The sequence below is a fragment of the Kaistella jeonii genome (assembly GCF_000812865.1).
Classification (GTDB): domain Bacteria; phylum Bacteroidota; class Bacteroidia; order Flavobacteriales; family Weeksellaceae; genus Kaistella; species Kaistella jeonii.
The window spans coordinates 57,672-115,342 of the sequence record NZ_JSYL01000002.1 but is presented as its reverse complement, the minus strand read 5'-3'; the positions used below and the strand labels follow the sequence as shown (position 1 = coordinate 115,342).

The window sequence follows — 57,671 nt, the reverse complement described above, 5'->3', positions numbered from 1 at the left end:
GTTTCCCTATCGTAACTTATTTGGAGAAACTCGACAAGGAAACCATGATCAGAATTATGAAAGAACCAAAGAATTCGATAATTAATCAATTTGTTGAGTTATTTAAAATGGATGGAGTTACGTTGAAATTTAGTGATGAATCCATTGATAAGATTGTTGATGAAACAATGGATAAAGGATTGGGAGCGAGAGGTTTAAGAGGAACAACCGAAAAAGTTTTAGAAGACTTTATGTTTGATATTACTACTCAAAAGAAAATTACATTAACCAATGATAATGTACATTTCTAGTATTTTTTTAGGATTTTCATTGAAATACTAAAAATTATGAATACATTTGTAACTGTATTATTTTTCAGCTAAAAACACAAAACACACAATAATGAAAAAAAATCTATTAACTGTGGCGCTTATGGCGCTAAGTTTATCCGTTGGTGCCCAAGTCATCTGCAGTGTAAATAAGGATGCGGTTTTTTATGTAGGAGAAAACGCACTGGTTTATAATGGTGGTGGCGTTCAAACTCAAGAAAACGCAATTTACGATGTACGAGGCAATGTTATGATTGTAGGATCAGGTTCTGATCTTTTCAAAACTTTAGCCTTAGGTGGAGGTAATAAATTAGATGGAGGAAATTTTATCCTTAGACTAAATACCCCAGCAAGTTCAGCAACTTCTACTTATGGTCAGCTTTACATAAATGGTTTGGCTCAAGGTAATATGACTGCGATTGTCGATAAAGAATATCGTACTCCTAAACATGGAACGTACCAGCAAATTGCATTACCATTCAACAATAAAACACTTTCCAGCCTTTCAGGAACACCTTCTGCGATAGGAACTTTAGGGAAAGTTTTTTCTAACGCAAGATATTCAAAAAATGAAATTTTAACGTGGAATAATTCTACTGCTGTTTCAGACAATTTGAATGTATCTGCTACAACTCCTAACAACACAACTTATTATATGTTGGGTTCGAATGGTTTAGATTCTGGAAATCCACCTATGACAATGCCTTCCAATATTGATCCAGCAGACCCTGCTTATATTGGTGGAACTAACCTGCAACGATTTGGTACAGTTTATACCTTAAGAGGACAAGCTTTTGCAAATGGAGTAACTGAAACTTTGGCTGACGCAGCAAAAAATGTAATTTTTGGAGCAGGAGGGAATAATAATAATTCCTACAATGAAAGATACAACACTTATCTTCAAGATGATTGGGATGCAGCTACTGCTTGGAGTGGTAACTTTGGTAAAAACATTTACCAATTCGGAAACCCTTATTTGACAAATTTAGATTTAGGCTTCATTAATAAAACCGAGACTGGTACTACTACGGATAATAATCTTATTACAACAGTACAGGGTATTCGTTACGATCCAGGAGTTGTTACTACTGATAGCGGAGGAACTTATTCTGTAGCAGCGAAATTTATAAATTTTACTGATTCCGGAGGTACCCCGAATGCAAGTTTTCCAGTAGGAGATGTTGGTTTGATTATAAAGCCGATGCAGACATTTGTTGTAAAACTTAGAAATAATTTAACTGCACAAACTTTAAATTTTGATAATTTGAGAAGATTTAAAAATTCTCGACGATTGGAGGGTACTAATTATGACGTAAACGCTTTAAGATCTGGTGGTACAAACAGTAGTACCATGAAACAATTAGGAATAATTGGACTAGACGAAAATGGACAAGAAATCGCTCGCACTTATTATGCAGTATATCCCACCGCAACTACAGGTCACACTGCTCAACCAACTGTACAGTCAACGTTGACAAGTACAAATATCCTGGGAACTTATGAGGAAGATGTTAATGGTGGTTATGATATGAACTACATAGATTCTTATTGGTTATATATCAACGAGGCCAATGAAACAGACTTCTTTGGAAAAGCAATTCCTTTAGCGCTATATGGTACTAGTATTAAATCTTTAAAATTTGAAGTTAGAGAAAATGCAGAATTAATACCAGACATGGAACATAATTTATCAACTGGAATTGGATTTTATTATAAATCAACGGATGGAGCAATTTCTGAGGTTGCACAGAACCAGGTAATCCCAGTAGTGGGAGATAAATATAATCTATATTATGGAAAATCAACGCTAATACTAGGAACTGATGGAACGGCAAAACCTTCAAGAACAAAGGTTATTTACAACGGTGCCATCAATAAGTTTGTAGTACGTTTTGATCCTCAATGGAAAAAATCAGATATTAATGTTTATGATATGAGTGGAAAATTGGTTATTTCTCAAAAAGGTGTTGTAGCCGATAAGGATTTTGAGATAAATCTTGCGAAAGCTAATGCAGCTTATATCGTAACAGCTGTTTCCGAAAAAGGAGAAAAAGTTAGTTCCAAAATTATCAGATAACATTTAAAACACAAATTATGAAAATTTTTAATAAAACTTTATTTTTTTTATTCCTGATTATAGGAACATTATATAAAGCGGGAGGAATTCCTGGTGATGTCCCAGCTCCGCCTCCTGGTGGCGGTGGTGGCGGTGGAGGTACAGGTCCAGGTACAATGTCTTCACCAATTGATATGTATGTTTATATTCTAGCATTGGTCGGTTTTCTTTTGATTATTTACTTCGCGAGAAAACAACATAAAAGTATAGCTTAAATATTTGCTAAAATTATATGAAACCCATCGAAAATTCGGTGGGTTTTTTTATATTTACACCATGAAGAAAATTTTAGCAGTACTTAGTTTAGTCCTCTTGAACTCATTATCAGCTCAATTTAAAATTGAGATAGAAGCACCGCCAACTTTCACTCCCAAAGAGGTTTATCTTTATACCTTAAGTGGATCAAAAGACCTCTTGGAAACTAAGGAGGTTAGAAAAGGAAATACGTGGCAAATCAATGTCACTAAACCTTATTCCGGAATGATGAAGCTGTACTTTCCAGAACAAAATGTATCGATTAATTTTATTTCTGAAAATAAAAATGTAAAATTAAAATTTGATGTTGAAAAATCCAAGGTTACTAATATTCAATATCTAGATGATAGTAATTTCGTGATGAATAATTTACAGGACGTGCAACAAAAAAAAGAATTTATTCTGCCTGCATTATTTCAAATGAAAGAATATTACAAAGACAATACAGATTTCGGGAAATCAATTGAAACCGAAATTGGTCGTTTGTCAAATAATTCTGATATAAGTGTTAAATATCCGTTTGTCAATTTCTACAAAACGAATTATGCCAGATTCTTAGAAAAAAGTGCTGCGAAAAAACCCTTAACACATGAAGAAATTATTGATTTTCTTACAAAATCAAATTACCTGTTAGAAACCTCATCGCTTATGAGACCAATTCTAGTTGCTTATCTAAACATTGGTCCTAGTGCGAACGTTTCCTCAGATATTGACAAGTTATTGACCGCCGTGAATATAGAAACACCTCGTGGTCAGACGGTACTGTCAGAATTTATTGAAATTTTTGACCTTTATGAAATGAAGGATTTGAAAGATAAATATCTTACAGAGGCCAGCAATTTGAAATGTACAATTAATGAAAGGCTTTCCTCTACGATCGCAACTAACAAGAATACAGAGATTGGCGCGCAGTTCCCGGACCAAATATTTACCCAGCCAATCAATACAAAGGCAAAATCACTTTCTGAAGTGAAAGCTGCTAAGAAAATTATTATTTTTTGGGCCTCTACTTGTTCACATTGTGAAGCTGAACTCCCTAAATTTCTGGAGAAATACAACGCCTTACAAGCCCAAAATATACAAATAATTGGTCTTTCTCTGGATAGTGAAAAAGCTTCGTACGAAAATAAGGTGAAGAGTTTACCTTGGATTAATGATTCTGAACTCAAAGGTTGGTACAGCTCTTATGTTGACAAGTATAATGTTCATGCTACTCCGTCGTACTTTATACTCGACTCGAATAACAAGATTATTGCCAAGCCCGATCATGCAGCAGATGTATTTTCTTATTTAAAATTAAATTAAATTAAAATTTTTGCTACCTCACAAAATATTTTTATATTTGCACCACCGAAAAAAAGGCGAGGTAGCTCAGTCGGTTAGAGCGCAGGATTCATAACCCTGAGGTCACGGGTTCAATTCCCGTCCTCGCTACTAAAAAACCCAAACAATTGTTTGGGTTTTTTTATTTTAAAATTAAACAATGGTTCAGACCTAAATTGTCATTTTGATATTTCAACAAATAATCGTTAATTTTTTACTATAATTTTGTTGAATTATTAATAGATATAATTATTCGTTAGTAAAATTATAATATTTACAGTCTATAAGTATTAAACAGATATTAATAATGAAAATTATTTATTTTTTTCTATAAAAAATTTTGGCAAATTAAAAAATAGTATTACCTTTACAACGCTTTAGTGATTACGCAAGTTATCATATAAGCAAATTTTTTTTCATCATTTGTGTTTTTAGAATCGCATTTCATTATGCGGTTCTTTTTTTTTATTTTTTTGAGACAGATCTTTCGAAGCGAATCAGTAGATCAACGAAATAGGAATATGTTACACTACCTTCCTGTTGGTTGCTTTTTAAGAATAAATCATTAGTATAACCAAACATCACATCAAGAAACCCTTCATGTCTTTTTACAAAATCTTTTTCAGCCATGCGATCTCGCTTCATTTCTGAGGAATAATTTTGGATAACTTGCTTTACAAATTCAGGTTTTTTCTCTACCAGTGAATTAAGAAGCGATTTCAGAACAAAATATTCGGTACTGTATTTTAAATCTAAATTCGTAGCGTTTCTACCAATAAGATATCCTGTGAAATTTGCCTCCTGCTCGCGCGCAAAACCTAACTGATGCATACTTTCGTGCGCTAGTGTAAACGGAAGGAAAGTAGAGGGTAATTCGGCGTTATACTGCGCTTCTGCAGTAAACGGATTGTAATATCCCAGAATTCCGGAATAACTCATCACTCCTTCGTATAAACTTGGTTTAAAAGCATTAATATTTACAGCTTTTTTATGACCTAAGAAGTTGGGAAGGTTGCCTTGATTGTGTAGAATTTCAGTTTTAATCTTGTTTAAATCCGTGACGATGAAAACTCCATTTTTATCTTCATTTACCAATTTGCGGGTTTGTTTGCAAAGAGTAAGATATTTCAAAGTTAAATCCTGAGTTTCTTTTAGCGTAATATTTCCTCTCGGAAGATTTTGAATAATAGGTTTCTGAAAATAAAGCATGCCCCAAAATAGCTGATAACTGAAATAGAGAATATTTGCAAGGATTAAGAATCTCAAAAGAAAAATGTTTCTGCTTTTCTTCTTTATAATTTTAAGAATAAAGTAGAGGAGGCCAATTCCAAGTATGATATACAAGATATCGCCCACTGAAAAAGAAAGCAGTGAAAATATTTTTTGGTGAACACTTTTCTGAAATTCAAAAAATTTCACAAAAAGATTTACGATAAATTCAACTTTTGAGAAGAGGAAGAACAAAAGAAATTGGGCAAGTAAAATACCCGCCCAAAATCTTTTTGTTTTATATGTAGGTTTTTGTTTAATGTCCACCTTCACTTTCAATTTGATCAATATTAATATTTTGCTTCTTTAAAAATCCTTTTACTAAAAAAGCAAAAAGTGCTAAATATGCAAAACAAAAAACAGGAATTATATAAGAATTATGAATTCCAATGATATCCGATAACTTACCTTGTATTGGTGGGATTATACCACCACCCAAAATCATCATAACTAAAAATGCAGAACCTTGGGCGGTATATTTTCCAAGACCAACTATTGATAAACTAAAAATTGCAGGCCACATAATACTACAAGCTAATCCTGCTGCTAAAAATGAGTAAATTGCAATATTTCCAGTTGAAAGTAAACCAATAATCATTGCTATAACCCCTAATATTCCGAAAACCATTAATGTTTGAGCGGGTTTTTCTTTACAAAGTAAAAAAGCAGCAATTTGAATTAATACGCAGATAATGAATAGGTATAAACTATTCATATCGTATCCTGCCAAAGTATTTACACCAATAATTATTAAAAATGCAACTATTGGTACAGCTACGGTAAGAATTTTTTTTGTTGAACCACTCAAATTAAAAGCACTTATAGCTCCTGCCCATCTACCAATCATTAAACCTCCCCAATACATTGAAATATATGGTGCAATTTCAGATGATTGCAATCCTCCAAAATCCTTTAGTTTTAATAATTCGCCTAAATTACTTCCTACGGCAACTTCTACACCGACATATAGAAAGATTGCTAACATACCCAAAACTAATTGCGGATATTGCATAGCTCCCCATCCATCTGAATTTTTTTGAGCTTTATTATAGGAGAATAAAAGGGTGAAAACTACTATTGCCAATGCTCCAAAAAGCCAATACATTCTGTATTTTTCCAAAGGCATTTTAAGTTCTTTAATTTGTGAATTTTCAGTAGAAATGCTGCGTTCTTTTTCGTTTATTTTTCGTTCAAGCTCTGTTATTTTGTCCTGTTTTGAAGAGATTTCTATTTTCTTATTATGTTTTATTGAGACTATTTCGTCCACATAATTATTAATTTGAGTAGTTATGGGTTTTATAGAATTTTCAATATTTACTATTGCCTGGGCTTCCTTCGAATTATAACTCATAAAGACTGGAGTGAAAGCGATAATCAATAAAACTGACATTATAATTAATGTTTTCATTGCCTTACTGGCTTTTTCCATTGGTTCATTATTAATACTTGAGGGTACTTTTTTCGAAAAATGGAAAAGCGTTGCGGCCAATATAAAAAGTAAACCAACAGCTGAATATAATATTATTACTTTATCTAATGGTAATTTTTCAATAGCAGTGTCAGAGATAGCGGCAGTGGTGCCAAAAAGAGCTAATCCTACTACTAATGGGCCAATGGTTGTACCGAAAGAATTAATCCCACCTCCCAAGTTAATTCGTGATGTCCCAGTTTTTGGATCTCCAAGTAAGACGGCAAAAGGATTTGCTGCCGTTTGTTGTAATGAAAATCCTAAAGCAACAATAAACAATCCTATTAACATCCCGTAGTAAAAATTCATTTTTACTGCAACTATCATTACGCCAGCTCCCAATGCGGAAAATAATAGCCCATAAACAATAGATTTTTTGTAACCCCATTTTCCTACAATATCAAAGCCTTTGAGTGTGCTTAAAATAAATAATAGTAATGCACCTAAAAAGTACGCAGTATAAAAAGCAAAATCTATTAGTTGAGATTGAAATTGATCAAGTTTAAAATAATGTTTACAAAAAGGTATGAAAACACTATTTCCTGCAGCAATGAAGCCCCAAAAGAAAAACACAATTATTAATGTGTATAAAGCAGGATAGTTTGTTTTTTGTTGAGTTTGAGACATAGTTTAATATAGTTTCTTAAAAACAAATATAACTAATTTAAATTCTCAAAGGGATTTTTCCAAAACTTTTTTTATTGCAGCATGAGAAGTCAATTTGAGTTCTTTTGCAGTTTCATCAGATCCCAAAATATCATTGAAATAAACCTGTACTTTTCCGGGAAAACCTTTCGAGTAATTAAAAGGAAACATTTCCTTTAAACCTACAAATGTAAAAACAACAATTGGGACCCGATATTTTGAGGCTAAAATGAAAGCACCGTCTTTAAAATCATCTAACATGATCGACTCATCATCGGGAACACCACCTTCCGGGAAAATAACGATACTTTGCCCTTCTTCCATTCTTTCGGCACATCTTCGGTAAACATCTGCGCGGCTTTTCGCAGAACTTCTATCAACCATTACACAAATTCTTTTATAGATAGTTCCAAAAATAGGAATTTTCACCAGTTCTTTTTTTCCAACATAGCAAAGCGGATGATCTGGCATCAAAATACAGGGCAACATGATATCCATGATGGAGGTATGGTTTGCAATAAAGACATATTGCGTGTTTTTATCGATTTTTTTATCGGTCAATTTTTTTAGATCATAGCGAAATCCCATTCCATAAAACATTCCTATAGACCAAAAGCGAATGAATTTATAGGAGTATTTATAATGATTTTTTCTGATTGAAAAAAGCAAAACAGGAATTCCCATGACGATGGTGAGAACTGTACCTAAAATCAGCATCCAGCCACGCCAAATATAATTGAGAATTTTTTTCATTTAATTTTTTAAAAAGTAAAGCTAGTCTTTAAGAGATTAACCATTAAAAATAATTTTCTTTTTTACAGTGTAATTGAGTACAGACACCAGTATAATTGCGGCGATCTTACTCAGCATTTCCTGGCTGAATACAAAGAAGCCCAAATCAATATGATCTAAGAATACAAAACGGAAGAAGATCTGGAAAAAACTTAAACTTACTATTGTTGATAAAAAAGAGATTCCCATAAAATAAGCAAATTCCTTATTTTTCGAATGTTTGCCACGTTCAAAGACAAACCAAATACTTAAAAAATAATTCGTGATAATTCCGCAACTTGTCGAGAATATATTGCTCAGAGGAAAGTGGATCCCATGAAAATTAGTTTCATGAGAAAATACTTGTGGTAAATGAACGCTGAATATTTTAAAAGTTCCAATCTCCACGATTGCACTTAGCGCTCCCGCAAAAGCGAAAAGCAAGATCTGTCTTTGTTTTAGTAAAAGTTCTTTCATCTTTAATAAATGCAAATTTAAAATTATATGTTAAACAATCAGAAAATCTTGTTAAAGTTTTTTTTTGTCTCATTTTATTGTTTACTTTTATTTTCTCTTAAAGCAGAAGGTTATTATAATATTTTCATTTTTAGGTAGTTACAGAAGTGATTTTATTTTTAAATACCGATAAGTAGATTTAAATTTTACAAAGAAAGAAGTAATATCAAAAAAAAATCATGACAATACAGAAACCTTTCAGAAAATTCATTCCTCAACAGAAAAAAATTGAAGAATTAGAGAAAAACAGTCCCAGGTTCAAAAGAATTTATGAGGAATACGAATTGATGTCGGATGAGTTATATAATATGGAGAATAGCGATACCTCAAATATTCCTGACGATTTTATGGACGCTGTAAAAATTCAAACCGAATATCTGGAAGATGAAATCGGTGATTGGCTTTTGGAGAAAAGCAATAAAGAAAGCTAAAGATTTTAAAGTAGATATTGTTTTATCAATTTATACTTTTGAATATTTATTTTCTAAAAACGCTCGGATTTGTATAAAACCAGGCGTTTTATTTTGACCCTTAATCAAATTTTACTTTACAAGTTCTTATTTAGATTGGATTTTCAGTTTTAATCACGCTTCTCTTTTCCTTATCTTTGCAAAAATTAAAACTTCAATCATTCGATTGTGGTAATTCAGCTTATGAATATCAATCTCACGCAAAATAAAAATTTCAAAACCTTTAAGATTTTTTCCGAAGTTGCGGCTAAAAATAATCAAACTCTTTTTATTGTCGGGGGTTACGTTCGTGATTTGTTGATGAAGCGTCAAAGTCCGACCGATATTGATTTTGTTACGGAAGGAAATGGTATAGAACTCGCAAAGGCCATCGCAAAAGAACTCAATCCAAAGCTTAAAGTTTCTGTTTTCAAAAATTATGGGACGGCAATGTTCAAGCATCAAGGTCTTGATTTAGAATTCGTAGGCGCTCGAAAAGAAAGCTACGCCGAAGATTCCAGAAAACCTTCTGTAGAAATCGGGACTTTGGAAGACGATCAAAAACGCCGAGATTTTACCATTAATGCTTTGGCAATTTCTTTAAATAAAGAAAACTTTGGCGATTTAATCGATCCTTTTGAGGGAATTCTTGATATTAAAAATAGAATTCTTCGCACGCCTTTAGAACCCAGTCAAACTTATTCCGATGATCCTTTGAGAATGATGCGTGCAATTCGGTTTGCTTCTACCTTAAATTTTAAGATTGAAGAAAACTCCTTGAATGCGATCAAAAATGAATCTGAAAGAATAAGAATTGTTTCTCTCGAACGGATCATGGTTGAATTTAATAAGATCATGCTTTCTGCAAAACCATCTGCTGGTTTAAAATTAATGGAAGAAACCGGTTTAATGCAATTGATCATTCCAGAATTAACTGCATTAAAAGGAATCGAAGAAGTTGAAGGACAAACGCACAAAGATAATTTCTGGCACACCCTTGAAGTCGTAGATAATATTTCTACAAATACTGATAATCTTTGGCTTCGATGGGCAGCTTTATTGCACGATATCGGAAAAGCACCGACGAAAAAATTTGTAGACGGAATTGGCTGGACTTTCCACGGACATGAATTTTTGGGATCAAAAATGGTAAAGAATCTTTTCTACCGTTTAAAATTACCGCTTGGAACGGATATGAAATATGTTCAGAAACTCGTCAAACTTTCCTCAAGACCAATCGCTTTGGTTGATGACGGAACTTCAGATTCTGCGCTGCGACGACTATTATTTGATGCTGGTGAAGATCTGGAGGATTTGTTTATTTTGAATAAAGCAGATATTACTACAAAAAATTCGTCGAAACAGGCAAAGTTCAAACGAAATTTTGAAGAAGTTGCCATTAAAATTAAAGAAGTAGAAGAGAAAGATCAGGTCCGAAATTTTCAACCACCAATTTCAGGAGAAGAAATTATGGAGCTGTTTAATATAAAACCCAGTCGGGAAATCGGGATTTTAAAAGAAAAAGTAAAAGAAGCTATTTTGGAAGGTGAAATTGCAAACGATAAAGATGAAGCGAGAAATTTCGTCATTAAAGAAGGTGAACTTCTTGGATTAAAGATTGGAATATAAACGTAATAAACTTTCTATATAAAACAAAAAAGAACGCATTTCTAAGTGCGTTCTTTTTTTATAATGAGAATATTTTTTTGAAATACTTACAGTTCGAATTTTAGTTTTTATAAAAACCATTGGTCCCGATTCCTGTGTTCAAAGTTTTTACTATGGTTCCTGTAGAATTATAGATTCTCACGGTGCTGTCTCCGGTAAATGAACCATCAGAAACATAAACATTTCCATCAATTACATTAAATCCGTAAGCATAACTTGCCGTTGCAGTAAACATAGAGTTTGCCGTAGTTGCAGTTAAATTATAAATCTTGTTCCCGGAAGTCATGAAATATAATTTGCTGTTATCCAAAGCTAGTTTTTGCGCTCCTGTAATACCTGGCAATTCGATTTTCTGTACATTTCCGGTCGCAGAAGTAATTTTGTAAATGTTAGAATTCGTATAATCTGACGTTACTACATAAACAAAATTGTCATCGGCAATCATATCGCGAATTACCAAATCATCAGATAAAGTAATCGTTTTATCAACCGCATTGGTCGCAGGATTAATTCTGGAGATCGTATGTCCGGTCGCCAATTCGTTGTAAGATGAATCGTAAGTTAAACCATCCGTTTGTACATAAACATAACCGTTTGAAGCTGATATTTTCTCAGCATAACGATCAAAATCAATACTTTTTACAAAATTATTCGCGTTGTCATAAATATTTACTTTTTTCACGGTAGAAAAATCGTGATTGGTGATATAAGTATTGTTTGGAGTAAACGCAATGTATCTTGGTGTGCTCAAATTAGAAGTGATTGTCGCGGTTTTTTTGAAAGTATAACGGTTTACGATTTCCACTTTATTAGGAACGTTCAAAACGAGATATGCTAAATCACCTTTGAATCCGATCGTCTGGAAAACATTTCCCAAAATCGCATTATCGTTATTTTTTGCGAAAATATTGTCTTCCTGCTTTGATAAATCGGTTGGAATAAAAGAAACCGTAGAAGTTGGCGTAGAATATCCACCTTCATTAGTGATGATGATTCCGTTTTCGTACGCGCCTTTTGGTAATTCTTCTTTAATCGGATCGTCATTCGTTCGACAAGAAATGTTGAACAGTAAAGTCAGCGCAAAAGCTGAAGCAAGAATTTTAGAAAATTTCATATTTTTATTTTTAAAAGTTAATTAAAAGGTTGGCGCTGTAATTCCTTTTTGGTAAAGGATAATAAGCTGTAGTTTCGTAGATTTCATCGAGAATATTATTCACTTTAAAACCGATTTGATAATGTTTTAAAACAGTGATGTTGATTCCTGAATTCATCACGAAATAGGATTTAATTGCGTCCTTCAGTTTTTCGTCATCTGAAGTATAAGTCAATCCATTAAACATTCCCTGAACAAAAAGTTCTAAGAAATCATAGCGATAATTCGCGTTTCCGTAAATTTTATGTTGTGGAACGTACGCTAAAAACCGGTCTGTTTTCACATTTTTTGAATGGGTGAAAATGTAGCCAAGCGAAAATTTAGTTTTGTTTTTTCCGAATTCTTTTTCAAAATCAAACTTTGATTCTACTCCATAAGATTCCACTTTATTCGTATTCATCGGCGACCAGATTCCTTTCGAATTGGGTAACCAACGGATCATATCTTTAATGCTGATATAATAAGGAGTAACATTTAATTTGAAATCGCCGTATTTAAAATTATTTCCTAATTCTCCCTGATAAGAAATCTCTGAACGTAAATTTAAATTTCCGCCAGGTTGCCAATATAAATCATTGAAAGACGGATATCTGAAGTTTTTAGAAGCGTTCAAAGCAACTTGATACCAATCGCTTACTTTCATTTTTCCGGAAAAAGAGAAAAGAACTGGAGTTTCAATTTTTTCTACAAAATCTTTTTTAATTCCGGCTTCAAAATAAAATTTTTGTGAAGGATTCCATCTTAGTAAACCTGCTGCTGAACCAGCGTTTCTTTCCACTGAAGTGATCCCAGATTTGTAACCTTTGGCTTTATTAAGTTGATATTCTCCAATAATATTTAAGGCGATCTTATCAGTAAAAATATAATTGAGATCATTTTTTGCCAAATAAATATCCGCCGTTCCGCCACTGCTTTTTGGTTTTTCAATATGATCGAAATATTGAAATTCATCTTGCAAATAAGCCAGTTTGAAGCTATTTTGAAGTTTTTTATTCTTAAAATCCCAAGCGACCAAACTTCGGAAAGTATCAGAAAAATATTTTGTTTTTGTAAAATCTTCTGAAGAAACAGGGTAGTGCTGAACGCCGTCGTAAATTTGAGTTTGCCAGGAAACCGTGTTTCTGTGATCGATTTTGTAAGCAGTTCCTAAATTAAAAGTGCGGTTGTCATATTCGCCGTTTAAGTTGACGTATTTTTTTTCCGGAACTTCGTAATAATTATCACTTTTAACAAAATTCCCCGATACTTTTACCGATACTTTTTCGTCGCTGTAAGATGTTTTTAGAAAAGAATTAAAGGTATCAAAAGAACCTCCTTCTAAAAATAAGCTCGTCTTAAAACCTTTATTAAAGGATAATTCATTATTTAAATGGATCGTTCCGCCTATTGCACCACTTCCGTAAATAACACTTCCACCGCCAGATTTTATTTCTAATTGATCGTAACCAAGAAGATTTAGATTATTGACATCACCTTGTCCTAAAAAGGTTGAATTGATATTAATTCCGTTCCAGATAAAAGCGGTTTGTTGTGCGGAAGTTCCTCGAAAAGACGGTGAGGAAACCATTCCACGACCGTTTTCTTTGATGTAAACCGGTGATTGAAACCGCAGCACTTCCGAAAGATTCGTTGTGTTTTTTAGCAGATCTGATTCATCTAAGGTTTCAATTTTGTGGAATTTCTTAGAATTCTGCAACTGATTGTCGAAGATATAAACCGTGTCGATCACTTTCTCCTGAGAAAAACCCAAGAAAAAACAAAATAGTAAAACAGCCGAAAATTGGTATTTTTTAGTCATTAATGAAGCCTTTCCTCCGAAAGCATTTTATAAGTTAATACTTTCAGTAAGGTCTCCTGACTTTCACAAAACTGCACCTTCCCGATTGCTCAGTGGTTGTATTGCAGTTTCACTAGTGGTGATTTACAGTTGCGGGGACAGTTTGTGATTTGCACACAATTCCCTTTTCTAAAAGCACTGCAAAGGTATGCAATAAATGTGAATTGGTGGATGGTGAATTTTATGAATTTTATTTTACTAATGATGATCGAAAATTAAAACTTTCGATAAAAGGAATTTATCCATAAGTTTTTAACCTGGATCTTTTTACTTCTAACTTGGCTCTTTAAACCTTTTCCTTGGCTCTTAAATACCGATAAGTTTCGATCTGTGAACGAATTTTTATTTTATCACCTTCCACATATTGGTTGCTCAATTTCTTATCCAGAATTCTTGCTTTTACATTATCGCTCAATTGAATGTCGAGCAAGTCTTTAATTTCTTTTTTGATGTTTTTCTGGGTGATTTTTGCAGCTGCTTCAATTCGGTAATCCAGGTTTCGCGTCATCCAGTCGGCGGAAGAAATGTAGATATCTTCGCTTCCTTTGCTATAAAAATACATGACTCTCGCGTGTTCCAAATATTCATCAACAATACTGATAGCGGTAATCTTTTGCTTAAAATCTTTCTGATTAACGGCGCAGTAAATTCCTCTGACAATTAATTTTACAACGACACCGGCTTTTGCGGCATCATAAATTTTCTCAATTAAAGCGCGGTCACTCAATGAATTAGTTTTAATGATCATCAAAGCTTTTCGTCCGGCTTTGGCTTCTTCAATTTCTTTGTCGATATGATGAATGATTTTTTCGCGCATGAATTCCGGACAAACCAATAATTTTTTACACCCTTTTAAAGCCTGCATGATATTATCTTTTGGTTTTCTCAAAACATTGAAAATCTTATTAATGTCTGCCATGATAATTCGGTCAGAAGTCATTAAGAGATGATCGCCATAAATTTTCGCTGTTTTTTCATTGAAATTTCCGGTGCTTACAAAACCATACTGCACCGTTTTATTATGCACTCTTTTTTTGATGACACAGAGTTTTGCGTGAACTTTTTTGTTTGGAATTCCGACTAAAACTTTCACACCTTCCTGTTCCAGGATTTCTTTCCAGCCTAGATTGCTTTCTTCATCAAATCTTGCGCGAAGTTCGAGCATTACGGTAACCTCTTTTCCGTTTCGAGCCGCATTGATCAGAGCATTAATTATTTTTGAATTACTCGCCAAACGATAAGCGGTAATTTGAATCGATTTTACATCCGGATCCATTGCTGATTCCCGCAGCAGATCGATAACCTGCGTATAATTATGATAGGGAAAAGTAAGCAGAATATCGGTTTTTTGAATCACATCGGTGACTCTTCTTCCGACCAGGTCAGGATGATCAAAAGACGTTCTCTCTACGGGTTTTTTATAGGCTTTAAAAACGTCGGGAAACTCCATAAAATGACGAAAATTATGAATTTTTCCACCTGGAATAATGCTGTCTTTTTTTGTTAAATGTAATTTTCTGATGAGAAACTCCAGTAAGGCTTTATCCATTGCTTTGTCAAAAACAAAACGTGTTGGTTTTCCTTTCCGACGGGATTTAATTCCTTTCTCAATTTTTTGTGCAAGCGTTGTTTTAATGTCATTATCTAAATCGAATTCGGCGTCTTTAGTAACTTTAAAACAATGCGCTTCAAACTCATCATATCCGAAATAGGAAAAAATATGGGGTAAATTATAGGTGATCACATCTTCCAGAAGCATTACGTTTTTGATGTCGTCGTCGGACGGTAATAGTACAAAACGACCCAAAATTCGTGAAGGAATTTCGATGATGGCAAATTTGCTTTCGTATTGAAATTGCTTTGTACGCATCGCGACTCCCAAATAAAGAGATTTGTCTCTCAAATAAGGCATCGGCGAATTTTCATTCAACAAAATCGGAATGACATTGCTTTCTACCATTTCATCAAAATAGTGAACAACAAATCTTTTCTGCTCAGCGTTCAGGGTTTTAGAATTCTTGATGAATACATTTTCATCTGCCATTTCTACCTGAATTTTTTTCCAGGTTTTATCGAAATTTTGCTGCTGCTTAATGACCACTTCGGTGATATTCTGTAAAATTTTTGTAGGTGGTTGGTAAAAAGATTCGGTGATGTATTTTTCTTTAAAATCCATCGCCCGTTTTAGTCCGGCAACACGAACGCGAAAAAATTCATCTAAATTATTTGAAAAAATTCCGAGAAACCGAATACGCAGATGAAGAGGAACCTCAACATCCATCGCTTCCTGCAAAACTCTTTCGTTAAAAGCGAGCCACGTAATATCTCTTGGGTTAAATTGATTCGACATTTTAATTGAATTAGATTTCCCCAAAAATAAGGAATTTTGCGCATTAGTTTGTGATCGCAATCATAGGTGGAACAATAATTTAGTGTTAAATTTGAATCAAACTAAAATTATGTTCTCAAAAGAAATTTTGTTGAAAAATAAAATTCCGGTTCTTCATTTTAAGAAAAAAGACACTCTTTTTCGGGAAGATCAGAAAGCTGTTAATCTTTATTATCTGCTGGAAGGTGAGATCAAAATTTACAATACCGACTCTGAAGGTAAAGAGTTTTTGATCAGTACCGTGGTGAATCACATGTTTTTGGGTGAACCTCCTTTTTTGTTGGGTGAAAGATATCCTGCAAATGCAATTATTGCTAGCGAAACGGCGAAAGTTTTCTGTTTTAATGAGGAGCAATTTCAAAAATTCATGATCGATAATCCGCCATTGCTATTTAGATTTACAAAAGAAATTGCCCGGAAAGCTTATGAAAAAACCATGAAGCTGAAATCTATCGTTCACTTGAGTCCGCATGAAAGAATTCTACAATTTCTAAAAATTCACAAGAGAACTTTAGGATTAGAACCTGAGCAAAAAACAATCATTGATGTCACACGAAAAGAAATGGCAAATTCAACTGGATTGGCTGTAGAAACTGTAATTCGAGCAGTGAAAAAGATGGAGAGAGAAGAAAAGTTACAATTAATCAATCATAAAATTTATTACTAATGCAAAGAAGTTTCTGGCTGAAATTTTCAATTTTCAATTTTTTGATCGTCGCACTTTTGGGCGTTACGATGCGCTACAAAATTTTATATTCAATGCCTTTTTTAGATCAGAAGCATTTACAGGAAGCTCATTCGCATTTTGCTTTTTATGCCTGGATCACCAATGTGATCTATGTGCTGATCCTAAATTATTTGAGTAAAATCAATTCGGCAATTAATCTGAAAAAGTATGAGAAACTCATCATTATCAATTTGATCGCTTCCTTTTCTATGCTCGGAACATTTATTTATGGTGGCTATTTCTGGGCGTCGATCGCGGGTTCTACAACAGCTTTGCTCTGTAGCTTTGCCTTTTTCTTTTTCTTCATTAGAGATTCCAATAAAATTCAGGATACTTCGAAAATTTGGTTTTTAGCAGGTCTGTTTTTCGCGGTTATTTCCTCTGTCGGAGTATTTAATTTGGGATTTATGATGATGTCTAAAACGGCGACACAGGATCTTTATCTAGCCTCAGAATATTATTATCTGCATTTTCAATATAATGGTTTCTTTATTTTTTCCTGTATTGGTTTTCTTTTATTCTCTATGAAACAAGTGGGTTCTGCGATTTCTGAGAAGCAAAATAAATTAATATTCTGGCTTCTGTTTTTCGGTTGCATCATTGGTTACGGATTATCGGTTTTATGGATGAAAATGCCGGTTTATGTTTTTGCAGTTATTGTTGTTGCGACCATCGGACAAACGATCGGTGCAGTAATGCTTTATCTTTTCGTGAAAAAGAACTGGACCAATTTAGTTTTGAAATGGTCACCAATGCATCGGTTTGTTTTGATGTATGCAGGATTTGCTTTCGCGGTGAAGATCGCACTTCAGTTAGGTTCTAATATTCCGGCGCTCAATCAGTTCGCATTTGGCTTTAGAAACGTTGTGATCGCTTATCTACATTTGATTTTATTGATGTGTATCGCCACATTTTTAGTCAATCAGATTTTAGCGACCAATTATTTTACGATAACAAAAAAGCTTCTTCTGGGAGTGAAGCTTCTTTTATTAGGAATTTTCCTGAATGAGTTTATCCTTGGTTTGATGGGCGTTTTCTCTATCAAATATATTTCTATTCCCTTTGCAAATGAAATGCTTCTGCTTGTTTCGGTATTAATGTTTGCTTCGATATTCTGGATTTTCATTAATTTAAAATCGTTTAAGAAGACTTAATTTTAATGAATTACAGATTATAATTTCGATTTAACCCATAAAAAAAACGGCTTTCAAAATTATTTTGAAAGCCGTTCCAACATTAAATTCAATAAACTCAGATCTTTATTTTGCCGGAAGCAGCACTTCATCAATTACATACACGATTCCGTTTGAAGCCGGTACTGTTGCAACAATTTTTGCTTTTCCGTTGATGACAGGTTTTCCGTCAACTATAGTAATTTTTATGTTTTTTCCGTTCACCATTCCGAGAGTTTGTCCATCTGACATCTGGTCTTCTTTGATTACTCCAACGTAAGTGTGATATCCTAAAATATCTGATAAATCATCTACTTTATCTGGTTTTAGTAAACCTTCAACTGTTCCTGCAGGAAGTTTATCAAACGCAGAATTTAGAGGTGCAAAGACGGTAAAAGGTCCGGCGTTACTTAGTGATGTTGCTAAACCCGCAGCTTTTACAGCCGTTACCAATGTAGATAAATCTGGGGTTTTAGCAGCCAACTGAACCACATTAGGTTTAGAATCTTCATCTTGCACTCCTTCCTGTCCGTGACCCACTGCTTCCGTGGCATTAGTAGTATCAGCAGCAGTTACTGTTTCACTTTTTTTGCAGGAAACCAGGGCAAATCCTATCATGCCCAAAATTAGAATTGACTTTTTCATTATGCTTTAATTTTATATAAATTTACGGCAGAATGAAGAAAAAACGTATGACCACAGTCATATCATTAAAAAGAAGTTTATTGACTTTTATCACCTTAAAGCTCAGTGAGTTAAAGATTAGGTCAATCTAGATAGAATCTTTGTGAAGTAGTGAAGTTTTCAGAAATAGAAGATCAGTCTAGTTACAGATCTTTTTTATTAAATTTAATTAAGGAGAGTATGAAAGGAACGGTTGCCCAGAGTAGGAGAATCAACATGGAAATTCCCATACCACCTCCGGAACCGAAAACTTTTTGGAAAACGGCACCAGAATATCCCAACATCGCAGAAATATTCAACTGAAGTAAGACGAAAATTCTAGATAAACCAACAGGATTTAATCCTGCTAAAGTCGCCATAATTCCTTCAATTGGATAATCGGAAAATTGGAACATTAAAATTAAAAGAATTCCATCATAGATGATACTAAAGAAAAGCCAGATAAAAATTGAAATACCTATTCCTTTTGCACGATCACGAGTCAAAATCGCAGAAAGCATTGCAAATGAGGTGAAAATTACAGACAACAGAACTCCGATTATTATTAATGAGAATCCGGTTTCTATAGAAGAGTAGAGTAGAATAGGAATTCCACAACCAATTAGAAAAGCGAAAATCAATGCCGTGGAGAGTCCCAAAAAGATATTAAACCAAACTTTTACCCGTGGAACCGGTTGACTGAGAAGCAATTCTATAAACTGACTGCTATTGTAAACATAAATTGTTGAAAATATGATGCTTACCAATGGAACTACGAGTAGAACAACATTTAGCAAACTCAAAGTAGCCTTTGTGTAATTTCCTTCTAAACCGAGAACGGACCACGAAATAATGAAGAGCAAAATGGTATAGAAAATTACGATTTTGTTTTTTAAAATATCAAAAAGAATAAAGCGTGCTATTTTGTTCATTGATCTAAATTTTTGACTAACATCCTAACTTTTAAGTTAAAGATAAGAGTGAAAGTCTGTTCAAAATTTGTATTTACTTGGAGTTATTTTTCATCTCCTTTAAAATACTTACAATTGATTCGGAAATTTTTTCTGAATTTCTTTCGGTCATTAAGTCAGTGACAGATTGCTGTACGATGATTCTACCTTCGTTGATGAAAACAATTTCACTCACAATATCATCAAGCTCACTCAAAAGGTGAGAGGTGATAATGATAAGTTTGCCTTTGTTCTTTTCCTGGATAATTTTATTTTTCAGAATTTCGGAAGCCAAAGGATCAAGTCCCGCAGTTGGTTCATCTAGAATTATAACTTTTGGATCAAACATAAAAGCGAGAACTGCACTTACTTTCTGCGTAGTTCCGCCGGAAAGATTACCCATTTTCTTATCGTATATTTTTTCGAGTTCGAAAGCTTCGAGTAGTTCGGTATCTAAATGAGTTTCCGACATTTTTCGAGTGTCTTTGATCATTTTGATGGTCTGTCCGATGGTCATATTTTCTGGGTAACGCCCGATTTGAGGCATATAACCGATTTCTCTGCGGTAGAGATAATCGTCTTTTACACTTTTGCCATCGACTAAAATATCACCAGTTTCGATGACATTTAAACCCAATATACATTTAATCAACGTGGTTTTTCCGCAACCGTTTGGACCGATCAATGCGATTGATTTACCGTCGGTAAAGGACAAACTCAAATCATCTAATGCTGTAAAGCTATCGAATTTTTTCGTTAAATTTTTTACTTCTATCATATCAGTAAGAGATATAAAAGGCAATGAAGAACGTTTTGGCGACTTCATTTTCTTCATCCTCAGAATTTTTAAATATTTATTTTCTTCATTAAAGGTTCCCGATCTACAAAGTTTTCGGGTGTCAAACTTGGAATTATTTTTTCTGTTTTATCGAGCAGATCTACAAAAAATGTACGGTATAAAAGCATTACTGCCGGATTACTTTCTACCAAAACCGCGTATAAACTTAAAGGATGAAAGGGAACGTCGCCAATTTTGTCTTTGTCGAGGTCGTAACCTTCATATTTATCCCAAAAATTTCTTTTGAAATCGTTCATAGCCATCGATCCACTTGTTCCGACATCGAAAACGTTGTTGACAAAATTATTATTAATGATTTTGTTTTCCATACAGTTGGAGTTAATTTTCATGCCCCATCCATTATTTTCGAAATCATTTCTTAAAAGATCAATTTTTGTGGCACCATCTAGATAAATGGCAGTCGTATTGTTATGAAAGCGATTGTCTATTATTTTGCTGAAACTAATGTCTTTTAAAAGTAAGCCATAATTCGCATCGCCCCAATTATTAATAAAATTATTGCCGACCATTCCAACATTATTGCTGTACATCACAGCAACTCCGGCGTTGTTGTTATCAAAAGTATTATTTACGTAAACGTTGTCATCGGCAAACATAAAATGTAAACCGTACCTTAGATTTTTCTTTGAATAGTTGTGGTAAATATAAGATTTGATCACTTTTTCAAGATAGATTCCATCTTTCTGACCTTCAATGTAATTATTTTTAATCCAGAGTTCTTCGCTTACCCAAGCATGAATTCCGTCGCCGCTTCGTTCCTGGGAAGTAGCTCTTTTGGAAGTGATTCTGTTATTTTGAATTAAACATCGGAAACCACGCTGAATATAAATTCCGAAATAATTATTCTCGAAAATATTATTTTCAATGGTTGAATATTGACTGTCGTAAAGGCGAATTGCACCGATATTTATAATTTCATCTTCTCCTGAATTAATAATTTTGAATCCTTTCATCAAAATATGATTGGCTCGGAAAGAGACGATTTCATATTTCATCTCCCCATCTAAAACCGGTAATCCGATACCGATTAATGATAATGGTTTCGTAATGTTGATATTACCTTCTTTGTAAATTCCACTTTGTACCAAAATACTATCGCCACTTTTCGAGGCGGCGATAGCTTGTTTGATAGTGGTGAATTGTTCATTTTTTCCAACTTTTAAAACATTCGAAAAGATAAAAACTGGAAAAAGTAAGAGCAATAATTTGAACATGAATTGATTAATTAATTATACTTGCGCCTAAAGTTGCTGCTGCTTTCTGAGCCGCTTCTTTATTTTCAAAAGCCTGGGTATTTCCGCCCATGGGTGATTTTATACTTCCACCTGTGATGAGTGTTGCTTTTGGTAATTCTAAAAATTTTCCGGTCGGCGCATTAATGACATATTTTTTTGAATTTTTCACTTTATCAGCTTCAGAATTTTCATACATCGTCATGCAACTGATGTCATCAAACTTATAAACTCTACCTTTTTCTGTAATTAATTCTGTGGCATAAGTTAAATCCGTGATCGTCATTTTACAGTTATCACACTGATCTTTTTCAAGAAGGAAATCTTTGGGTCCACTTTCCTGACAAGACATTATGGCTAAAAAAGGAAGTGCAAGTAAGATGATTTTTGGAAATTTCATAATATTTAAATTGATGATTAAATGATTTTTTAATGGTAAATCTTAAACCGTTTTTGGTTTTCTAAACTCAATAAATGCTAAGATAGCTAAAATTGCTGCAACACCTATCATTATGGCACCACCAATATTAGGGTAAGAATAGGCAACAAAATTAAGAAGTTGTTTGGATCCGAGTAATGGTGGTTGATAAGACATTCCGGGAACGATGATCGCAGCATGAGGGTCTAAGTTATGACCATAATTGTATTCCCACATATAGAAATCTACCATGAAAGCTACACCAAAAATCATGAATAAGGCTGTAGCAATATAAAGCCATTTTTTGGTGTTTAAAAAAGCTGCAATAAAACACAAAAGTGCAAAAAATCCTAGAGCGTACGGTAAGATTTTAAATTCGTAGAAATCTTCCTGATGAATGGTTTTCATTCCGATGTAGTGATTCAGTCCGTTGATGATTTGGTAATCGCCAGTAATTTTATACGGCCACAAGAACATTGATAATCCTTCTGGGTATTGCGGAGCTTGCAGATAAATCGACCACATTGGTACAAACATAGAAACGCCCAACGCAACTCCGCAAATAACGAGCCCAATTCTTGTCCATTGTTTTAATAATTTTTTTTCCATTTTTTTAAATTTTTTAAGATGCTGGATATTTGATGATTTTCTCTAGTAAAGGTCGTTCCTTTCAACGGTTTTTAAGGTAACATAAGTTACAAAATGACACATATCATCAAAAAGAAAAAGGGCAGTGAAAACTGCCCTTTTGTTATAAATTTCTATTTGGTTTCACCTTGTTTGACTGGGCTTTGCGCGTTGTCTTTTTTATTATTCAAGGAGTAAGTAAGCGGAGTGGAGCTTCCTGCTGGAGAAACTCTAACATATCCCTGCATTTCTTGGTGCAATGCACTACAGAAATCGGTACAATACATTGGGAACATTCCGGCTTTTTTAGGAACCCATTTCAGAGTACAAGTTTCTCCTGGCATAACTAGAAGTTCAGCATTTTGGTTACCTTTTACAGCAAAACCGTGAGGAACATCCCAGTCTTGCTCAAGATTGGTAACGTGGAAGTAAACTTCGTCGCCCACTCGAACACCTTCAATATTATCCGGAGCAAAGTGAGATCTGATTGAAGTCATGTAAACATGAACTTTATTTCCCTCTCTTACTACTTTGCTATCTTTTTCTCCTTTGGTTACATAAGGGTGGTGATTATCTTCGATTTTAAAGAATTTCACCTGGTCTTTAAGCATTGCTGCTGGTAAAGCTTGTGCGTAATGCGGTTCACCAAAAAGCGGGTAATCTAATAACAGTTTCATTTTGTCTCCTGTTATATCAAATAACTGGGCAGATTGTGCCAATTCCGGACCTGTTGGAAGGAATCTGTCTTTGGTAATTTTATTATAAGCTACCACATATTTTCCAAAAGGTTTTTTGGTGTCTCCTCCAGGAATCATCAAGTGACCAGTTGAGTAATAGGTAGGAACTCTGTCGATAACTTTTAAATCTTTGAGATTCCATTTTACCAATTCCGAAGAAACAAACATAGAAGTTATTGCATTTCCTCTGCCGTCAAATTCAGTATGGAGTGGTCCCAAACCAGGTTTTTGAACTTCACCGTGAAGTGCTGCTTCGTATTTAATTACTTTTACACCATCGTATTCTCCACTAAATGCTTTGTCAGCAATTGCTTTCTGAATTTTAGTAAAGCTGAAAACAGGGATTAAAGCTGCTAATTTACCAGATCCTACAATATATTCACCAGTTGGATCAACATCACAACCATGTGGAGATTTAGGACAAGGAATAAAATACATCGCATCTTTCATATCTTCAACAGAAAGTACCAAAACCTCTTTTTTCATGGTAGAAGTTGCACTGTGAGTTCTTTCGTCCCATTTATTATGAACGTATTCTGTCGCAACTTTTCTGCCTTTTCCTGCTTTCGCCATTTCTGCTGCTTTCTTCCAGTTGATCGCCATAATGAAATCTTTATCATTTTGAGAGGCGTTTACTTCAAGCAAAGTGTTGGCTTTTTCAGAATTATAGCAAGAGAAGAAGAACCAGTCTCCAGATTTTCCTTTACCTGCATGAGAAAGGTCAAAGTTAATTCCAGGTGCTTCAATTTGGAATGCGATATCCATTTCTCCGCTGTCTTTATTAATTCCGATAAAAGAAACTACTCCTTTAAAGTTTTCTTTGAAAGACGAGATTGGAACGTCACCATTTTTATCATCAGTCGGAACTGCGAAACGTGTTCCTGCCACTACATACTCCGTATTTTCGGTTAAGAAAGGGGAAGAGTGATTCCCGGCAGAATTAGGTATTTCTAAAATCTCTACCGTTTTAAAAGTTTTAAGATCTAGTCTTGCAACACGCGGCGTATTGTTTGCATTGGCAAAAAGCCATCTTCCATCCACTTCACCATTAGTTTGAGAAAGTGCAAGGTGATGCTGATCATCCCAAGGAATAAAACCATGAGAAGTTTCGAGCATTGGTTTGGTTTCTTCACTATATCCATAACCATTCTCAGGATTTACAGAAAATACAGGAAGCGATTTTAACAATCTTCCGCTTGGTAATCCGTAAACACTTACCTGTCCATTGAAACCTCCGCTGACAAAGTTGTAAAACTCATCATATTTTCCCGGGGCAACATAGACTTTCTGTGCGGCATCACCACTTACAGCGGTTTCAGTACCTTTTGGCTTACAACCACTTAGCGCAATTAAGGCTACGATGGCGGGGAGCCCGAATAATTTAAGACTTTTCATATTGATATTTGATTAAATTTTTTGCTAAAGAATATTACTTCGCACCGTCGATCTCTCTCATGTATTCGAGAATTTCGCGTGCTTCAGTATCATTCAAACTTTGGTTCGGCATTCTTACCAAACAAAGTTCTAATTGTTTCTGCAACTCAGGATCTACATCAATCATTGGATCAGGATTAGAGATAAAGTTCATAATCCATTCTGGGGTTTGTTTTTTGGTAACACCTTTCCAACCTGGACCAACTAATTTTTCATCAGTAGGTTTATGACAAGAAGTACATTTTACTTCAGCAACCTTTTTACCAGATGCAGCCATTGCAGGATCGAATTTAGTAATATCGATTTTTTCATGTTTCCCAAGACCTCTGTTTGGATCATATTTTGCTGCAGTAGCTTCCATTTCCGCACTGCTTTGATCAGTCGTAGTTGTGGTCGTAGCTGTAGAGCCAGATGGGATCGAATCTGTTTTCTTGTCACCACCACAAGAGAAAAGCGCCATAGTTAACACTGAGAGTGCAATCGTTTTTAATGTTTTCATATCTTTAATATATTTATTACCCAAAAGTAGTAAGATTTGGTCAGATTCGAGTATGATCTCAGTCATAAGCTTTATATGACATTTATCTTCACTTTTATTCAAGAAATTTTATATTTTTGTACCAAATTAAAAAAGATGAACAAATACTTAGTAATCTGTGCAATGTTTGCAATTGTTTCTTGCGGCAAAAAAGTTAATCCCAACAAAGAAAGCAATGTAATGCTGGAAGAACCTGTAGTAAAAGTGGTAGATTCAGCAGCAGCAGGAAAAAATGAAGGTTTGGCACTCATTGAAGGTGCAGACTGCTTAACTTGTCATAAAATGGATGCAAGATTAGTAGGACCATCTTATCAGGAAGTGGCAGATAAATATACAGATGCTGATATTGATCATCTTGCAACAAAAATCATTGATGGAGGAAAAGGCGTTTGGGGAGAAATTCCTATGACTCCACATGCAGGAATGAGCCCGGAAAATGCAAAGAAAATGGTAGCATATATTCTTACCCTAAAGAAATAATTAGAGTTTATCTATTTTAAAAGACATCTCATAATTTTATGAGATGTCTTTTTTTTGATTTTGTCTTTAGAAATTTTGCTTTAATTAGATGTCAGTTGAAATTGGTCAAAAGCATTTTCAGTATTAAACATTTTGGAAGTTTGGTGGAGTTTCATTCATTTCTTACAAACTTCTCAATAATAATTTCTGTCAATTTGTCATAATTTTTCACTTGGTATATTTTTAGAGAAACTCATATCAAATAAGTTTAAAACTAAAAATATACATACTATGAGTAAAATAATTGGAATTGATTTAGGAACAACAAACTCTTGTGTTTCCGTAATGGAAGGTAAAGATCCTGTTGTAATCCCAAATTCAGAAGGTAAAAGAACAACACCTTCAATCGTTGCATTCACCGAAGATGGTGAAAGAAAAGTAGGTGATCCTGCAAAAAGACAAGCAGTTACGAATCCTACGAAAACTGTTTATTCAATCAAGAGATTTATCGGAACGCATTTCAAAGATGATGCGAAAGAAGTTTCGAGAGTACCTTACAAAGTAGTGAGCGGACCAAACGACACCATCAAAGTAAAAATTGACGACAGAGAATATACGCCACAGGAAATTTCTGCGATGATCCTTCAGAAAATGAAGAAAACGGCAGAAGATTATTTGGGTCAGGAAGTAACAAGAGCGGTAATTACTGTTCCGGCTTACTTTAACGACGCTCAAAGACAGGCGACAAAAGAGGCGGGTGAAATCGCTGGTTTAACAGTAGAAAGAATTATCAATGAGCCGACTGCAGCAGCTTTGGCTTATGGAATGGATAAAGCACATAAAGATCAAAAAATTGCAGTTTACGATTTAGGTGGTGGAACATTTGACGTTTCAATCCTTGATCTTGGAGACGGTGTTTTTGAAGTATTATCTACAAACGGAGATACCCATTTAGGTGGTGATGATTTCGATGATGTCATCATCAACTGGATGGCAGATGAATTTAAGGCTGAGGAAGGGGTAGAATTAAAATCAGATCCTATAGCTTTACAAAGATTGAAAGAAGCGGCAGAAAAAGCGAAAATTGAATTGTCTTCAGCTCCACAAACAGAAATCAATTTACCTTATATAACCGCGACTGCAACTGGTCCGAAACACATGGTAAAAACTTTGACCAAAGCGAAATTTGAGCAATTGTCTGCTGATTTGGTAAGACGTTCAATGGAGCCTTGTAAAAAAGCGCTTTCAGATGCAGGTCTTGCAATTACAGATATCGATGAGGTAATTTTGGTAGGTGGTTCTACAAGAATCCCAATCATTCAGGAGCAAGTAGAAAAATTCTTCGGTAGAAAACCTTCGAAAGGAGTTAATCCGGATGAGGTTGTTGCCATTGGTGCAGCGATTCAGGGTGGAGTTTTAACCGGTGATGTAAAAGACGTTCTTTTATTAGATGTTACGCCACTTTCTTTAGGAATTGAAACAATGGGATCTGTATTCACGAAATTAATTGATGCGAATACAACCATTCCAACCAAGAAATCAGAAGTATTCTCTACCGCAAGTGATAACCAACCTGCCGTTTCTATTAGAGTAGGACAGGGAGAAAGACCAATGTTTAATGACAATAAAGAAATCGGAAGATTTGATCTTGCTGATATTCCACCGGCACAAAGAGGAGTTCCTCAAATTGAAGTAACTTTCGATATTGATGCCAACGGAATCTTGAGTGTTTCTGCAAAAGATAAAGGAACCGGAAAAGAGCAAACGATCAAAATTCAGGCAAGTTCAGGACTTTCAGATGATGAGATCCAAAGAATGAAGAGAGAAGCTGAAGAAAATGCTTCCTCTGATGCGAAAAGAAAAGAAGAAGTGGAAATCTTCAATAAAGCAGACGGATTGCTTTTCCAAACTGAAAAACAACTGAAAGAATTCGGTGATAAATTATCTGCAGATAAAAAAGCAGCAGTTGAATCTGCTCACGCAGAATTGAAAACCGCTTTCGAAGCAAAAGATATGGACAGTGTAAAAACGAAAACTGAAGCATTAGATGCTGCTTGGATGGCTGCTTCAGAAGAAATGTACGCTGCAGGAAATCAAGGACAACCGGGAGCTGATCAAGCACAGGGAAATCCAGAAGCTAATTCAGGAACAGAAGATGTTCAGGATGCTGATTTCGAAGAAGTCAAATAATTAGCAATTATCATCGATTAACATCGATTGAAATAAAGTAGTAAATCGCTGTAAACGTAATGTTTACAGCGATTTTTTTGTTTTTAACATTTTTCAATAATAGTTGATTTTAATCGATTTTTATCGTATTTTTGTATCTTACTTGTACCGAGCGATATTTCGAAAGTATGTGCGTCTTATGCGCACTAATGTGATTTAAAACTCCAAAAACGGAGAATGTTCAGGATGTTATTTAATAATGGGATTTAGTAAATTAAAAATACCGAGGGTTTGTGAGCATTGTTCAAAACCATTTGAAGCAAAAACAGTTATGACTCGTTTTTGCTCTGTTTCTTGTAATAACAAAGAAATAGTTGCAAGAAAAAAGCGAGAAAGAGAAGGATTGGAAAAAGAAACTCTTTTAAGAAATTTTGCGGAAAAGATTGCTGAAGTTCAATCACGAGAATTTATTTCTATTCCTGAAGCGACAATTATGTTTGGAATCTCAAAAGACACCTTACATAGATTAATAAAACGAGGCATAATTACCGGAGTTAATTTAGGAGTAAGATTGACTCGAGTAAAGCGATCAGATTTGGAAGATTTATTTTCATCTGTAGAAATACCAGATAAGTTAAAAGAAGTCCCTGATAAACCAAATTTTGAAGTAGGGAATTGCTACACAATTTCTGAAATAAGCGCTAAATTCCATGCTGATCCCGGAACGGTAAACAGCGTAATTAGGAGAAACAAAATTCCGACAAAGCAAGTTGGAAGTTTCGTTTATGTGCCTAAAAATTTAATTGATAAAATTTTTGACGGAAAATGAAAGAGTTATTAAAAACCAAAGTTACCGTACGATTGCGAAAAGCCGAGTTCCGAAAAGAATGGTTTATTTATTTGGAAAGTTATCCCGTGATGATTCCTGGTAAAAATGACATTCAAAGAATTCGGGAATATTTGAACCGGAGCGTCACAACCGTAGATTTTGACAAGAAAAGACCTGCACGAACAACGCAGAATTCAGTTTCATTTAAACCCAAAAGAGATGATAACGGAATTATAGTTTGCAAAAGTGAAAACGACCGTGAAACAATGTTTTATGCGGATGCTTTGCGAAAATTGAGACAGAATGAATATGATAATATTGAACTTTATAGCGAACTCGACAAAATTCAAGTCGAACAAAGGGAGAAATCTCAAGAGAATTTTGTGAGGTATTTTGATCTGCTTACTAACAAACGACATAAAAATAACTCTGAATCCATTAAGGTAAATTGGTATCGCTCCATAGAATTTCTAAAAGATTTTGGTGGTGAGAATATTATGTTCTCACAGATTGATACTAAATTCTGTGAAAATTTCAAATCATATTTGCTGACTGCGAAAAGCGGTAGTAATAAAGCAGAGATTATTTCACAAAATACGGCTTCAACGTATTTTTCAATTTTCAAAGCGGCACTAAAACAAGCGTTTATTGATGATTATTTTACTATTGATATTGCAGCTAAAATAAAAGCAATTCCACATGAAGAATCCAGAAGGGAATATTTAACGCTCGAAGAATTGAACACTTTAGTCGAAACACCTTGCGAACTTGATGTTCTAAAACGTGCAGCGTTATTTTCCTCTTTGACTGGTTTAAGACATTCAGATATTCAAAAATTAACATGGAATGAAATAAGTCTTGAAAAAGATCAAGCAAGAATAAACTTCACTCAAAAAAAGACCAAAGGTGTGGAATATATGCCGATGTCTAAACAAGCTTTACAACTTTGCGGTGAAGCAGGAGTTCCAAACGATTTAGTTTTTAAAGATTTAACGAACCCAGCTTGGATTTCTCGACCACTTAAAAAATGGATTGAAAGTGCAGGAATTACCAAAAAAATAACTTTCCATAATTTCAGACATACATTTGCAACTTTACAACTTTCCAATGGAACGGATATTTACACAGTCAGTAAAATGCTTGGTCATACCAACGTAAAAACTACGCAGGTTTACGCAAAAGTTGTTGATGAAAAGAAAAATAAAGCTTCTTCCGCTATTCATTTGAAAAATTTATAAAATGAATTTTAAATATTTTGAACATATAGTAAAACATTTGCCGGTAATTTCTGCATGCTTATTAGTAGGTGCTTTGGCAAGATTGGCTTTTCTTGATAAAGGAGTCGATGATTACACTGCAAATATTATCTTTTGGTGCGTGACTGCTTTAGGTATAATCCTTTATGCATTAATCGTTTTATTTCTAGACGGAATTATTAAAAATAGAAAAATACTACCTCAAAAAAATAGTTCTAAAAATTCTACTAAAGATGATATTCCAACTGAAAATCTTGAGAATATAAAACAAGAGCAACAAAGCATAATTGATCAAAATGAACAAGGCAAGAAAGATATTGCGATAAAATATACCCAAAATCAATTTGCACTTTACACTTCAGAAGATGATTTAAAATCACTTTGTAATTACGTTGTGCTCTATTCCGAGAAAAATAAATTGGACAACATTAAACCAATCAAAATCGAGAAATTATCCAACCTAGATTTGTATCATTTCGGGTGGAATATATGGAAACATTTTAATGTGCGAAACCAATTCGAAACTGCTGTGTTTCTAAAAAATATATTTTTAGAATCTTTGAAAGAAGTAGAACCTGAAAGTATCAAAAGACATTTAAAAGATGATGAAATGAAAGGAATAATTACCATCATGGAATCTCTTTCTGAGTAGAAAAAATTACTAAAACGCTGTGTTTTTAAAGTGTTTTCTCCGTGTACCATGCGACACAGGGAAAACACTTTTTTTATTTGCACCATAACAATTAAAAACGATAGTTATGGAAGTAAATGACATTTCATTTGAAAACCTGCCTAGAGCAGTTGCGCATCTGGTTAGCGAAATAGCCGAAATTAAATTTCTGGTAGAAAGGAAAGAACCACCAATAATTTCTCAAAAAAGAATTCCTTTAGATATTACGGAAGCCTGTCAAATCATTGGAAAGGCAAAACCGACAGTTTATACACTTGTGCGAAAAAGATTAATTCCCTGCTACAAAAACGGTAAAAAACTCTACTTTTTTGAAGATGAATTATTAGACTGGATTTCTCAAGGGAAAAAGAAAACTTTAAAAGAAATTGAAGCGGAAGCGAAGTTAGATTTCGGCAAAAACTTTAAGAAGATCAGCACTAATTTTAATAAAAACTGATGCTGAAAAGTAAAAACATACAAGAAAGAAAATATTTCACGCCAAGACCAAGGAAAAAAGTTCTTGTTTCAAATGATTTTAGAGAGGTTTTAGTATCGCAAGAAACTTCTATCATAGAACAGCGCGTGATTACAATAATACTTTCCTGTATCAAAGAAGAGCAGTCGCTTTTCATATCTGTAAAATCACCATTAAATATTAATGGTCCTATCCAATTTAATTTTGATGATTATTTTGAAGGCTGGGCAAATCAGGGAACTGTTAATTTTGAGATTCCTCTTAAATTTTTGAACCCGAAAAGAATTATGAAAAATATGACTATCAAATCAGCTTTAGTTAATATGGCAAATATTAATTGGCTCCAATTAAAAGACAGTTCAATTAATGGTTATCAGACAGTTCCTTTCATTTTGAAACCACAGTGGAATAAAAATAATTTGTATTTTAAAATGGATAAGACAGTGCTCAAACATTTGCTTAATATGAGTCATTATTTTCCTCTAAAAAAAGATCTTGCTTATCAGGTTTCGTCTTCCAATACTTTGCGTTTTTTAATGTGGATAATGAAGTTTAAAAAATTCGGAGGTTTATCAATGGAATATTCTCAAATTTTAAAACAATTTTCAATAAACAAAGATAAATACGAAGGACGTTCCAGATTTGAAAGAGATTTTTTGCAAAGTATAAAGGCAGATCTGGATTCTTTTAATGATTTGAGTTTCAATTATGCCTATCACGACGGCAAATACACATTTTCGATTTACAATACTTCAAAATCAACGAGTAATAATGTAAATTTTGTTTCACTTAATGACTTACAGGTTGAACGTTCAATAAAATATTTGAAGAGGAAAAGAACTTTAAATGACGCTAATGTCAGGACTTTGCGAAAACTCTTTGACATAAAGGGTTACAAAGAACTTTCTACCAGATTAAAAAACAAAATTGACTCCAAATTAAACAGTGATAATTACATAAAAGCGGTTTTTAATTTACTCGAAAAACAATCGTGATTTTATCTCCGGAAAACGTGCCTTTAATTCCGAATTAGAGGATTCTATTTCCGAAATATTATACTTTATCTCCATAACAATGGACTTTATCTCCGTGAAAATGGACTTTATCTCCGTCATATTACTAATTTATATCTATAAAATTGAGTGTTAATAATGGTTTGAGAAGATTCAAAAAGTTCCTCTTAATTATACTAATGTTATTAATCATTCTAATCTTACTAATAAAAATAATAAATGCGGATAACTAATTTAAAAAACACATTGTGTAAATGACAGATTGATAAACATTTAAGTTTTAAACATTTTTAATTATTTATGGATTTTATCTCCGAAAAGACTTTTTGCTTTAAAAAAAAAATATGAATTGCGCTCAAGCCAAAAAAATACCGATTAGATTAGTTTTAGAAAGTTTTTCTCTTTTTCCGAGCAAAGTAAATCCGAAGACTGCTTTTTACTTTGCATTAGATCGCGTAGAAAAAACTCCAAGTTTATCAGTCGACTTTGTAACAAATAAAGCATTTGATTTTGGAACAGGGATAAATTATGACATTGTTTCGATAGTTCAAACGATTAAAAAATGTTCGGTGATTGAAGCATTAAAATATTTGGAACAATTTAGTTCTTCTTTTCAAAATCAAACAAATCATCCTAAACAGAAAATGGCAAATCTTTCTAAATCTTATGAAATAGCACAAGTAAAAGAAATCCAACATCCTGCTTTGTTAGAATATTTAAAAAGCAGAAGAGTAGATAATCAAACTGAATTTTTAAATGAAATCCATTATCGAATGAATGGGAAGAATTATTTCGGAATTGGTTTTAAAAATGATTCCAATGGTTACGAAATCAGGAACGCTTATTCTAAAATTTGTTTGGGTAAAAAAGGTATTTCAATGATCGAAAATGGCTCAAATTCAATCCGAATTTTCGAAGGATTCTTTGACTTTCTATCTTTTAAAAATGTGGAGAATTATCTTGAAAAAGAACCTTCAGATTATATCATTTTGAATTCAGTTTCGATGATTAATAAAATTCAAAATTCAATTCAAAATTACGAAAATATAGAACTCTATTTCGATAACGATGAAGCTGGAAATCGAGCCGTTGAAATGATAAAAAATGAAAACGAAAATGCAGAAGATTGTCGGATTTTGTATGCAGATTTTAAGGATTTGAACGATTGGTTGATTCAGAAAGATCCAAAGAATGAAGTTGAAATTCAATATAAATCAAGATTTAAAAGATGAAAACTCCCAAAATTTTTGCAGCAAACTTATTTGAAAAAATTTTTGAATTAAATTCAAAAAACAAAATTGGCGCAAACACCATCGCTGTTTTTACATATATATTGTACAAATGCGAAGATCCTCAAAAGGAAATTGTATTGTCTGATTACGAAATGGCAAGAGAACTTGGGCTTTCCAGGCAAACCGTAATTACGGCAAAAAACAAATTAAAACTTTTGGGAATATTAAATTATGAAAGAAATCGTGGTTTTCCGAATCGTTTCGTTTTGAATGAAAATTATCAGATAAAAGAAATCCCAAAAATAGTTGAGATAAAGGAAACTTTGGTTGAAAAATTAATTCCAATTCCAGAACCAAAAATTATTTCAAATAATTCCGTTTCCAAATACCCAACTCTAAATCAGTTTATGGATTTTGCCAAAAACTTAAAAGATTATTCAGAAAAATTAGACCAACTTTTGATTCAGAAATTTCATCAATGGGAAAATTCTGGTTGGAAAAATGTAATCGGAAAACCTATTTTGGATTGGCAATCTGTTCTTGAAAAAAACATCAACATGCTTGAATTATCTCTTCCTCGTGAAAACATTTCTGCATTTAAAATTCCAAATATCATAAGACCGAAAGTAGACTAAAATAAGTAATTGCAACCAGATTAAAATAAAGTAGACTAAAAAAAATTCAGACCTCTGAAGAATGTATAAGCAAGATGTGTCTTTGTACCTACAAAATTTAGATTTTGTACTACTAAAGACTTTCTTGCCTTTTCTGCGAAAAGGATAAAAAAACTTCGGAACTCGTTTTTATTGTATTTATTTTACTCAGGTTGATCTTGATTATTTAAAATAAAAACTTTCATTTTCGAAAATTTAATTCCTAAAATTCAGCAAGATTTCTTTCTTAAATTACAGCAGAATTTTTAAATGAAATTGCTGATGAAGGAAAAAAAATCTACGAGGAAACCGATATAAAATCTCTACAAGAAAACATTCAGTAAATGCAATTGTGGATTAAAAATAATCCAGAAACAACAGAATCTTTTTTACGATTTAAAAATGGGTTTGAGGCGAGAAAAGAATAAAAGTAAGAATAACTTTGTCTTGTAAATGATTGTTATTTCATACAAATATTGTATATTTGTATGAAATAACAGACATTTTGAATAAGAAAGAACAAACTATACTTCCAAAATTCACTCAATTATTGGAAGAAATGGGCGAGAATATCAAACTTGCCAGAAAGCGGCGAAAATTAACTGCTGTTCAAGTTGCAGAGAGAGCAGGAATTGCACGCTCAACATTATACTTAATTGAAAAGGGAGATTCCGGTGTTTCGATGGGAGCTTATTTTAATGTTTTAAGAGTTTTAGGATTACAAAATGATTTTCTAAAAATAGCTGCAGATGATGAATTTGGAAGAAAACTTCAGGATTTGGATTTACTTAAATAATTGAATGATGAAATCGCCAGTAACCAACTTGGTTAGCAAACACTAATGAAGATTTGGCGATACCATATGACCTTAAAAAATATAAATAACTACATATGAAACAAGGAAAATTTGAAATTTATGTTTTTGCAGATTGGAAAGGAATGACTGAAGCAAAATTGATGGGAGTACTTTCTGCACATTATGGAAAAGGAAAAAAAGCATTTGGTTTTGAATATGATAAAGAGTGGATTCAATCTGAAACTCAAAGATTAATTGATCCAGATATTCAGTTTTTTTCGGGGGCGCAATTTGCAAATAACAAAGAAAATTTTGGAGTATTTCTCGATAGTATGCCCGATACTTGGGGAAGAACTCTAATGAAGAGAAAATCAGCACAACAAGCCAGAGAAAATGGCGAAAAAGCCCAAACTCTTTACGATATTGATTATCTTTTAGGAGTTTACGACAAAACAAGAATGGGTGCATTGAGGTTCAAAACTTCGTTAGATGGTTTGTTTTTAGATGATGATATAAATAACTCAACACCACCTTGGTCTTCAATTAGAGAATTGCAAGCAGCAGCAAAAAATCTTGAAGATGATGAAAATGTAAATGTCAAAAAATGGTTAGCGATTCTGATGGCACCTGGATCTTCTTTGGGTGGAGCGAGACCGAAAGCGAATATTGAAGATGAAAATGGAGATCTATGGATTGCAAAATTCCCATCAAAAAATGATACAATTGACAAAGGAGCATGGGAATTTTTAGCTTTTCAGTTAGCAGTGAATTGCGGAATAGAAATGTCTGAATGCAAAATAGAGAAAATCACTGGTAAATACCATACTTTTTTTACTAAAAGATTTGATAGAGAGGGCAAACAAAGAATTCATTTTTCTTCTGCAATGACGATGACAGGAAATAATGAAGAATCTTTAAGGTTTTCTACAGCAAGTTATCTTGAAATTGCTGAGTTTGTGATGAATAATGGTGCAAATATTAATGAAAATCTTCATCAATTGTGGCGAAGAATTGTTTTCAATATTTGTATTTCAAACACAGATGACCATTTGCGAAATCATGGTTTTATTTTAACCGAAAAAGGTTGGATTTTATCACCAGCTTATGATTTAAATCCTTCTATCGAAAAAGATGGATTGTCTTTAAATATCGATATGGACGATAATTCCTTGGATTTGGAATTGGCAAAAAGTGTCGGGATTTATTTTAGGTTAAATGATTCTGAAATGAATGCAATAATTTTAGAAATTAAAAATGCAGTAAGTAACTGGCAAAAAATTGCATTTGAAATTGGGATTTCGAGAGCAGAGCAGGAACTAATGCAACATGCTTTTCGATTCTAATTTTAAAAATGATTTTTTCTGTTTTTTCTTCCGCTTACATTTCGTATTTTTGAGAGTTCAGTGAAAAATTTAAATGGCAAGTAACAAAAATGCAGTAATTAGATATAAAGCACTCGACAAGTGCTTTTCTAATGCTTTTAAAAAATTTTACATCAATGATCTTATAGAATATTGTTCTAATATTTTAACAGAATATTATGCTCAGGATACAACAGTTTCCAGAAGGCAGATTTTTGATGATATAGATTTTATGAAAAGTGAAGCAGGTTATGATGCGCCAATAGAATCTATTAAAGACGGCCGAAAAGTATTCTATAGATATTCAGATTTAGATTTTTCAATTTTGAAAAAACCTCTCAATGCATCTGAGTTAAGTACTCTAAACCAAGCATTAGAAACATTGAGCAGGATGAATAACATTCCTGGTTTTGATTGGGTAAATACTATTCAAACTAAATTAAATTCAGGTTTAAAACTTAAAAAAGAAGAAAATCAAATTATTAGTTTTGAAGAAAATGAATTCTTAAAAGGAGTGGAATTTCTGAATCCTTTGTATCAATATATTGTCAACAAACAATGTTTAGATATTACTTACAAAAGTTTTTCATCTGATCATGAAAAAGTATTTACCGTTTCTCCTTTTTACCTTAAACAATACAATAATCGTTGGTTTCTATTTGGGCACAATCATGAAGTAGAAAAAATTCAAAACCTTGCTTTAGATAGAATTATTGAAATCAAAAATTCAAAGACTGAATTTGAAGAATCTTCTATCGATTTCGAGGAATATTTTGAAGATATCATTGGTGTAAGTAATGATCAGGATGCGGAAGTTGTGTCAATAGTTATAGAGCTTTCAGATAATATATTACCATATGTCAAATCGAAACCAGTTCATGGATCACAGAAGATTAATGGAAATGTCTTACAATTAAAAGTTAAAATTAATTATGAATTAACCTCTCTAATTCTTTCTTACGGTGAAAACATGAAAATTGTTAAGCCTCGAGAATTAGTTGAAAAGTTAAAAGTTAGAATTAGTAATTTAAAATCATTTTATTAATGCATTTCTACTGCACTATATAAAAATATTTTTGCGATAAATAACATAATATAAAAAGATGAAAATAGGAGTTACTAATTTTAGAGTTTTTAAAGACCGGCAGGAATTTGATATTAAACCCATTACGCTTTTAACAGGACCTAATAACGCAGGTAAAAGCGCATTTACAAAATTGTTGGAGCTTTTAAAGTTGGGGGTTGATAATCTTGACTTAACTGGTGGTCGACATAATTTAGGTTCTTTTGAAAACGCTGTAAATTGGGAAAGTCCTGAAAAAAAATTCAAGATTGATTTTCCTTCTGAAATAGATTACCTAACTAATAATCTAACTACCGAAATTACATTTGTTGATGGAGAGGCAAATCAATTACAAATACACAATAAAGAAGTAAGTGTTTTTAATTTTAAAATTGTTGATCATGATATTATTGAAGTTGATGATCACACACAACTAGTTAATGATATAGATAGAGCAGATACTTTTGAATTATCTTTTGACTATAAATATATCATCGATCGTTTTTTTGATCGGTCCATTCTACTTAAATCCGATTGGAGCGGTAAAAATTTCCTTTATAAAAAAATGTCCGCGTTTAGGCAAATACCACCGGAAATTATTTTTAATAATTACAGAGATTTCTCGATTTTGCATAGTGGATTAATACCGTCAGTAAAAGAAGAATCAGAGGTTGACCCTGTATATGGAACTTCATTGGCAACTGATATTATTTCCAATAGATATTTTTCCAGCGCGTTTCTTATAAACAACGTTATGGATAATATTGCGGAAGAAGAGAAGTATCTCTTATATGATATAATAATCAATGGTGTAGATGTTACAGAAAGATTTGCCGAAATGCTAATCAAATGTCAAGATGAAGTGTTTGACAATTTCTCATATTTTATACCTTATTCTAATTCGGAAAAAAAATTAAGTTATTTATTGAAGACCGCCATAGCAATTGTTTTAAAAGAAATTCATGATAATTTCTTAGATGAAATAATAGACAATGATTTATTTGATGACAGTGTTGACCGATTAAAATTGACCGAAAATGATCTATTTAGATTAATTTTTAAAGAGAAAATAATTGGATGGAAATTGTTTGATGAAAATAGTGGAATGACGTTTTTCGAGCAATTCGGAAATCAAAGCGATTATTTAGAAAAATCATTAAGTAAAGTTAATTTCATAAGTGCTCAACGTGGAAATATTGATAGAGTTTTATTAAATGGTGGTTCACAAGAGATGAACAGGGTTTTATTAAATTTTCAAAATCAAAAAGATAAGCCTAACGCGGTTTACAAAAAGTTTATCAAAGAAGCATTTGAAATATTTGGAATTAACGGTGAATTGAAAATTAAAACGTTTGAAAATACAATAATGGTTCCCTATATTTTAAGAGATGGGAAAGAAATATCATTTGCTGATTTGGGTTTTGGTTATTCACAAATAATACCAATCATAATTAAAATTGCAATAATGCAAGGTAATATGTCATTGCATAGTAATGTCAATAACATCTTGATTATAGAAGAACCCGAAGCTAATTTGCATCCCAATCTTCAATCAAAATTAGCAGATTTATTCGCTTTAACTGCGGTCACTTTTCCAAATTTAAGATTGATTATTGAGACACATAGTGAGTACATAATACGCAAATTACAATTTCTGACTGCAAAAAAGCAACTTGATAACGACCATTCAATTATATATTACTTCAATTCAGACGAATATGTGGATGCTGACGAACCAAAAGTAAAAGAAATTGTAATTAATGCTAGTGGTACTTTATCCGAGGATTTCGGTCCAGGTTTTTATGATGAAGCAATCCGCTTGCGTTTTGATTTAATGAAACTTAACAGCGAACAGTTAAATTAAAATGCGATGCGTGTATATGTTGAAAAAGAATTTATGAATCATTTCGTTTCCTTACAGAACAAAAGGTCAAAAGGAATAGATATTTTGTGGTCTATAATTAGAGATTACGCCGAAGTAGTATGGGTATTTAATGAAGAAGTTAAATATGACGATTTTGAAAGATGGGAAGTTACCAATAGTTTCATTACTACTGTAAGTTCCAAAGGGAGTAATTCTATTGAATTCAATAAAAATTTTAAGCAGGAAATTGAACAAGATACTCAGAGCCTTCAAATTATACTATCAAATAAGATGGAGAACTGGCATAAAGACAGTATTCCTAACCTGCTAGTTTTTTACATTGAAGACTTCGAGAAACAGTTAGAAGATATTGTAGCAAAATTTAGTTTTCGATTTATTGCGGATGAAAATTATCACTGGAATGGTATCGAAAATCTTAGATCATCTTTGATAAATGAAATAACGATCACGGATAAGTATATAATAGATAAATTTCTCCAAACAAAAGAAATTAGAAATTTAGATCAAAACTTTATTTTCCTTTTACGTAAAATTGTGGAAAACCAAAGTTTCAGAATTAAGTTATATATAAAATCGAAAGATGCTGATTTCGGAAGATTAAAAGAATTGCAAGAAAAGTTAGAAATAATGTCGAGGCACACAAAGGATAGTTTCTCCGAAAAACTGTCTTTACAAATTATTAATGCGGAACTGGATGCAGATTTTGATTTTCATGACAGAAATATTATTACCAATTTCTATATTTTAAAAACGGGTAAAGGATTTGAAAGAATTAAAGATAAGAAAGTGAATACTGAAGTAGAGTGTTATTCTTTTTTAGAGAAATGGGGTTACGATCTAATTCGACACCGTAAAAAAATGATGAAAGAATATGAAGATTTATTAATTAATTATCCGAACACATTTTCTACTTTATCTTTCTAATACATCAAATAGTCATTTTTTATAAGTTTATCAAGCACCGCAAATAGCAGTGCTTTTTTTTGAAACATATTCCAGAATTTCATTTTTCAACTCTTCTTATTATTTAACACTAATATTTTTTTTACAGTGCAGTCCTACCGCATAGGATACAAATACCTTTGTAGTATGAATTAATAGAAACTAGTTAATGAACTGAAAAATAATTAAAAGCATGAATGAAACAGTAAGAAAAAAATTGATTGAAGTTGCAAAAGACAAAGCGATCATCCACTACCAGGAATTAGCCAACGCCTGCAATCTGAAACTCGATATGCACAATAATCCGGCAGACCGAACAGAAATAGGAAGGATATTAGGAGAAATCTCCGTGAACGAATTTAATCAAAAACGACCGCTTTTAAGTGCAGTAGTTATTTCTAAAAGTGGTGAAGAAGGCGACGGATTTTATAAACTCTGTCAGGAACTAGGGTATACAAAAAACTGGAAAAAACTTAAAGAAGAAGGTATATTTAGTATTCAGGAAATTATCAGGTGTCATCAATATTGGTCTAACAATTAAAATTATTTATTATGGAAAAGCAAAAAGTACACAACCTTATCATTTTGGATGAAAGCGGTTCAATGGGAAGTATTAAATCAGAAATCATCTCTGGTTTTAATGAAACCGTACAATCAATTAAAGGTTTTCAAAAAAAATTTCCGGAACAGGAACATTTTATCTCCCTCGTAAGTTTTAATAGTCTTAGCAATCAACTGCTACATTTTATTGATCCTGTTGATAAATTGAATGAGATTAATTCAGAATTGTATCGGCCAAATGGAGGTACGCCACTGTTCGATGCGATAGGCTATGCGGTCAACAAACTTCATTATGTTGTGAAAAATCAGGAGAATTGCAATGTATTAGTTACAATCATGACGGACGGCGAAGAAAATTCTTCCAGAGAATATTCTGGCGCGCAGATTAAAGCATTGATTGAAAAACTAAAAGAGGAAAAATGGACTTTTACCTATATCGGCACCGATCACGATGTAGATAAGATTGCCCTTAATCTTTCCATCTCGAACACTTTGATTTTCAAGAAAAACGGAGAAGGGATCAAAAATATGTTTGTCAAAGAAAGACAGTCCCGGGATGTGTATTATTCGAAAGTCCAAAGAAATGAGGACACGAAAGATGATTACTTTAAGGATAAATAACTATTTTTAACCCTTAATTGAAAAAAGTATAAAAATCATCAGATTGTTGAATAGAAGAGAGAAGAGAAAGTGGATCTTCGCCGGAAATAATAGTCTAGAAAAAATTTAGAAATTGGCAAATGATAAGAAAAGATCAATATAAAGAGGAAATAAACAATATAGTTGCAGATTTATGGCAGATAGCTAATTCGGCACGAGGTCAGATGTCCGCAAAACCTATGTACGTTTTGATGTATCTTCTATCTGGCTATAAAGATGGTTTGTTTCTGAGTTTTGAGGATCGATTTGAACATCATGATTTTTATTTTTTACAAGAAGTAAAAAAGGTTTACGAATCTGTTGAGCAATATAGCGATATAAACCCATTTTATCAAGATTTAATCGATCAAATTCAACCAAATATTCTAGAAGGAATCATTATGTTCTTATTTCGATTAGAAAGGAAGCTGTTAAACGAAAATTTCCCTAAAATTTTTGACAGTGTTTTATCAAGTTCTAATGAAAGAAGCGATGTTGGTCTCGGAGTAAATTTTCAACCGCTAGAATTAAGCCGTTTTATTACGAATCTTGCTGAATTATCTGATGATGCTAAAGTGTATAATCCATTTGCGGGCTTAGCTTCTTTCAGTACATATTTGAAATCCAGTCAAAGTTATATTGGTCAGGAAATTATAACTAGTGACTGGGCTTTAGGTAAATTGCGTCTATTGGCGTACGGTAATAAAAATACCAGATATGTAAACGAAGACTCTATTAAATCATGGGATTTTACCAATAAGTATGATCTTATTGTTACACGCTCACCTTTTCAGTTAAAAGGATCGAATTTAGGTAATGATTTCGGAAAAGATTCCTTAAGTGAATTTATTATTAAAAATGGTTTGAATAGCCTTTCAGATAAAGGGAAGTTAATTGTAATATTTCCCCAATCTTTATTATCAAATTCAATAACCCGTGATAAAGACCTTAGAAAAAATCTTGTTGAAAGAAATCTGATAGAAACAGTTATAACGTTGCCAAGTAGAATTCTTTCTTATGCTGCAGTCAATCTTTCCATAATTATTTTAAGAAAATCTCAAGAATACGCAGCAAAAATTAGGATGATTGATGCTTCATCTTTCATTGCCTCATCTTCTCATCGTAAAGAAAACATTCTAGATGATGAAAAACTTTGGACGTATATCAATTCGAATAATAATTCAGAATTTGTACGGTTTGTCGAGAAATCAGAAATTGAACGAGAAGATTTTGATCTTCAGGTAGGTAGATATTTTATTGATGAGAACATATCGGGTACTAAATTAGGTGAAATAGCATCCTTTGTTGCAGGAAAACCTTTCAGTCCAAGCGGTACTCTGAGAGCTACGGTAGGGATAGATATGCATAGAGAAACAAGTTTTGCGAAATTTGTACGGATCAAAGATTTGAAAAATGATCCGTTCAATAGCAATTTGGATATTACGCAGTTGGTTGATGAATTGCCATCAAATGTTTCTTTCCGAAAAATTAGTCAAAATAGTTTACTAATTTCATCGCGATTTGCAACACTGAAGCCTACCTATTTTAAATATGAAGGTACACCTATATGTATTTCAGGAGATGTATATGCATTAAATATTGATGAATCTCTCTATGATATAAGATATTTGATATATGCACTTAATTCTGCGCAAGTAACAAAGCAAATAGAGAAGTATACTGCTGGTCAGATAATGCCTAGAATCAATAAAAAAGATTTGCTTAATCTGAAAATTAGAATACCTTCTTTGGATGAGCAGAGAAATCAATATATTGAGCTTGCACAGAAGCAATTGTCCACAAAATCTGCACAATATGGTATTGATTTGCAAGAGCAAATTATAAATGTCAATGATGAAAATAGCTTTTTAAGGCACCAAATCGCAGGTTCTTTAAAGAGCGTGAGGAATTCTTTTAAATTCGTTCAAAAAATACTATCTGAAAAAGTCAATCCGGAGTTCCCAGAATTGTATAATTTAAAGGTAGATTATCGACTGGGTTCAACCTTGAATACTTACTTGAATATAATCGAAAGAGACCTAAATTCTATAAACAAATCTGTAAATAAGATCAGTGATCAAATTGATTTGATGGATTTGAATTTAGAAGAATTTGATTTATTGAAATTTATCAAGGATTATGCTGAAGATCTTCGGGTAAGAGGACACAATTATTACGACGTTTTCGTTGATTTGGACGAAGACAGTTTGATTGAAGGAGCTGTGAAAAATGTTTATGTTAAAGGAGATAGAGATCTTCTGAAGAAGGCTTTCGACAACATCGTAGAAAATGCGGAAAGACATGCTTTTAGTAAAACCATTAATTCTGGTAATAAAGTAAAAATTGATTTGCTTTATGATTTTCAGGATATGAAAGTTCAGATTGATTTCGGTAATACTGGCCACCTGTTGCCAGAAAACTTGTCTTATGAATCCATGGTTAGAAAAGGAAGCTCAATAGGTGAAAATGCTGGTGATGGCACAGGCATTTGGTTTGTGCGCGAGGTGATGAAGATCCATGGTGGCGAATTCTCTTTTACCGATAAGAAAAACGGTAGCGAAGGTATTGAAGGAGAATATGTGACAACAATTGAATTAACTTTACCAATAATAGAAATAAATGAGAAATTATAAAGTACTTTGGTGTGATGACGAGCATGAAAATTTTCAGGCTATTAAAGATGAAGCAATTCTGCAAGATGTCCAATTAATTGGGTACACGAATTCAGATGAAGGTGGCGATGAATTACGCCAAAATTTCAGGGATTACGATGCCGTTTTATTAGATGGATTATTTTTCAAGCAAAAAGACCAAAAAGGCAGTGATTTAAAGCAAACTGCATTCGGGGAAATTGCTAAAATACTTACTGAACTAAAAGCGAACGGCAATTTAATGCCCTGGTTTATTTATTCAGGTCAGCCGTCATTCGTTAAGGATAGTAATGAAATTGTAGAAATATTTAAAGATGCCGCTTTTGCCAATGGGAAAGTTTTCGATAAAAGTAAAGATCAGGATTTTTCCGAACTGCTTGAAGAAATTAAAAAAGCAGCAGATGCAAATCCTATTCGGCAAATTAAAATAAACAATCCTGAAATTTTCAATATTTTTGATACTGGTTTATTATTGGAAGAAACGGAAAATGAACTATTGGAAGTCTTCAATGAGTTAGAAAAAACTACAGATATTGATACTAAAGCTGTACTAACGAAAATGCGCAGTATCCAGGAGAAAGTATTTATAAAGTTGGAGAGCATCAATGTTTTACCAAAGGGATTATCGTTTAATCAAAAAAATAATCATTTATCGGGTAATAAATCCCATAAGAGTAATTACACTGCTACATCAATAGAATACCAGACTGCTGAAATTGAAACTTTAAATAAATGGATTTACATTACTTGTGGCAGATATATTCATGAATTAAAAGAACAACATTTTGGTGGCTACATGATTTCTGTTTACTCCTTGAAATCAATGTTTTATGGATTGCTAGAAATTTTATTATGGTTTGACAAAACGTATAACGACTACAAATGATTATTATAGAGAAAACACTTCAATAAAAACACAATATGATGAAAAATTTACTTCTAGATCTGATTGCCAAAAAAAGTAATGAGCATGGAAAGCCATTGTTTATTCTTAAAGGTTTTTCCATAGCAACAATCACTACTGTTTATAAATCACTTCAAAACAATAGAAAGCTTCCAATATCTGGAGGTAAAATATTAATAACGGAAATTGAAAAAAAGTACAGAGATATAATTAAGAAGCTAATGTTTTCTGAAAAAGCAGATTTTATTTTGTACGAAGAAGCCATAAAAATTAGCAGTTTTGATTTATTCGGTAGAAAAATTGTGCTTATTGATTCGGGTATAGCAACATTGTACAATTACGAAGGAGATGCACAGCCTTTTGATACTGAAAAAAACCTTTTTAATCTTAAAGCTTCTTCAACTAGTATTCTTGATAGTTATTATTCTGAAATTATCGCAGAAGAAAGTTTTACAAAAGTTGCACACTTAGATATCGTTTCCCGTATTTATGATGAAATTGGAGATTTATTAGAAGTTATTGAATTATTTGAAGCAAAACAGATTAAACCTAAAACAGTCTTAATTGAGAATTTACCTGAGGATGCGGTATGGTTTGAAAGTAATGGGTCTGATTTAAGTTCTATTTCTAATGAAATTTTCAATGGTGAAAAAATTTCAAAAAAATATAATATCGTTGCTGATAGTGAAGTGTATAATGACCTTGTGAAAAGGCGAGATGCTGAAAGAATCAATGGAGTATTACATGGATTGGGAAGTGAGGTGAATTGGTTTAAGACAAGTAATGTTACTGATGCTGAGGTTTCTCCTGTAGTTACAAAATTATTCAAGAAGCATTGGGGTGATGATAAAGTATTCAGAAATATATTGTTTTACGATGCACCAGAAGTCAGTAATGAAGTTAAAGAAATTAGTCAGGGAGAGGTTGTTCAGCAGATTATAAATCAAGCTGAAATTGCCTACAAAAACTTTTCTTCTAAAGAAAAAAATCCTTATTCCGATGTGTTCCTTACAGCTCCAACTGGTGCTGGTAAAAGTTTACTTTTTCAGGTGCCCGCTTTTTATCTTTCCGAAAAATATAATTTAGTGACCATTATTATTTCACCGCTTATTGCGCTGATGAAGGATCAAGTAAACGCTATTAAAGTTAATAGAGGTTTTGAAAAAGTAGCCTATATTAATTCCGAACTTTCGTTAACTGATCGAGAAGAAATTATAAACGATACTCATGATGGGAAGATTGATATTTTATACCTCTCACCAGAACTCTTCCTATCATACTCAATCGATTATTTTGTCGGAGAAAGAACTCTTGGTTTGCTGGTTGTTGATGAGGCGCATCTAGTGACTACTTGGGGAAGAGATTTTCGCGTTGATTATTGGTTTCTAGGGAATCATTTAAATAAACTTCGTAAATATGTTCAGGAATTCCCAATTCTCACCGTTACTGCAACCGCAGTTTATGGCGGAGATAATGATATGGTTTACGACACCATTGACAGTTTATACCTTAACAATACCATAAAGTACATCGGTAAAGTTACCCGTGATAATATTGGATTTGATATTAGTCTTGAGGAAATTAAAGGTCAAGGATTTAGAAAAGCAAAATTACTTAAGACTGTTGCTTTTATTAAAGAGGCTATAGAGTCAGGTAAAAAAACCTTAATTTATTGTCCTTACACTACTCATATAAAAGATATTTATGAGTTGTTGGATCATAATGGTAAAATGAATGTCTGCACTTACTATGGTTCTATGGATGCCGACCTGAAGCAGGATGCATTTATGAAATATCTACATAATAATGTGAAAGTGATGATTTGCACCAAAGCGTTTGGGATGGGGGTAGATATTCCCGATATTGAACTTGTTTATCATCATGCACCCAGTGGTAATCTTGCGGATTATGTACAAGAGATCGGTCGTTCTGCCAGATTAGATCACATTAATGGAATTGCAAAAACTGATTATAGTTCCAAAGATCTTTCGTTTACCAAGATGTTATATGGTCTTTCTTCTATTAAGCCATGGGAACTTTCTGAAATTATGCGAAAGATTTACAAGGTATATGAAATTAGAAAATCCCAAAATTTCCTCATCGACATTAATCAGTTTCAACATATCTATCCTGAAGATATGCAATTGGATAATAAAGTGAAAAGCGGGATAATGATGATTGAAAAAGACCTGTTACAAAAATATGGATTCAATGTTCTAATCGGTCGTCCCAAAAATCTTTTCGCTCACGTATTTGCCAGAATTGTTAATGCTGAATTCGATCCGTTTCTCAAAGAATTTGGATGTTATGCAACATACATAAAAGATAAAAGTGTTGAAGAGAAAGGTTATAAGGTAGTCTGTATAAGACTTGATGAATTGTGGACTGAAAAATTTTCCTTTTTAAGTTTTCCATTTTTAAAATCGAAATTTTTTAAAAAAGAACTTTTTACCGATTTTCCGTCCGTAAGTCCTCAGCAAGAAATTGAAATTGAATTACATAATGATTACGATAAGATCTTGCCGATATTTAGAAAATATTTAGATGGAATTATTTATTCATTTGGTAGATTACATGATAGATTATTCTTCAAGCAGGATTTTGAAGTGGGATTTGGTAGTTACATTGCAGACCACTCGAAAATAAAAGATCCAGAATATCAGCGGCAATTAACCAACATCATTAATAAAGTTTCGTCAATTATTTTTAGCGTTTATATTGCTGGTAATGATCACGGTTTCTTGCAAAGAACAGACAGAACAGGTGAAGGAAATCCAAAATATAGAATAATTAATGGATCTTATCATTTAACAATGTCAGGAATGATAAAGCGGTTTGTTAATCATTTTAATGCATTAGGTGTGAATCGTAAAAAGAAATATTATTTGGCAACATCTAATACATATAATGAAGGGATTTATATGATGGCATATTTACTTGAAGCCTTTGAATTGGGAACATATATTGTAGCCGGTGGTAAAATGCCGGTGATGTTTATCCGTCTTAATGACCCGAAAAAATTTAAAAAACTAAGCGAATCATACTATGAAAATAGTTTGCTAAAAAATGTACATAATAGACACAAAATTTCAATGACCCTTTTTACGTACTTCTTTAATTGTGGTCTAGATGATCAGAAGAGATGGCAGTTTATAGAAGATTACTTCCTAGGTGAGGATGCAAGAACTTTAATTGAGAATTATTCCAAATTTTCTGGACATAATCATTTGGATTATGTGGACGGATTGAACTAATTTGCAACTCAACTTTGAATGAATGCTTAAGATTTACAACAAATGACCATGGTGTTTTTGTTATTTTTTGACGAAGTTAAAAGAAGGTCAGAATAATAAAGTTAGTAGAGGGAATTACCTAGACTGTGGAAACATGCTTGTTTATAAGGATCTAATATGAAAAGCAATAAATAATTTCTTGTGGTGCGCTTATGTTGCATAGATTAAATATAAATTTGCACCAGTAAAACAATAAGAGTTCTTTGAAAAGCCTGTTTTTAAGATTTTGATTTCGCTTGCTGTTGGGTCTCCCAAAAATCGGCAAGTGTTCCGGAAATTATTTTCCGGAATGAAAGTTTGGACTTTATAGTAATTAGAGAGAATTTTGATTAACAATATTTTAATATATATTATTATTTATATTTTGTTGTCAGGATTGCCCTCGCTCATTACGCTGTCCTTTCTTATACCTTATTTAAAGTCGAATAGATAAAGAAAACAAAAGACAGGCTTCAAAGAATTTAATAATACTCATTATGGATTTTAAGGATATACCTGCTTAAGAAAAAGAAAATATTAAAAAAGAATTTAGTGTTATCAAAACACTGACAGATTTTACGATTCTTTTAAGTTACTGCCAGGAATTATTGTATCCTTTTGAACTAGTAAAGATCGACGAATATAAAGTTAGAACTTTAGCACAACAAAACTCCGTTCTGCGTTATAAAACTTTTGAAATAAAAAAGAAAAATGGCGGCGTACGGCATATTCACGCACCAAAATCTGAACTTAAGGTTTTGTTAAAATGTATCAATTTAATATTTCACTGTATTTATACGCCACATGATTCTGCATACGGCTTTGTAGATGGTCGTTCTGTTGTTGACAATGCAAGACTTCACTGTAGAAATAACTATGTATTTAATTTAGATTTAAAAGATTTCTTCCCAAGTATTGAAATTGGAAGAATTTTAAAACGCTTTAATTTTCCACCTTTTAATCTTAATAAAGAGAATGGAAGACAGGAAATTGGTAATTATATTGCCTGGCTTTGCTGTGAGAATATGATGGTGGAAAGAGAGCTAATGGGAGAAACGAAGAAAGTTTTTAAAAGAGTTTTGCCGCAAGGATCACCTGTTTCGCCCATATTAACTAATATTATTTGTGAACGTCTAGATTACAAATTGTCTGCGGTGGCCAAGAAATTTGGTATTAAATATACTCGTTATGCTGATGATATTACCTTCAGTTCGATGCATAACGTATATCACAAAGAGGGTGATTTTAGAAAAGAAGTTGAGCGTATTATTAAAGAACAGTATTTTGTTATTAACCAAAGTAAAGTGCGTTTGCAAAAAACAAATGTAAGACAGGAAGTTACAGGCATAACGGTAAATAGCGAAACGAATGTACCGCGCAGATATGTAAAACAGATTAGAATGTGGTTATACTATTGGGAAAATTACGGTGATAGTAAAGCGCTTTCGCTGTTTTTACAATCCTATATGAAGGATAAAAGTCATATTAAAAAGGCTGTTCCTACCTTAGGATTTATGACTGCAGTTATTGGAGGAAAACTCAATTATCTTTCTATGGTTAAAAGTGAAGGAAATTCAACTTACTTAAAACTAAAAGATAGATTTGAAATAATTGCAGAAAAGCAAATAAAAATTTCCGGGATTTCTGAAAACACCAATGATGAAAAATTAAAAAAATTCGTATCTTCTTCTTTTAATTATGATTTTTTATAAAATAATTTATGAATGAGAAGCGACAGAATTTGGTGAAATTATTAGGGTTTATAGATGAATTGTCTAAAGATCACGAAAATAAGTGGTTCGCCGATCAATTAAAATCTAAATACAATTTATCAAAAATTGAGAGTAAAGCTGAACAAAATATTCAGGAGATCAGAGATGCTCTGCAGATAAAGGGAAGTCCTAGCGTAAAGTATGAATTTGTTACTCACAATCGGCTTAGAGATCAGTTGATTATAGACAATTTGAGGATGGAAAATGCAGCTTTAGACTTGAAGGAAAAAGATGAATTAGAAAGGTTTTTTAATTTTTGTGTCAATGCTTTTTTTCAAATAGAGAATCTTATTAATTATTATTACCATATAAAATATCCTAACATAAATGACTTATTAATTCATCTTGAGCAAATCCCTGGTACTGTTTTTAGAAGAAATTCTAAAAGACCTGAAAAAAGTGTTGCAGATATAGTTATTGCTACAAAAATTTACTCTTTTGGAGTTAGCTTTAAAGATTCATTGAATTTTAATAGTTATACTTTAACAACATTAAATAAAATTAGAAATGAAGGCTTGCATAGATGTAAAGTAATTGAAAGGAATAGTTCACTGGATTTAAATATATTTAAATTTTTTCAAAAAGAGGATTTCAGTTCAATTCGAACTCTTCTAAAAAACCTTGTTAATAAAATTGAAGAAGAGCTGCAGATAAAAAATAACGAATTTGAATTAGCAACAATTTCTTCGATGTTTCCAAGTTCAGGCTTTTTAAGGTTGGGAAATGGAAAAACAGTAGAAATACCCAGTAAATATTTTTCAGAATGTAAGAAATTAGCTGTTGGAACTAAGTTAAGAGTTGAACTTAAAGTAGATAATGGTAAGATAAATATCATTTCCATTAGTACAAATGAATCAACTGACTAAACTAAAAAATATTCCGATGCATCTGTACTGCACTTTAAAGTTTTAAACTTGCATTATAAAAGCAAGAATTATGAGAAATTTAAAAGTTTACGATTATAATACAAGTTTGGATTTTGGCTCATATAAAGGATTTTTATTAGCTCAAATTTTAAAGAATGATACTTATATTTTATGGTGCATAGAAAATGTGGACTGGTTTTGTGTACCAGAAGAACTTTTAAATAGTTTAGAATTATTTGTTATTCAAAAAGCAATATCTGGCTATAAAGAAAATGTTGACAAAATTCAAATAATAAATTCGCAAAAATTGAGTAGGATTATCTCATTTCAGAAACAGGATGATTTTAATGAATATGAAGATAATTACTACTCTTCAAGTAATAATTGGCTTATTGATGCTGCAGGGACCGATGATCCTGAAACAATGAACGATGTTTTTTGGAATTTGGATTAAATCAATGATTCAATAATTATAAAGAATATAACTTTCAGAAATAATCTATTTTAACGTAAAATCGGATTGATTGCAAAATTTCCAAATAACTTATGAATATTTCTCAACTACTTGATCTAAAAACCTCCGACCACATAACTTATCAGGATTTACTTAATTGTGATGAATGGAAAAATAAGCGGGAAGAAATTTTGGATAGAGATAACCATCTTTGTACGATTTGTAAAACTTCAAAAACATTAGATGGAACTTTTCTTACAGGCTATTCTAAAAATATTTTATATGCAAGGCGAATGAATGGTGAATTATCTTTACCCGATTTTAGAATCCATTTAGAAGTTCATCATGAGTTTTATATAAGAAATCTTTTTCCTTGGGAATATGATGATGCCCTAATTACGGTCTGCAACGAATGTCATGCAGCCATTCACCAAGAGCGAAAAATTCCCGTTTATTTTGATCAATCTAAAACGATAGCAGTAAATGAAGATCCTTGTCAGAAATGCGGAGGATTAGGCTTTCTAGATATGTTTGCACATGTTCAAAATGGGATCTGCTTTCAGTGTCACGGAACAGGTATTCAAACATTTTGGTCTCCTAATAAGAAAGAAAAAAAATTCACTTGGCAATTCCTTTATGAATATCGCACAGCTTTTAATTATTTGTTTTCTGGTAATTACAGTTTCTCTGAAAAACAATTGATTGATTTTAAAAACTATTTGGAGTTAGGAAACGAACACTATGAAATTAATTCAGTAATAAGTAAAGAGTTGAAACTAGGCTTAATCTTTAATACAAATATTTGTTGGACAGATTATTTGGAAATACTCTTCTACAATAAACCTCAAATAATTTATACTGGTGACGGTATTGATATTTATGATTATCAAATTGATTTTGCAAAACTGCCAATTGATAAAACCGTAGAACTATTTAAAAATAAAGACTATCAAGAAAGTTTATTTATAAAATTATATGAAGCTATCGAAAGTGATACGGACTCCCAACATATAACTGTGGAATTTGAACGAAATCAAAAGTATTATAATTTGCTTAGAGAAAAGACTAATTATTCCGCAGATGAAATATTTCACATTATGTCTGGGGAGGAAAGATTGCACTATTTTAATGAAAATTTTTATAACATCGTTTTTGAGAAAATAACTAATGATATTCCTAATTTCACCATAGAGAAGTTTTATGGCCTATTTGCAAAAAGAACTGCTAACCAAACTTGATGACAATAAATATCTTAGCCAACACAAATGAAAATACTTCCGCACTTCCAAATATCTCTCAATCCTGATCAGCAAAATACTATCGAAAAATTAGAAGAATTTTTGGATAGTGGTGATCGTGTGTTCTTATTGAAGGGGTATGCAGGAACAGGGAAGACTACGTTAATTAAAGGTTTGATTGATGCATTAAAAGAAAACAAGAAGGATTTCGTTGTATGTGCTCCAACCGGAAGAGCAGCGAAAATTTTGAGGAATAAAACTGGATATGGATCTACAATTCATTCAGCTATATATGATTTTGATAATCTAGTAACAAAAAATTCTCAGAAAAAAGATGTTGCGGAGCATTCATTCGAATATTTTTTCCCGTTGCAATCAATACAAAAGGATACCATCGTCATTGTTGATGAAGCTTCAATGATTTCAAGTAAAGAATCTAAAAATGAACTGTTTAATTTTGGTACTAATGTTTTGCTTGATGATTTACTCACTTTTAGTCGTCTGCAAATGAAGGGTAATACAAATAAAATGATTATAATTGGTGATCCTGCACAATTGGCACCAGTAGGTGATAATACTTCCTGGGCTTTGGAATCGAACTTCTATGAACAAAAAGAGATACCCTTTCAAGAAGTTTTTCTTACACACGTCATGAGACAGGGCGACAATCTAATTCTAGAAAATGCAACTAGAATTAGGAATTGCATCGACAATCCGAACCAAAATATACTAGATCTTAGCTTTGATGAGGAAACATTTATTGATTTTAATAACGCAGACGTTGTTGAAAAGTATTGTGAAATTTTTCCAGCTCCAAATTTTAATTCGGGAATTATAATTAATTTTTCAAACGCACAAAACTACCACTATAACAAAGAAATTCGGAAATCATATTTTCCAGGTAAAATACATGTTGCAGTGGGCGATATCGTGCAGATAATTAGTAATAATTATCATAAATATGAGGTTAGTATTTATAACGGAGAATTTGCGAAAATTATTGAAGTTGGTGAACAGATAAGCCAATCTGCTCCAGTGTATATTGATGTGGCAGGTGAACGTGTAAGAAAGATAATAGAATTTAATTTTAGGAAAGTGGTTTTACAATTACCCGATTTCGCTGAGCCAATATCTGCATTTATTAATGAAACATTATTAGAATCAACTTCAAGGGACTTAAACGTTGATGAAATGAAAGCTGTTTATATTAACGCTGTTATGAGATTTAAAATGATTTATCCCAAAGCAGAATTAAATTCAGAATTATTTAAAAACTATTTAAAAAGTGATGATTTTTATAATGCAGTACGTGTAAAATATGGGTATTCTATTACAGGACATAAGTCACAGGGTGGCGAGTGGGAAACTATTTTTGTTGATTATTTTGGCAGGGCAAGTATGAAGAAAGATCCCTTGCGATGGTGTTATACTGCCACAACCCGAGCATCAAAAAAGTTATTTGCTATTAATTATCCAAAGTTTGGTAAGTATCAAACTCTTAATTTTTCATCCCAAAATTCGATAAGTAAAATACCGCAAGATGCTATGGAATTCTCACGAGTTCCCTGTTCCCCATTTCATAATGAAACTGATCATAAATGTAAAAGTCTATTATATTGGAATTTACTTGAGAATTGCCACGATACGGCTGTTGAAATAAGAGAAATCACTTCTTCAGATTATTTGGAAAAATACATCTTTGATGTTAGCGGGAATTTAGTTCGTGGAGAAGTAAATCATAAATTATCGGGTTATTTTTCAGACTTTAAATTTACAGAAGGAAATGAAAACGCGATCAAATTAGTTCAGGAAATTTTAAATAAACCTTCTCAAGTTTTTTTTCCTGTTAACTATCATCCATCCGAAATTTTCCTGCTTGATTTATATAAAATAGTTCAGGCTTCTTGTAATGATCTAGGAATTAGAATAACAAATGTCGTTGAGCATTTGGATAATTATTTTGTAAATTATTTCTTTGAAACTGACAGTATTTGTTCACAAATTCAGTTTTATTTTAATGGCAAGAAATTAATGACAAAAGCATTAGTCAAAGCTTTTGAAAATACAGATGATCCAAAACTTCAGCTTTTAATCCAAAAAATTTCAGAATATGCTTCGGTCACCGCAAATTAAAGAATTAAGGAAATCAGGAAAACTTCAGGAGGCGCTAACGATGGCGGCGGAGGATTTAACTAATCTTCCGGAAGATAGATTTGCCAAATCAAATATTGGTTGGGTATATTATGAATATTTAAAAAAATATGTTCAAGAAGAGAATGTTATTAAATTTTCAGAAATTCTGTATCATCTAACGGAACTAAGTTTGCCAGAAACAGATAAAATGCTGCCAGATAATATTGCATGGCAGACGGGAAAGATAATTTTTAAAGAGGTGAAAAAGCAGTACATCGATTATACGGTATTGTATAAAATTATAGAGGACTGCATGACAATGCATTTTACTAAACCATCCGATGGTTACAGTTTTCTCTTGAAAGCTTTTCATAAAGTGTTAAAACCGAATAGTCACAAATATATTGAGCTCATCAACTGGTGGAATCTTGATAACTTGCAGGAAGCAGACAAAAATAAAGATGTACTTCCCAATGGTAAAGAAGTGATGTCGGTAGCAGAACAAGTTCTAACTGCTTATTTTAAAGCGAAGGTTCCAGTAGGTAATGAGCCTATCGACAAAGAAAAAGTTTTCGAATCAGTTGCGGAATTGGATAAAGCAATTGAAGAATATCCAAAGTATCTATATCTTGTTTATTTTAAAGTAAAGATGCTACTTGCAATCAATGAAAAAGATCGGTTGTTAGAAAGTTTTCTTCCTTTTGCCCAAAAAAAATCTGGAGAGTTTTGGGTGTGGGATAATCTTTCCGAAATTCTTGAAGACGAGGAAGATAAAGTTACTTGTCTGTGTAAGGCTGTTTTATCAAGTGAGAGAACTGAAAATATGACGTCTAATGTCCACTTAAAATTAGCAAAATATTTTTTATCAATGAATATGTTTCCTGAAGCAAAGTGGGAGGTTCTAAAAATTGTTGATATAAAGAACGCTGAAAGTAGACGGATTCCCGTGGATGTACTTTTATTACAAAATCAAAGTTGGTTTACAGAAACTGAATCTGCAGAAAATAATTATAAATTTTACCAAAATCACGCTGAAAATTCAGTTGAACTTCTTTTTCCAGATAAGCAGACCGAATATATTTTTATTACCAACGTGAACGAAAATAATGGGATGATTAATTTTACAAAAGAAAACGATCAGTTAGGATTTTTTAATAAAGAACGAAACAGACTTAGGTTTCCGATCAGAGAGGGCGATATTATAAAAGTAAAATTCGATATTTTTTCTGAAAATGCTCCATCAAAGATAATTGTTGCTAAAAAAGACTCACAAGAAACCTTGCTGCAAAGAAATTTTAAGATGGTGGTGGGAGATATTCGAATCACCGATAAAGGATTTGGTTTTATTGATGATGTTTTTGTAGCACCTCATATAATATCGAAGCATAATTATGCTCACGGCCAACAAATAAACGGGAAGGCAATCAGAACCTTTAATAAAAAGAAAGAACAGTTTGGTTGGACTTTACTTTAAAGACTCTCGATTAATCACGGAAGTAATTCATTTTCAAAACAAGTTATAAAAGTAAAAGTAACCGTAAATATTGAATGTATAAAACTGTTTATATGCTCATCCAATAAAAAAATAAAGAGTGCACATCAGTTGCACTCTTTATTATTTTCTTTGTACTTTAATTAAGATCTCAATAACAACAGTTATACTTTAAAATTATGCAAATAACAGTAAAACTCGCAAATATTCTTCCAAAACAAAGCGGTACAGGTAAAAATGGAGAATGGAAAAAACAGGATTTAGTTTTTGAAACCCAAGATCAGTTTCCTAAAAAAATATGTATTTCTTTTTGGGGAGATAAATTACAAAATATTTCGCTTCGGGAATCCGAAACGTTTACAATCGATTTTGATGTAGAAAGTCGGGAGTATAATGGTAAATGGTTTACCGATTTAAAGGGATGGAAAATAGTTCAAATTAGTGACTATACTGACGATCATACAACTAATTCAAAAACTATACTAAAGGATATTGATAAAAATTCAGTATTTACTGAAGAAGAGGACGATTTTCCTTTTTAAAGGCTTTTGAAATTGATTAGGTAATGTTCTCAGCGGTAGAGGAATTTTAAATTATTGTAAATATTTAGTAAAAGTGAAAAATAAAAAAAACCTTATAATCGAAGCCTTCGAGCAATTAGATGCCAATATGCTGGACGTTTTGCTCAATGACGATCAACCTTATCAGGATGTTCCCAAAGATATGTTTGTTGACGAACTTAAGCGATATTTTAGTGAAATGAAAACTTCAAATTATTCTAAATTTGATTATAAAGCATATAAAGGCGTTTGTCAAAACTGCAGCAAAGGAAAAACTGGATATTCTTTTATAAATTCCGAAGGACACAGTTTTATGAGTTTAGTTTTCGAAGAATCAGAAAATGATTATACAGATATTTACAATTGTGGTAGCTTTTGCACTGAGGGAAAAGAAATTGAAGAGGAAATGACCGGCATCTCTTTTTATAAGGATGATGAAGTAAACTATATACCAACGGCAGAAAACATTTTGGAAGAGAAAAGATGTAATAGTGCCTTCGCTGAATTACAAAGAGAAATTACGACTGAAGGAATTCTGTCTAAACAATTTTATAATCCATGGACAGAAAAGTATGGTGATATTGATGATATCTCACGCGTTTTTACGGGAGAAATTTATCGTTATCATTTAAAAATCAAATACGAAATTAGTACTCTAAAATTTATTTCTAGAATTTTGCCATTAGAAAATCTTGCAAAATCCTATTGGCAGGAATTCATGGCTTTTCCAATTGTCAATCGGGAATTAATCCAAGATTGGTTGATAAAATGTGATAAAGATTTAGAATATTTAAAATACGGT

General features: G+C 32.6%; 50 protein-coding genes, 1 tRNA gene and 1 riboswitch (2 of these 52 cut by a window edge). Of the genes, 36 read left to right on the top strand and 15 right to left on the bottom strand.

Annotation, left to right across the window (positions count from 1 at the left end; genetic code table 11):
- From clpX to OA86_RS03090, 5 genes are all read left to right on the top strand, one after another.
- Positions 1-290, top strand: the final stretch of a protein-coding gene (gene clpX / locus OA86_RS03110) for an ATP-dependent Clp protease ATP-binding subunit ClpX (RefSeq protein WP_039348717.1). Its footprint begins 892 nt before the window's first position; only the last 290 of its 1,182 coding nucleotides appear in the window; the start codon falls outside the window, past its left edge; its stop codon occupies positions 288-290.
- A 121-nt stretch (positions 291-411) separates the two neighbouring features.
- Positions 412-2,385, top strand: coding sequence for a T9SS type A sorting domain-containing protein (locus OA86_RS03105; protein WP_246008075.1), 1,974 nt, complete (start codon positions 412-414; stop codon positions 2,383-2,385).
- A 17-nt stretch (positions 2,386-2,402) separates the two neighbouring features.
- Positions 2,403-2,639, top strand: coding sequence for an Fjoh_0651 family PID-CTERM protein (locus tag OA86_RS03100; protein ID WP_039348712.1), 237 nt, complete (start codon positions 2,403-2,405; stop codon positions 2,637-2,639).
- 61 nt (positions 2,640-2,700) lie between these two features.
- A complete protein-coding gene (locus OA86_RS03095; RefSeq protein ID WP_039348710.1) occupies positions 2,701-3,984 on the top strand; it encodes a TlpA family protein disulfide reductase in 1,284 nt (427 codons plus the stop codon).
- Positions 3,985-4,039: 55 nt separating this feature from the next.
- A tRNA-Met gene (locus OA86_RS03090) sits at positions 4,040-4,113 on the top strand.
- Positions 4,114-4,467: 354 nt separating this feature from the next.
- Here OA86_RS03090 and OA86_RS03085 read toward each other — a convergent pair.
- The 4 genes from OA86_RS03085 to OA86_RS03070 form a co-directional block, all read right to left on the bottom strand.
- On the bottom strand, positions 4,468-5,421 hold the full coding sequence (locus OA86_RS03085; protein ID WP_246008078.1) for a DUF3810 domain-containing protein: 954 nt from the start codon (positions 5,419-5,421) through the stop codon (positions 4,468-4,470).
- A gap of 106 nt (positions 5,422-5,527) precedes the next feature.
- Positions 5,528-7,366 carry an MFS transporter gene (locus OA86_RS03080; RefSeq protein ID WP_039348708.1) on the bottom strand — a complete coding sequence of 613 codons (1,839 nt, stop codon included), beginning with the start codon at positions 7,364-7,366 and terminating at the stop codon, positions 5,528-5,530.
- A 45-nt stretch (positions 7,367-7,411) separates the two neighbouring features.
- Positions 7,412-8,137, bottom strand: coding sequence for a lysophospholipid acyltransferase family protein (locus OA86_RS03075; RefSeq protein ID WP_082017285.1), 726 nt, complete (start codon positions 8,135-8,137; stop codon positions 7,412-7,414).
- Positions 8,138-8,173: 36 nt separating this feature from the next.
- Positions 8,174-8,632, bottom strand: a complete 459-nt coding sequence (locus OA86_RS03070) for a GtrA family protein (RefSeq protein WP_039348699.1) — start codon at positions 8,630-8,632, stop codon at positions 8,174-8,176.
- 218 nt (positions 8,633-8,850) lie between these two features.
- Here OA86_RS03070 and OA86_RS03065 point away from each other — a divergent pair, with 218 nt between their 5' ends.
- Complete coding sequence (locus OA86_RS03065) at positions 8,851-9,102, top strand: hypothetical protein (protein ID WP_039348696.1); 252 nt, start codon at positions 8,851-8,853, stop codon at positions 9,100-9,102.
- A 222-nt stretch (positions 9,103-9,324) separates the two neighbouring features.
- Positions 9,325-10,749: a CCA tRNA nucleotidyltransferase gene (locus OA86_RS03060; protein WP_039350414.1), complete on the top strand. Its 1,425-nt coding sequence runs from the start codon at positions 9,325-9,327 to the stop codon at positions 10,747-10,749.
- Between the two features lie 100 nt (positions 10,750-10,849).
- Here OA86_RS03060 and OA86_RS03055 read toward each other — a convergent pair whose 3' ends face one another.
- The 3 genes from OA86_RS03055 to ppk1 all read right to left on the bottom strand — a co-directional run bounded on the left by OA86_RS03055 (position 10,850) and on the right by ppk1 (position 16,128).
- The gene (locus OA86_RS03055; protein WP_039348681.1) at positions 10,850-11,902 is read right to left on the bottom strand and encodes an NHL repeat-containing protein; all 1,053 of its coding nucleotides are present in this window, start codon (positions 11,900-11,902) and stop codon (positions 10,850-10,852) included.
- Between the two features lie 10 nt (positions 11,903-11,912).
- On the bottom strand, positions 11,913-13,739 hold the full coding sequence (locus tag OA86_RS03050) for a TonB-dependent receptor plug domain-containing protein (RefSeq protein ID WP_039348677.1): 1,827 nt from the start codon (positions 13,737-13,739) through the stop codon (positions 11,913-11,915).
- Positions 13,740-13,768: 29 nt separating this feature from the next.
- A riboswitch (cobalamin riboswitch) is annotated at positions 13,769-13,935 on the bottom strand.
- A 129-nt stretch (positions 13,936-14,064) separates the two neighbouring features.
- The gene (ppk1, locus tag OA86_RS03045) at positions 14,065-16,128 is read right to left on the bottom strand and encodes a polyphosphate kinase 1 (RefSeq protein WP_039348674.1); all 2,064 of its coding nucleotides are present in this window, start codon (positions 16,126-16,128) and stop codon (positions 14,065-14,067) included.
- A 109-nt stretch (positions 16,129-16,237) separates the two neighbouring features.
- Here ppk1 and OA86_RS03040 point away from each other — a divergent pair, with 109 nt between their 5' ends.
- Both OA86_RS03040 and OA86_RS15825 read left to right on the top strand, forming a co-directional pair.
- Entirely contained in the window at positions 16,238-16,834 is a 597-nt protein-coding gene (locus tag OA86_RS03040; RefSeq protein ID WP_039348671.1) for a Crp/Fnr family transcriptional regulator, read from the top strand.
- Positions 16,834-18,048 (top strand): hypothetical protein, encoded by a 1,215-nt coding sequence (locus OA86_RS15825; RefSeq protein WP_039348668.1) that lies wholly within the window; start codon positions 16,834-16,836, stop codon positions 18,046-18,048. The genes OA86_RS03040 and OA86_RS15825 overlap by 1 nt, the downstream gene beginning before the upstream one ends.
- A gap of 105 nt (positions 18,049-18,153) precedes the next feature.
- On the opposite strand, the gene OA86_RS03030 is transcribed toward OA86_RS15825, so the two are convergent.
- The 8 genes from OA86_RS03030 to OA86_RS02995 form a co-directional block, all read right to left on the bottom strand.
- Complete coding sequence (locus OA86_RS03030; RefSeq protein WP_039348665.1) at positions 18,154-18,711, bottom strand: fasciclin domain-containing protein; 558 nt, start codon at positions 18,709-18,711, stop codon at positions 18,154-18,156.
- 182 nt (positions 18,712-18,893) lie between these two features.
- A complete protein-coding gene (locus OA86_RS03025) occupies positions 18,894-19,661 on the bottom strand; it encodes an ABC transporter permease subunit (RefSeq protein WP_039348661.1) in 768 nt (255 codons plus the stop codon).
- Positions 19,662-19,734: 73 nt separating this feature from the next.
- Positions 19,735-20,514, bottom strand: coding sequence for an ABC transporter ATP-binding protein (locus tag OA86_RS03020; protein WP_375600432.1), 780 nt, complete (start codon positions 20,512-20,514; stop codon positions 19,735-19,737).
- An 11-nt stretch (positions 20,515-20,525) separates the two neighbouring features.
- Complete coding sequence (locus OA86_RS03015) at positions 20,526-21,752, bottom strand: nitrous oxide reductase family maturation protein NosD (RefSeq protein WP_039348655.1); 1,227 nt, start codon at positions 21,750-21,752, stop codon at positions 20,526-20,528.
- A gap of 7 nt (positions 21,753-21,759) precedes the next feature.
- Positions 21,760-22,170, bottom strand: coding sequence for a nitrous oxide reductase accessory protein NosL (locus tag OA86_RS03010; protein WP_126340450.1), 411 nt, complete (start codon positions 22,168-22,170; stop codon positions 21,760-21,762).
- A 42-nt stretch (positions 22,171-22,212) separates the two neighbouring features.
- Complete coding sequence (locus OA86_RS03005; RefSeq protein WP_039348654.1) at positions 22,213-22,797, bottom strand: hypothetical protein; 585 nt, start codon at positions 22,795-22,797, stop codon at positions 22,213-22,215.
- A gap of 152 nt (positions 22,798-22,949) precedes the next feature.
- On the bottom strand, positions 22,950-24,947 hold the full coding sequence (gene nosZ, locus OA86_RS03000) for a Sec-dependent nitrous-oxide reductase (protein WP_039348651.1): 1,998 nt from the start codon (positions 24,945-24,947) through the stop codon (positions 22,950-22,952).
- Between the two features lie 34 nt (positions 24,948-24,981).
- Positions 24,982-25,485, bottom strand: a complete 504-nt coding sequence (locus tag OA86_RS02995) for a c-type cytochrome (protein ID WP_039348648.1) — start codon at positions 25,483-25,485, stop codon at positions 24,982-24,984.
- A 135-nt stretch (positions 25,486-25,620) separates the two neighbouring features.
- Here OA86_RS02995 and OA86_RS02990 point away from each other — a divergent pair, with 135 nt between their 5' ends.
- The 27 genes from OA86_RS02990 to OA86_RS02860 form a co-directional block, all read left to right on the top strand.
- Positions 25,621-26,004, top strand: coding sequence for a c-type cytochrome (locus tag OA86_RS02990; protein WP_039350408.1), 384 nt, complete (start codon positions 25,621-25,623; stop codon positions 26,002-26,004).
- 270 nt (positions 26,005-26,274) lie between these two features.
- Complete coding sequence (gene dnaK, locus OA86_RS02985) at positions 26,275-28,173, top strand: molecular chaperone DnaK (protein ID WP_039348645.1); 1,899 nt, start codon at positions 26,275-26,277, stop codon at positions 28,171-28,173.
- 238 nt (positions 28,174-28,411) lie between these two features.
- A complete protein-coding gene (locus OA86_RS02980) occupies positions 28,412-28,981 on the top strand; it encodes a helix-turn-helix transcriptional regulator (RefSeq protein WP_039348642.1) in 570 nt (189 codons plus the stop codon).
- Complete coding sequence (locus OA86_RS02975) at positions 28,978-30,219, top strand: site-specific integrase (protein ID WP_039348639.1); 1,242 nt, start codon at positions 28,978-28,980, stop codon at positions 30,217-30,219. The genes OA86_RS02980 and OA86_RS02975 overlap by 4 nt, the downstream gene beginning before the upstream one ends.
- Position 30,220: 1 nt before the next feature.
- Positions 30,221-30,889, top strand: coding sequence for a hypothetical protein (locus tag OA86_RS02970; protein WP_039348637.1), 669 nt, complete (start codon positions 30,221-30,223; stop codon positions 30,887-30,889).
- Between the two features lie 106 nt (positions 30,890-30,995).
- The gene (locus OA86_RS02965; protein WP_039348635.1) at positions 30,996-31,364 is read left to right on the top strand and encodes a helix-turn-helix domain-containing protein; all 369 of its coding nucleotides are present in this window, start codon (positions 30,996-30,998) and stop codon (positions 31,362-31,364) included.
- Positions 31,364-32,377, top strand: a complete 1,014-nt coding sequence (locus OA86_RS02960) for a replication initiation protein (RefSeq protein ID WP_039348631.1) — start codon at positions 31,364-31,366, stop codon at positions 32,375-32,377. Before OA86_RS02965 ends, OA86_RS02960 begins: the two co-directional genes overlap by 1 nt.
- A gap of 362 nt (positions 32,378-32,739) precedes the next feature.
- Complete coding sequence (locus OA86_RS02955; RefSeq protein WP_052257365.1) at positions 32,740-33,627, top strand: DUF8464 domain-containing protein; 888 nt, start codon at positions 32,740-32,742, stop codon at positions 33,625-33,627.
- Complete coding sequence (locus OA86_RS02950) at positions 33,624-34,262, top strand: hypothetical protein (RefSeq protein WP_039348628.1); 639 nt, start codon at positions 33,624-33,626, stop codon at positions 34,260-34,262. The genes OA86_RS02955 and OA86_RS02950 overlap by 4 nt, the downstream gene beginning before the upstream one ends.
- Before the next feature lie 523 nt (positions 34,263-34,785).
- Positions 34,786-35,076: a helix-turn-helix domain-containing protein gene (locus OA86_RS02945; RefSeq protein WP_039348625.1), complete on the top strand. Its 291-nt coding sequence runs from the start codon at positions 34,786-34,788 to the stop codon at positions 35,074-35,076.
- Positions 35,077-35,171: 95 nt separating this feature from the next.
- Positions 35,172-36,419, top strand: a complete 1,248-nt coding sequence (locus tag OA86_RS02940) for a type II toxin-antitoxin system HipA family toxin (protein ID WP_039348621.1) — start codon at positions 35,172-35,174, stop codon at positions 36,417-36,419.
- A gap of 73 nt (positions 36,420-36,492) precedes the next feature.
- Positions 36,493-37,482 carry a helix-turn-helix transcriptional regulator gene (locus OA86_RS02935; protein WP_039348619.1) on the top strand — a complete coding sequence of 330 codons (990 nt, stop codon included), beginning with the start codon at positions 36,493-36,495 and terminating at the stop codon, positions 37,480-37,482.
- A gap of 58 nt (positions 37,483-37,540) precedes the next feature.
- Positions 37,541-39,364, top strand: coding sequence for a DUF3696 domain-containing protein (locus OA86_RS02930; protein ID WP_039348616.1), 1,824 nt, complete (start codon positions 37,541-37,543; stop codon positions 39,362-39,364).
- A gap of 6 nt (positions 39,365-39,370) precedes the next feature.
- Positions 39,371-40,309, top strand: coding sequence for a hypothetical protein (locus OA86_RS02925; protein ID WP_039348613.1), 939 nt, complete (start codon positions 39,371-39,373; stop codon positions 40,307-40,309).
- 211 nt (positions 40,310-40,520) lie between these two features.
- On the top strand, positions 40,521-40,868 hold the full coding sequence (locus OA86_RS02920; protein WP_039348610.1) for a hypothetical protein: 348 nt from the start codon (positions 40,521-40,523) through the stop codon (positions 40,866-40,868).
- 11 nt (positions 40,869-40,879) lie between these two features.
- Positions 40,880-41,509: a vWA domain-containing protein gene (locus OA86_RS02915; protein ID WP_039348607.1), complete on the top strand. Its 630-nt coding sequence runs from the start codon at positions 40,880-40,882 to the stop codon at positions 41,507-41,509.
- 119 nt (positions 41,510-41,628) lie between these two features.
- On the top strand, positions 41,629-44,160 hold the full coding sequence (locus tag OA86_RS02910; protein ID WP_039348605.1) for an N-6 DNA methylase: 2,532 nt from the start codon (positions 41,629-41,631) through the stop codon (positions 44,158-44,160).
- Positions 44,147-45,064, top strand: a complete 918-nt coding sequence (locus OA86_RS02905; RefSeq protein ID WP_039348602.1) for a hypothetical protein — start codon at positions 44,147-44,149, stop codon at positions 45,062-45,064. The genes OA86_RS02910 and OA86_RS02905 overlap by 14 nt, the downstream gene beginning before the upstream one ends.
- A gap of 35 nt (positions 45,065-45,099) precedes the next feature.
- Positions 45,100-48,336 carry a helicase-related protein gene (locus tag OA86_RS02900; RefSeq protein ID WP_039348599.1) on the top strand — a complete coding sequence of 1,079 codons (3,237 nt, stop codon included), beginning with the start codon at positions 45,100-45,102 and terminating at the stop codon, positions 48,334-48,336.
- Positions 48,337-48,962: 626 nt separating this feature from the next.
- On the top strand, positions 48,963-50,066 hold the full coding sequence (locus tag OA86_RS02895; protein WP_052257364.1) for a reverse transcriptase family protein: 1,104 nt from the start codon (positions 48,963-48,965) through the stop codon (positions 50,064-50,066).
- An 8-nt stretch (positions 50,067-50,074) separates the two neighbouring features.
- Complete coding sequence (locus tag OA86_RS02890) at positions 50,075-50,992, top strand: hypothetical protein (protein WP_039348596.1); 918 nt, start codon at positions 50,075-50,077, stop codon at positions 50,990-50,992.
- A gap of 70 nt (positions 50,993-51,062) precedes the next feature.
- Positions 51,063-51,446, top strand: a complete 384-nt coding sequence (locus tag OA86_RS02885) for a hypothetical protein (RefSeq protein ID WP_039348594.1) — start codon at positions 51,063-51,065, stop codon at positions 51,444-51,446.
- Positions 51,447-51,538: 92 nt separating this feature from the next.
- Positions 51,539-52,684: a hypothetical protein gene (locus OA86_RS02880; protein ID WP_039348592.1), complete on the top strand. Its 1,146-nt coding sequence runs from the start codon at positions 51,539-51,541 to the stop codon at positions 52,682-52,684.
- 27 nt (positions 52,685-52,711) lie between these two features.
- Positions 52,712-54,817, top strand: coding sequence for an ATP-dependent DNA helicase (locus OA86_RS02875; RefSeq protein ID WP_039348589.1), 2,106 nt, complete (start codon positions 52,712-52,714; stop codon positions 54,815-54,817).
- Positions 54,795-56,291 carry a DUF7017 domain-containing protein gene (locus tag OA86_RS02870; protein ID WP_039348588.1) on the top strand — a complete coding sequence of 499 codons (1,497 nt, stop codon included), beginning with the start codon at positions 54,795-54,797 and terminating at the stop codon, positions 56,289-56,291. The genes OA86_RS02875 and OA86_RS02870 overlap by 23 nt, the downstream gene beginning before the upstream one ends.
- A 197-nt stretch (positions 56,292-56,488) precedes the next feature.
- On the top strand, positions 56,489-56,851 hold the full coding sequence (locus OA86_RS02865; protein ID WP_039348586.1) for a DUF3127 domain-containing protein: 363 nt from the start codon (positions 56,489-56,491) through the stop codon (positions 56,849-56,851).
- A 73-nt stretch (positions 56,852-56,924) separates the two neighbouring features.
- A protein-coding gene (locus OA86_RS02860; protein WP_039348583.1) for a hypothetical protein crosses the window boundary here: on the top strand, positions 56,925-57,671 show its 5' portion. The gene runs 186 nt beyond the window's last position; only the first 747 of its 933 coding nucleotides appear in the window; it begins with the start codon at positions 56,925-56,927; the stop codon falls past the right edge of the window.

What these genes read in the sequence shown, in the direction of transcription:
- OA86_RS03105 (WP_246008075.1), top strand. Translation starts at nt 412, where the DNA reads ATGGCGCTAAGTTTATCCGTTGGTGCCCAAGTCATCTGCAGTGTAAAT.
- OA86_RS03100 (WP_039348712.1), top strand. Translation starts at nt 2,403, where the DNA reads ATGAAAATTTTTAATAAAACTTTATTTTTTTTATTCCTGATTATAGGA.
- OA86_RS03095 (WP_039348710.1), top strand. Translation starts at nt 2,701, where the DNA reads ATGAAGAAAATTTTAGCAGTACTTAGTTTAGTCCTCTTGAACTCATTA.
- OA86_RS03080 (WP_039348708.1), bottom strand. Translation starts at nt 7,366, where the DNA reads ATGTCTCAAACTCAACAAAAAACAAACTATCCTGCTTTATACACATTA.
- OA86_RS03075 (WP_082017285.1), bottom strand. Translation starts at nt 8,137, where the DNA reads ATGAAAAAAATTCTCAATTATATTTGGCGTGGCTGGATGCTGATTTTA.
- OA86_RS03070 (WP_039348699.1), bottom strand. Translation starts at nt 8,632, where the DNA reads ATGAAAGAACTTTTACTAAAACAAAGACAGATCTTGCTTTTCGCTTTT.
- OA86_RS03065 (WP_039348696.1), top strand. Translation starts at nt 8,851, where the DNA reads ATGACAATACAGAAACCTTTCAGAAAATTCATTCCTCAACAGAAAAAA.
- OA86_RS03060 (WP_039350414.1), top strand. Translation starts at nt 9,325, where the DNA reads ATGAATATCAATCTCACGCAAAATAAAAATTTCAAAACCTTTAAGATT.
- OA86_RS03055 (WP_039348681.1), bottom strand. Translation starts at nt 11,902, where the DNA reads ATGAAATTTTCTAAAATTCTTGCTTCAGCTTTTGCGCTGACTTTACTG.
- OA86_RS03050 (WP_039348677.1), bottom strand. Translation starts at nt 13,739, where the DNA reads ATGACTAAAAAATACCAATTTTCGGCTGTTTTACTATTTTGTTTTTTC.
- ppk1 (WP_039348674.1), bottom strand. Translation starts at nt 16,128, where the DNA reads ATGTCGAATCAATTTAACCCAAGAGATATTACGTGGCTCGCTTTTAAC.
- OA86_RS03040 (WP_039348671.1), top strand. Translation starts at nt 16,238, where the DNA reads ATGTTCTCAAAAGAAATTTTGTTGAAAAATAAAATTCCGGTTCTTCAT.
- OA86_RS15825 (WP_039348668.1), top strand. Translation starts at nt 16,834, where the DNA reads ATGCAAAGAAGTTTCTGGCTGAAATTTTCAATTTTCAATTTTTTGATC.
- OA86_RS03030 (WP_039348665.1), bottom strand. Translation starts at nt 18,711, where the DNA reads ATGAAAAAGTCAATTCTAATTTTGGGCATGATAGGATTTGCCCTGGTT.
- OA86_RS03025 (WP_039348661.1), bottom strand. Translation starts at nt 19,661, where the DNA reads ATGAACAAAATAGCACGCTTTATTCTTTTTGATATTTTAAAAAACAAA.
- OA86_RS03020 (WP_375600432.1), bottom strand. Translation starts at nt 20,514, where the DNA reads ATGAAGAAAATGAAGTCGCCAAAACGTTCTTCATTGCCTTTTATATCT.
- OA86_RS03015 (WP_039348655.1), bottom strand. Translation starts at nt 21,752, where the DNA reads ATGTTCAAATTATTGCTCTTACTTTTTCCAGTTTTTATCTTTTCGAAT.
- OA86_RS03010 (WP_126340450.1), bottom strand. Translation starts at nt 22,170, where the DNA reads ATGAAATTTCCAAAAATCATCTTACTTGCACTTCCTTTTTTAGCCATA.
- OA86_RS03005 (WP_039348654.1), bottom strand. Translation starts at nt 22,797, where the DNA reads ATGGAAAAAAAATTATTAAAACAATGGACAAGAATTGGGCTCGTTATT.
- nosZ (WP_039348651.1), bottom strand. Translation starts at nt 24,947, where the DNA reads ATGAAAAGTCTTAAATTATTCGGGCTCCCCGCCATCGTAGCCTTAATT.
- OA86_RS02995 (WP_039348648.1), bottom strand. Translation starts at nt 25,485, where the DNA reads ATGAAAACATTAAAAACGATTGCACTCTCAGTGTTAACTATGGCGCTT.
- OA86_RS02990 (WP_039350408.1), top strand. Translation starts at nt 25,621, where the DNA reads ATGAACAAATACTTAGTAATCTGTGCAATGTTTGCAATTGTTTCTTGC.
- dnaK (WP_039348645.1), top strand. Translation starts at nt 26,275, where the DNA reads ATGAGTAAAATAATTGGAATTGATTTAGGAACAACAAACTCTTGTGTT.
- OA86_RS02980 (WP_039348642.1), top strand. Translation starts at nt 28,412, where the DNA reads ATGGGATTTAGTAAATTAAAAATACCGAGGGTTTGTGAGCATTGTTCA.
- OA86_RS02975 (WP_039348639.1), top strand. Translation starts at nt 28,978, where the DNA reads ATGAAAGAGTTATTAAAAACCAAAGTTACCGTACGATTGCGAAAAGCC.
- OA86_RS02970 (WP_039348637.1), top strand. Translation starts at nt 30,221, where the DNA reads ATGAATTTTAAATATTTTGAACATATAGTAAAACATTTGCCGGTAATT.
- OA86_RS02965 (WP_039348635.1), top strand. Translation starts at nt 30,996, where the DNA reads ATGGAAGTAAATGACATTTCATTTGAAAACCTGCCTAGAGCAGTTGCG.
- OA86_RS02960 (WP_039348631.1), top strand. Translation starts at nt 31,364, where the DNA reads ATGCTGAAAAGTAAAAACATACAAGAAAGAAAATATTTCACGCCAAGA.
- OA86_RS02955 (WP_052257365.1), top strand. Translation starts at nt 32,740, where the DNA reads ATGAATTGCGCTCAAGCCAAAAAAATACCGATTAGATTAGTTTTAGAA.
- OA86_RS02950 (WP_039348628.1), top strand. Translation starts at nt 33,624, where the DNA reads ATGAAAACTCCCAAAATTTTTGCAGCAAACTTATTTGAAAAAATTTTT.
- OA86_RS02940 (WP_039348621.1), top strand. Translation starts at nt 35,172, where the DNA reads ATGAAACAAGGAAAATTTGAAATTTATGTTTTTGCAGATTGGAAAGGA.
- OA86_RS02935 (WP_039348619.1), top strand. Translation starts at nt 36,493, where the DNA reads ATGGCAAGTAACAAAAATGCAGTAATTAGATATAAAGCACTCGACAAG.
- OA86_RS02930 (WP_039348616.1), top strand. Translation starts at nt 37,541, where the DNA reads ATGAAAATAGGAGTTACTAATTTTAGAGTTTTTAAAGACCGGCAGGAA.
- OA86_RS02925 (WP_039348613.1), top strand. Translation starts at nt 39,371, where the DNA reads ATGCGTGTATATGTTGAAAAAGAATTTATGAATCATTTCGTTTCCTTA.
- OA86_RS02920 (WP_039348610.1), top strand. Translation starts at nt 40,521, where the DNA reads ATGAATGAAACAGTAAGAAAAAAATTGATTGAAGTTGCAAAAGACAAA.
- OA86_RS02915 (WP_039348607.1), top strand. Translation starts at nt 40,880, where the DNA reads ATGGAAAAGCAAAAAGTACACAACCTTATCATTTTGGATGAAAGCGGT.
- OA86_RS02910 (WP_039348605.1), top strand. Translation starts at nt 41,629, where the DNA reads ATGATAAGAAAAGATCAATATAAAGAGGAAATAAACAATATAGTTGCA.
- OA86_RS02905 (WP_039348602.1), top strand. Translation starts at nt 44,147, where the DNA reads ATGAGAAATTATAAAGTACTTTGGTGTGATGACGAGCATGAAAATTTT.
- OA86_RS02900 (WP_039348599.1), top strand. Translation starts at nt 45,100, where the DNA reads ATGATGAAAAATTTACTTCTAGATCTGATTGCCAAAAAAAGTAATGAG.
- OA86_RS02890 (WP_039348596.1), top strand. Translation starts at nt 50,075, where the DNA reads ATGAATGAGAAGCGACAGAATTTGGTGAAATTATTAGGGTTTATAGAT.
- OA86_RS02885 (WP_039348594.1), top strand. Translation starts at nt 51,063, where the DNA reads ATGAGAAATTTAAAAGTTTACGATTATAATACAAGTTTGGATTTTGGC.
- OA86_RS02880 (WP_039348592.1), top strand. Translation starts at nt 51,539, where the DNA reads ATGAATATTTCTCAACTACTTGATCTAAAAACCTCCGACCACATAACT.
- OA86_RS02875 (WP_039348589.1), top strand. Translation starts at nt 52,712, where the DNA reads ATGAAAATACTTCCGCACTTCCAAATATCTCTCAATCCTGATCAGCAA.
- OA86_RS02870 (WP_039348588.1), top strand. Translation starts at nt 54,795, where the DNA reads ATGCTTCGGTCACCGCAAATTAAAGAATTAAGGAAATCAGGAAAACTT.
- OA86_RS02865 (WP_039348586.1), top strand. Translation starts at nt 56,489, where the DNA reads ATGCAAATAACAGTAAAACTCGCAAATATTCTTCCAAAACAAAGCGGT.